Genomic DNA, 57374 nt, shown 5'->3' on the forward strand with positions numbered 1-57374 from the left:
CTTTGCACCAATCTCACGGCGATCCTGATCCGCAATCACTTGCGCCGGAAGTACGCCGGGAGCGGAGTGTAGTCGTGCAGCCGGCGTGGAGCCCCGACTTGGCGAGACGACCCGAGTTCGAGAAGGCGGCGCTCCGCGTGCGCGATCTCTCGCTGTGGTACGGCGAGACACAGGCGCTGCACGGCATCGAGCTCGACGTTCCGGAGCGCAAGATCACGGGGTTGATCGGACCCTCGGGCTGCGGGAAGTCGACCTTGCTGCGCTGCATCAACCGCATGCAGGACTTGATCGACGGCGTGCGCATCTCGGGCGAGATCCTGTTCCACGACAAGAACGTGTTCGGGCCCGACGTCGACGTATTCGCGCTGCGCCGCCGCATCGGCATGGTGTTCCAGAAGTCGAACCCGTTCCCGAAGTCCATCTACGACAACGTCGCCTACGGCCCCCGGATCCTCGGCACGCGGTCGCGGGCGGCCCTCGACCAGGCGGTCGAGCGCAGCCTCGGCTCGGCCGCCCTCTGGGACGAGGTCAAGGACCGCCTGCACGAGAGCGCCCTGCGGCTCTCCGGCGGGCAGCAGCAGAGGCTCTGCATCGCCCGGGCGCTCGCGGTCGAGCCGGAGGTGCTGTTGATGGACGAGCCGTGCTCGGCCCTGGATCCGATCGCCACCGCCAAGATCGAAGAGCTGATGGACGAGCTGAAGTCGCGCTACACCATCGTCGTTGTCACGCACAACATGCAGCAGGCGGCGCGCGCCTCCGACGTCACCGGCTTCCTCCTGATGGGCGAGCTGGTGGAGTTCGGCGAGACGCCGAAGATCTTCACGACCCCGGGCGACCGGCGCACCGAGGACTACATCACGGGACGGTTCGGTTGATGGAGCACACCAGCCGGCATTACGAGATGGAGCTCGTGGAGCTGAAGGAGAAGATCCTCTTCGTCGGCGGCATGGTCGAGGAGATGATCGGCTCGGCGATGCGCTCCCTCCTGGACCGGGATCCCGAGCTGGCGCGCCAGGTCATCGACTCGGACCCCAGGGTCGACGTCGCCGAGCTGGAGGTCGATCACCTCTGCCTGAACCTGCTGGCGCTGCGGCAGCCGGCCGCGTCGGACCTGAGGTTCATCGCCACCGCCCTCAAGATCGTGACCGACCTCGAGCGCATCGGCGACCTTGCGGTCAACATCGCCGAGCGCTCGATCGAGCTGAACGAAGAGCCGCCGCTCAAGCCGTACATCGACATCCCCCGCATGGCGTCGGCCGCGGCGGGGATGGTCCGCCAGTCGCTCGACGCCTTCGTGAAACGGGACCCCTTCCTGGCGCGCCAGGTGCTGCGGGCGGACGCCGCCGTGGACGAACTGAACGTCCAGCTGTTCCGCGAGCTCCTGACCTACATGATCGAGGAGCCGAAGAACGTCAGCCGGGCCCTGCGCATCACCTTCATCGCGAAGTACCTCGAGCGCGTCGCCGATCACGCCACCAACATCGCCCAGATGGTCATCTTCATGTGCGAGGGGCGCGACGTGCGTCATCCCGGCGCCCAGAAGCGCGCGGGCGGGGAGTCCTGAAAGCGCCCGAAGTCGCCGGAAACAGCACGAGACGGACGCGCAGGACCCACAGCACGCCTCTGCGGTGAAACCCGGCGACACCGCAAAACTCGTCCCAGATGCCGCTTCCCCTCCCCGTTGGTTCGGCGATACCCCTTAGTGACACCTTGGATGGCGCGATCTCCCTTGACCCACAACGTCGCTGACGGCATAATCTTTCCATACGTCCCTCGCAACCTCTTCCAGGAAGAGCGAGCTCCGGCGAGCCACGTCTCGACCTTACTCGGGAGGCTCGAGTGAAGCCAAGACTCGCGGTCCAGATTGTGGTCGTCGTAGCCAGTCTGTCGGCGACAGCTCCGGTGCTGGCGCGTGATCTGACCTTCGAAGAACGAGTCCTCGCACAGGAAGCCATCGAGCGCGTCTACTATTCTCACCAGATCGGTACGTCCAGGTCGTTCGAAGACGCCGTCCCTCGCACGCTCCTCGAGCGGAAAGTACGAACCTACCTCAAGGAGAGCGTGGCGCTCGAGAAGTTCTGGCACACGCCCGTCACCGCCGCGATGCTGCAGGGCGAATTAATCCGACTGACGCAGCGAACCCGAATGCCCGAGCGCCTGCGGGAGCTTTATTCGGCGCTGAACGCCGATCCGTTTCTCATCCGGGAGTGCTTCGCCCGCCAGATCCTGGTCGCGCGCCTAACCAGGAATCTCTTCGCCTACGACCAATCGCTTCATCTGGGGTCTCGGCTGGCGGCCGAGTCCCTGCGCGACGGTTTTGTGCGCGGGGACCTCGATCCATGGGCCGAGCAGCCGAGCCGTACCGTTGTCGACTTCGTACGAAGTGACCTCCCGACTGTCAGAGGCCCGTGCGGCGGTACGCAGGTGTCGAGGGGAAGGGAGCCCGATGAGATTCGCGTGGAGCTCTCACCCGATCAATTTGCAACCTGGATGGCGCGTGTCCCGACGAACGTCGGCGAAACTGGGCCGCTGGTTGAGGAACGCGAGAAATTCATCCTTCGCGTCGCTCTTACGAGACAACCGGACGAACTCCGCGTCGCGAGCTTCGCGGTTCCGAAGCAAGGATGGCAGGACTGGTGGACGCAGGTGGTGAGCAATCTCGACGAGCGATCGGTCGTCGCCGTCGCCGCGTCCGATCTGTCACTGCCATGGCCGGAATCAAGCACGTCCTGCACGGACGACACCTGGGACAACGGGTCGCTCGACGACACGCCGATCCCACGCGAGGGCCATTCGGCAGTCTGGACCGGCACCGAGATGATTATTTGGGGGGCTATTCGGGGAGCCACGGTTGACGAGGACAAGAGGGGTGCGAGATACGATCCGGCGACCGATACCTGGGCCCCCATCTCGGCGGTGAACGCGCCGTCGGCACGCAACGGGCACACGGCCGTGTGGACGGGAAGCGCGATGGTGATCTGGGGCGGAATCTTCGGAAGCACCTACATGAATACTGGTGGGCGATACGAGCCGAATTCGGACTCCTGGACGACGATGTCAACGACGAATGCACCGGAGCCGCGCCAGAGCCATACTGCGATCTGGACGGGAGGACGGATGATCGTTTGGGGTGGCTATGGCGGTGCCGGTCGCCTCGGTACCGGGGGCTCCTACGACCCCGCGACGGATACGTGGATTTCCATCTCGACGATTAACGCGCCACCGGCGCGGACGGGACATACAGCCGTTTGGACCGGAAGCAGGATGATCGTCTGGGGGGGCGACCCGGACAGCACCGGAGGTCAGTACGACCCTTCCGCCGACTCCTGGTCATCCGTCTCCTTGCTGAATGCTCCGTCCGTCCGCTCCGGGCATTCGGCCGTGTGGGCCGGAAGCCAGATGGTGGTCTGGGGCGGGTACGCCGGCAACGGCGTATATCTGAATGACGGAGGGCGGTACGATCCAGTCGCAGATATCTGGCGGCCGACCTCTTTGATCAACGCGCCGTCGAGCCGTGGCGGCGCGACGGCGATCTGGACAGGCAAGGAGATGATCGCGTGGGGCGGCACTAATCACGGAAGCCTGAACACTGGCGGCAGGTACGATCCGTCCTCCGACACCTGGAAAGCGGTGGCCACGCTCAACGCTCCGGAGAAGCGAGGGATCCATTCGGCCGTGTGGACCGGCGACCTCATGATCATCTGGGGGGGCTCCAACGATCAAATCGATCTCAACACCGGAGGCCGCTACGATCCGGCCACCGGCAGTTGGACACCGACCTCGACCGGTGGGGCCCCATCGCCACGCAGCGGTCACAGGGTCGTTTGGACAGGCAACCTGATGGTGATCTGGGGTGGGTTCGATGGCCAGTTTCTCACCACCGGGGGCAGATACGACCCGATGACCGATACCTGGTCGCCGACCTCCGTTCTGAACGCTCCGGTTGGACGCGACGTGCCGACGGTGGTCTGGACGGGTCATGTCATGGTGGTCTGGGGCGGGACGAACTCCGCCAAGACGGCCTTTTACTATACAGGGGGGCGCTACGACCCGGTGGCCGACACATGGGCGCCCACCTCCACCAGCGCGCCTCTCGGCCGCGCCGGCCATACGGCTATCTGGACGGGTAAGGTCATGGTGGTGTGGGGAGGATATGCCTACACTCCGCAACTCTTCTACCTCAACACCGGTGGCCGTTACGATCCGGTGGCCGATACATGGAGCCCTACCTCGACCCCAGGCGCCCCGACTGGGAGAACGGATCAAGCGGCGGTTTGGACCGGCGGCGTCATGGTGGTCTGGGGAGGGTACGCAGGCAACGGCATTTATCCAATTGATGGAGGGCGGTACGATCCGACTGCCGATACATGGATTCCGACCTCGACGACCGGCTCTCCACCGGGAAGGATCGGCCCGGTCGGCGCATGGACCGGAGATCGGGCGATATTCTGGGGAGGCGATGTGAATACCGGCGGGCAGTACGATCCTCTGTCCGACACCTGGGCACCGACGTCTGTCCTGAATGCTCCGGGTGCCGGCAGGAGCCTCCCGTTCGTCTGGACGGGGAGCGAGATGCTGGTTTTCGCGTCCGAGCAAACGCCTCCGGGAGCTCGTTATGACCCGCTCGCTGATACGTGGAGGTCCATCTCCGCCCTCGGATCGCCAACCGGCGCCGGTGCGCCCGCCGTCTGGACCGGAAGCCAGATGATCGTGTGGGGCGGGAGCGTCTCCGTCGGCGGTATATACGTCAACACCGGTGGACGTTACTGCGCATGCACGCCGGTGACCTACTTCCTGGACGCCGACGGCGATGGCTTCGGAGATCCCTTGGTCTCCGCTCAATCCTGCGCCCAGTCACCGGGTTATGTCTCGAACGCCGCAGACTGTGATGACACGGATGGAGCCACTTGGGCAATCCCCTCGGAGGTCCTGGGAGATCAGTTCGTGGATGATGTGACGCTCACGTGGTCTCCGCCGTCGGCCCCAGGGGCGGCAGTAGATGCGTACGACGTGCTGCGGTCCACAGACTCCGCAGACTTTGTGGGTGCAGCGGTCTGCGTTGGCACGAGATCTACGGCCACGAGTCTCGCAGACGGTGCGACGCCTCCGTTGGGTCAAGCCTTCTTCTACCTCGTGCGGGCCGACGATGCCTGTCCGAACGGGCTCGGTTCGCTGGGGACCTCTTCGAGCGGCGTGGCGCGAACCGGACGCAACTGTCCTTAGCTGCCGTCCTCTCGTCACGTCTTCCGCCGTTGATTAAGAGAGCGAATCCGTGGCAAGTCTCCATCGGAGTCTGAGCGGGTAGCGTCGAAGTCGATTTCCCTCCCGGCCCTGCGCATCCGAGTCGTTCAGGTCCGCCACCCTCCGGACATCCCGCAGATACCGTGACAGGACGGTCCGGCGATCCCGGCCGTCGGCTTCCATCGTGGACATGCGCGATCCTCCCAGGGCGACATCAGGGTGCGCCCGCCGGGGGAAGGCCGCGTGCCGGTCCGGTGTCCTTGCGGTAACGATCCGGTCCGCCTCAGCGCGATCGGGGCGCCAGGCGGCGGAGGATCTTCGGCGTGAGCAGGAAGACCAGGCGCCCGTGCCCCGGTCTGGCCGATCCCTCGAAATCGATCCGGCAGAGCCCGCCCTTCTTGAATTCCAGGGCGATGTCGCCGCGAGGTTCGAGCGTCATGGCTCCCGCCAGGCGGGCGAGGTCCGGCTCGTGACCGACGAGCAGGACGGCGGCCTCGGCGGGGACCGCCTCCAGCGCGGCGAACACGCCGCCGGTTCCGCCGCCGGGCGACAGGGGGCGAAGGGCGCGCAGGGCAGGACGGGGACGGAACACCGGGAGGACGATGCGGGCGGTCTGCCGGGCGCGCACCAGAGGCGAGGTCAGCACCAGATCGAAACGCAGGCCCAGGGAGCGCATGCCGCGCGCGGCGCGGGCCATCCGGTTGCGTCCCTCGCGCGTCAGGGGTCGATCGGCGTCGACGGGGTAACGCTCCGGATCGCGGGTCTCGGCGATGGCGTGGCGGAGGAGGTAGATCTGCATCGCTGCCGGGGGCCGGAGCGGATCTCAGTCCCGGGAGGGAGCGCGCGCCGCGCGGGCCGGCGCCTCGTCGGCGCCCCGGACGGTGGTCCCGGCGGCCACCGGCTCCTCGTCCTCGGCCTCGAACAGGAGCGGGCGCAGGGTCTCGAGGCTGCTGGACAGGGACTGCATCCGCCGATCGTCGAGGAGCGCCTGCACGCGCCGCCGGATGCGCGCCTGGATCTCCTCGGGGCCCTGCGTGGCGTCGACGGTCACGAAGCCGAACTCGCGCGACATCTTGTTGTACTCGCGGATCAGGCGCCACTGGTACTTGCGGAACGATTCGAACAGGTCGGTGCCGAGGTGCATGTCCATCCCGGCTTCCCAGTAGTCGATGCCGCGCGTGCGCAGGACACGCGGGATCAGCGTGTCGGCGTCGATCTTGAGATAGAGCGTCAGGTCGGGGACCAGCGCGAACCCGAACACGCTGCGGATCCACGCCGGATCGGCCCCGCGCACGACGCTGCGGGCGAAGGCGGTGAACACGTAACGGTCTGCGAGAACGACGAACCCCGAGCGCAGCGCCGGCAGGATGATCTTCTCCAGTCGATCGGCGAAATCGGTGGCGTAGAGCAGGCTGAAGGTGATCTGGTTGAGATTGTGGCCCGCCTTGGCGGCGCCGATCGTCTCGGACATCAGCTCGGAGCGGGTCCAGCCGGTCTCGATGACGCCGTACCCCTGCACCTCCAGCCACTCCTTGAGGAGACTCACCTGCGTCGAGCGCCCGACCCCGTCGGTCCCCTCGATCGTGATCAGCGTCCCCTTGAGATCACGGATGTCGGTGTAGGGGAGACCGTGGCCGTAGTATTTGGCGCCGTCCTTGCCGGGAGTCATGATGCCTCCGCCAGAGCGGGCTCGTTGTAGAGACGGGTCACGATGGATCTCACCTGCTGCTGCTGGCTGTCGATGTTGCGCGTCCCGTCGATGACGCGGAAGCCGAATTCGCCGGTCATGCGGTCGTACTCCTCGATGACGCGTCCCTGGAAGAGACGGAAGCTCTCGACCGGATCCTGGCTCAGACGGAGATCCATGCCGGCCTCGTAGAACTTGATCTTCTCCCGCGAGCCCAGGATGCGGTCAACCGCGACGTCGATCGGCACGCGGAAATAGAGCGCCACGTCCGGCTTGACCGCGAACGAGTAGAGGTCGCGCGCCCAGCGCGGATCGACGCCGCGCGCGATGTCACGCGCGAAGGCGGTGTAGATGTACCTGTCCGCCAGGACGGTCGTGCCGGCCTTGAGATACGGGATGATGCGATAGGTCAGCCGATCCGCGAAGTCGGTGGCGTGCAGCAGGCTGAACGTCGTGGGGGTCAGGAGATTCTTCTTCTTGCCGCGCTTCGTCGCCTGTCTCACCAGGTCGGACGAGTTCCACTCGGTGAACACGACCTGATGCCCGCGCGCCACGAGCCACTTGTGCAGGAGCTTGATCTGGGTGCTCTTGCCGGAGCCGTCGATCCCTTCGACAACGATGAGCTTGCCACGCCTGAGCAATTGTCCGCCCCGCGACTTTCCCTCTTCCAAAGTATGAGGAAGGCCAGAGTATAGCCCAGGGAGACTGCGGTGTCGATGTGACAACCTTGTGACAAATGGGCAACTTCCAGGTAACCCCAGGAGATCCTGTATGATGCGCGCGTGAGCGGGACGAGGAGTCCGCGCGGCGGACGAGCCACGAAATTCCCGGCGGCGACCACCGACTGGCCCCGGGAGATCGTCTCGGCGCGCGGTCGCGACGTCCTCAAGGCTCGCCGTCGCGTGCTGCGCAGAGGCGACGGCGAAGCGATTCATGATCTGCGCGTGGCGACGCGGCGTCTTCAGGCGACGCTGGAGATCGTCGGGGACCGGTTGCCGGATCGTCCCAGACGAAGGCTCGATCGCCGCGCGCGCACGCTGCGGCGGCGGCTCGGCGCGGCGCGCAACACCTGGGTCCTGTTGGGATTGCTCGGTGAGTTCCGATCCGTCCCGGGGCGCGAGGAACGAAAGTTCGTGGCGGACCTGGCCCGCCGCCTGGAGAGTACCGCCGGGTCACGCCCCTCGAAGAAGCGACGGCGCCTTCCCGGTATCCGCAAACGGATCCGGACGCTGCTGCGGGAGATCGCGAACAGGCCCCCAGACTCCGCCGCACCGGCGGGGGACGCCATGGGGGGCCACGTGCGGGCGGTGCTGCGGGCCCGCGCCGAAACCCGTGACGGTGATCCGGAAGCGATGCACCGGCTGCGCATCGCCATCAAGCGCTACCGCTATGCTCTCGAGGCTCTCACCGAGGCGGGCGCGTCGGGCCTGCGGCCTGCCATCCAGGCGGCGCGATCGCTGCAGAGCGACCTTGGAAGTCTTCACGATCTCGATGTCCTGATCGAGGTCGTGCGCCGGAACGATCACGTCCCGGGTGCCGGCGGCTTCCTGAGCCACCTCCTGCGCGGCCGCACACGCCAGGCCGAAAAGTCCCTGCGCCGCCTGGCCGGCTTCCGTCCCGTCTTCGCGGCCCCCTCCGGGGGCGGCGAGCGTCCGGGACGGGTCGCCGCGAGGCGCGGGTCACTCCCGCGTCAGGCGCAGACGGGATGGACGGCGGCATGAAGCGGACCCTCCTCGGCGTCGTGGACATCGGCTCGAACACCATCCGCTCTCTCATCGTCGAGGCCCACTCCGACGGCGCCTTTCGCACGCTCGATGACGAGCGCGAGGTGGCGCGCCTGGCGGCCGGGCTCAACCGCCAGGGGCGGCTGTCTCAGGCGGCCATGCGCCGCGCCGTGACCGCGCTCAAGAGGATGGCGGAGATCGCGCGCGCCCGCGGCGTCGAGCGCATGTCGGTCGTGGCGACGAGCGCCATCAGGAACGCCGCCAACCGGAAACCGTTCGTCGAGCGGGTTCGCGCCGAGACCGGCCTGCGTGTGCGGGTGATCTCCGAGCAGGAGGAGGCCGAGCTGGCCTTCGAGAGCGCCGCCCGCAGCTTCGACCTCGCCGATCGCCCGTGCGCCGTCGCGGACGTGGGCGGCGGCAGCACCGAGGTGATTCTGGCCCTGGGGAGCCATATCCAGCAGGTCCACTCGCTGCACCTGGGATCGGTGACGTTGACCGAGGAGTTCCTGCGCTCCGACCCGATGCGGCGGCGCGAGTTCAAGGCGCTCCGTCGGCAGGTGCGCCGGCGTATCGACGAGGCGCGCATCGAAGCGGACCCGCCGCCCCAGCTCCTGATCGCCTCGGGCGGAACGGCGACCTCCGTTGCGCAGATGACGATGGCCCGGCAGGGCCTGGCCGGGCGGCCGGTCCAGGGTTTCGAGATGACGCAGGCCGAGCTCCTGCATCTGCATGAGGCTCTGCTGCGTCGCAGCCTGAGCGAACGGCGGGAGATGCCGGGACTGTCGCCCGACAGGGCGGACATCATCATCGCCGGCGTCACCATCCTCTACGAGCTGATGGCCCGGCTGCGCGTGAACGCTCTGCGCGTCAGCGCGCACGGCATCCGCCACGCCCTCCTGAACCGCATGATCGCCCGGCGCTTCCACACGGTCTCTCCGCCCTCGCGGCCGCGGCGTCTGGCGGCGGCCGAGGCGTTCGCGCGCTCGCTGCACTTCGAGGAGCCGCACGCCGCCCAGGTGCAGCGGATCGCCCTGTCGATCTTCGACCAGGTCGCCGGACCGCTCGGGCTCGATCCGGACGGACGCGATCTCCTGGGGGCGGCCGCGCTCCTGCACGACATCGGATACGTGGTCGGATTCAAGGGCCACCACAAGCACACCTACAGGCTGATCGCCCACGCCCAGCTCGACGGCTTCACGCCGAGGGAGCGTGAGGTCATCGCCCTCGTGGCCCGTTTTCACCGCCGCTCGGGCCCGAAGAAGAGGCATCGCGCCTGGGCCGCCCTGGCGCGGGACGACCGCAGCCAGGTGCGTCGGCTCGCGGCTCTGCTGCGGGTCGCGGACGCCCTCGACCGCCGCCATTCGCAGCGCCTCAGAGAAATTCGCTGCCGGGTCACACGGGGCCGTGTCCGCCTCACCCTCATCTCGGCGCAGGACCTCGGAGTCGAGCTCCACGCGGCCGAGGCCAAGGCCAACCTGTTCCGCAAGGTATTCGGCCGGGACATCTCGCTCGACGTTGCGCGTACGGCCGGCACCATCCCCGCCACCCCCGGCCGCCTCCGGCTCGTCCGTCGCCTGACCGCCTGAAACCGGCTGCTAATCCTGCCGTTTATCCTGTTGTCCATGCAGGGGTCTCGACGTATACTCCCCCGCAATCGAGGAGGTTGAACATGACACGTGACGGGACCTCTCGTTCTATCCGTCGCGGCGTGGTAGCGCTTCTCGCGGTGTGGATGGCGGTCTTCGCCGTCGTCACCGCGGTGCACAACCACGGGATCCTGGGTTTCTCGGCACGGCACGCCACGCTGGAGCAGTCGGTGGCGGGGTCCTTGCGGGTCGCCTCGTGTCCCGCGTGTCTGGCGTCCCACGTCCCGGTTCCGGCCCCCGATGGGCCGGTCATCCTCTCGGCGCCGGTCGAAACCAGCGGAGTCGTACCCGTCTGCCGGTTGCTGCACGTCCGGCCCGCCTCCATCACCACCCGGTCTTCGCGCGCTCCACCCGCCTCCATCGACTTCGCGGCCTGATTCGATCTCATAACTGAACAATCCCCGACAATGTCGGGGCGGCAGGGCTCGATCCCTGACGGCGACGCGTGCATCCGCGCCCGGCGCGCCAGGGGGTCGATCTCCATCCACGCGTCGTTCAAGGCGTGATCGGGGATCGTCCCCGGCGTCCGGTCACACGGGATGCTCACGCGCCGGCACCTGATTGATCCCCTGACCGTGATTCATTCATGGAGGCTATTCGTGTCGCTCATCAGGAAGTGTGCGGGACATTGTGTGCTTTGGATCATGATGATCGGAATTGTTGTTTCGTTCTCCATCGCCGCCGACGTGGGAACAATCCACGGCAAGACCGTCGGGCCCGACGACCAGGGGAAGGAGGGCGCGGTCGTCGAGCTGCGCAATGCCGTGACCGGTTTCCTCGCGCAGGTGAAGACAGGCGCGGACGGGTCCTTCCAGTTCTTCAATGTGCCGTTCAATCCTTACATGCTGCGCGTCGACGCAACCAGCTTCCAGACGGTCTACAAGCAGCTGGAGGTCCGCTCGCCCATTCCCCTCGAAATCAAAGTCGAGCTCACGACCACCCTGACCGAATCGGTCAAGGTCACGGCGGAAAAGGAGGCTCAGCTCGAGACCGACACGTCCACGAGCCACGTCGACATCGACAAGTCGTTCATCGCCAAGGCCCCCGCTCCGATTGCCTCGCGCGCCATGGAGCAGATCGTCACCTCGACTCCCGGTTTCGCCAAGGACGAGAACGGACGTTTTCATTTCCAGGGGGCGCACAGCCAGAACGAGTACGTCGTCGACGGCCAGACCATCTCGGACCAGACGGGCCTGACCTTCTCGAACTCCATCGACCCGGGGATCGCCCAGGCGATCGAGGTGATCTACGGCAACGTCCCGGCGCAGTTCGGCGAGAAGGTCGGGGCCGTAATCAACCTCGCCACCAAGTCCGGCCTGGGCTCGGGTGGCTTCAAGGGGGACGTTCTCGCGGGCGGCTCGCGTTTCGGCACCTACGAGGGGGGCGTCTCGACCACGTACGGAACCGACACGTTCGGATTGTTCGCCTCGTTCAACGGATCGAAGTCCGACCGCTTCCTCGATCCGGTCAACCCGGCGAACCTGAACAACGACGGCGACACCGGGAGGGGATTCGTCCGGCTTGACTGGGCCCCGAGCGCCGAGAACAAGTTTCGCTGGACGATGCTTGCCGGCCAGACGAAACGGGGCGTGCCGAACACGTTCACGCAGGAGGCGGCCGGGCAGGATCAGCGGGTGACGACCAAGGACCAGAACGTCAACTTCGGCTGGCAGCATATCCATTCGGCGAAGAGCTTCCTCGACGTGGACGTCTTCGGTCGTTTTTCGTCCTTCCGTCTCGACCCGTCGCCGAACGACACCCCGGTCACGGCCCTCTCGGACCGGTCGCTCGACAACTACGGCGTCAACCCGTCGATGACGTGGATCGCCGGCGTCCACGAATTCAAGATTGGAGGGGTCTTCAAGCGGATTCCGGTCGACGAGACCTTCGAGTTCGGACTGACAGACCCGAACGACAACGATCCGGTGTCGCCCGACTTCAACCCCAATCTCGCGCCGTACGACTTGACGCGCGGCGGCACTCTGTTCCAGTTCCACGGCAAGCGCACCGGGACCTACTATGCGGGCTACGTCCAGGACGACATCCGTCTCAAGCATGTGACGGCGAACCTGGGTCTGCGCTACGACCACAACAACCTGCCGGTCGCCGACTCGCAGCTCGAGCCCCGCCTCGGCGTCGCCTGGACTCTGCCGGGTGAGCGAACTGTCTTGCGCGCGTCGTACAACCGCGTCCTCTACACGCCGGAGTATGAGAACATCCTGTTCAGCTCCTCCGCGGAGGCGGCGGCGCTCGTCCCGCCCGCCATCCAGGCTACGCAGCCACTTGGCGGCGGCGTCCTCGCCGTCCGCTCGGAGAGGCAGAACGCCTACGACGCCGGCTTCCAGCAGGCGATCGGGAAGCGCCTCAGGCTCGACGTCGACTTCTGGCAGCGCCAGGGGCACTTCGCCGGGGACCAGGACCAGTTCCTCAACACGGGGATCGTCTTCCCGCTTGCCTTCTCGCACGGCCGCTTCCACGGCTGGAACATCAGGCTCGATCTCGCGGAAACGGCGGGGGTCAGAGGGTTCGTGTCGGCGGGACACACACGGGCGATCTACGGGGCCCCGCCTGTGGGGGGTCTCTTCCTCGACCAGGGGGCGATCGGCGATCTCACGGCGGGCGAATTCCTGATCGATCACGACCAGAATCTGCAGATCCAGACCGGCTGGACCTACGACTTCCACAAGAGCGGCTTCTGGGTCGGGACGAACATCCGCTACGACTCTGGTCTGGTGACCGACGCCGATCCCGCCACGCTGGCCGCCGACCCCGACAACGCCTTCGCGGCGCCGTTCGTCAGCGTCCACAGCGGTGCGCGCTTCGATCCGAACCGTATCAAGGCCCGGACGATCTGCGACTTTTCGCTCGGCTTCGACCTGGACCATGACCGATCGCCGATCAGTATTCAGGTGGATCTGCTGAACGCCTTCGACAAGGAGGGGGTCTACAACATCGAGTCGGTCTTCGGCGGAACACACGTCATCCCGCCGCGGACGCTGGCGGCCCGCATGCGGTACCGCTTCTAGACCGAGGCGCGGGAGACAAAGGGTGATCGAGTCCCGGGCCTCGCCGGACGCCGCCGGACGACGCGAGCCGGAGATCGTACGGATCATCCTCGTGGCGCTAGCGGCGGGGGAGGTGGAGATCCGCCTGTGGGAGCCGTTCCCGGGCTTCAGCCCGGTCGCACAGCGGATTCCAGAAGCACGACCCCACCCTGGCCGCCATCCGTGCAGATGCTGACGATGCCGTAGCGACCCGGTCGGACGTTGGACAACTCTTTCACCGCCTGACTCAGGATTCGCGCTCCCGTCGCACCGAACGGGTGGCCGAGCGCGACACTGCCGCCGTTCGGATTCACCCGTTCGCGCGGGAACTTGCCCAGGTCGGCATCGACACCGGCCTTGTCGCGCACGAAGTCCACGCTCTCGAGCGCCTTGATGTGGAAGAGGACCTGGGCCGCGAACGCTTCGTGGATCTCCCACAAATCGATGTCGGCGTAGCCCAGCCCGTGGCGGGCCAGCAGACGCGGGATTGCGAAGGCCGGCGCCATGAGCAGTCCCTCGGTGCGGAAATCGATCGACGCGATCTCCCAGTCGATCAACCTGGCCGCGGGGCTGCCGGCAGGCAGCCTCTCCAGACCGGCCGGCGAGGCAACCCAGAGACCGGCGGCGCCGTCCGTCAAGGGGGAGGAGTTGCCCGCGGTGAGCGTGCCTCGGCCTGTGGTTCGGTCGAACGACGGAGTCAGGCGCGCCAGCTTTTCGAGCGAGGTGTCTGCACGGGGGATTGAATCACGGCGCAGGCCGCCGACAGGGATGACCAGATCGTCGAAGAAGCCGCGCTCCCACGCGGCCACGGCATGCCGGTGACTCTCGAGCGCGACCCGATCCTGTTCTTCACGCGGTATGTCCCACTCCTTCGCGGTGATCTCCGTGTGCTCGCCCATGCTCTTCCCGGTCGTGCGATTGGTCACGGACGGAATATAGAGCCGGATATCGCCCAGTCTCAGGTCCGCCAGATGCGAGGCCTTCTGCCCGAGAGACCGCGCGTGCTGAAATTGCCGGACCCAATCGGAGAGGGATTGGCCCAGGCCCAGCTGGACGCGGCTCATGCTCTCCGCGCCGCCGACGAGCGCGAGATGGCGGTCGATGCCGTCGATCATTCCCGCCGCCTGGATCGCTCCGATCATGCTGGTCGCGCACGCCATGATCGTGGAGAAAGCCGAGATCTCCGGACTGACGCCCGCATCCATGAGGACTTCGCGGGCGATATTGCTCCAGGCAAGATTCGGAATGACGGCTCCCCACACGGCAAATTCCGGCTCAGGTCCGCGCAGGCTGTCAATCATGGCCCGCACGACGGGCACGGAGAGGGCGATCGCGTCGAGCTTGGCGAGCGCACCGTCCACTTTTGCGAAGGGTGTTCTCACTCCGGCGGCCAGCCAGATCTCTGTTCGAAGGGAATTGACCCCTGTCGTCCCCCGTCGCGAGGATTCCACGTTCAGAGGTCGACCCGGCGCGGGTCTTTCATCACCTTCTTGTTGACGCGATCGCGGTGCGCTCGCGACACCGTCTCACCGCGTTTGAGCTTGACGCTCTGGGGGAAGAACGTGACTTTCCCCATCTTCACGTCGTCCCGGGCGCTTTCCCGGTACTCGATGGCGCCACGATAATCCTCCTGACCGGTGGATAGCCGGTCGCGCCGCGTCACCCGCGGCCTGGGAGCGCGGGCTCAAGACCCGCGCGAGCGAACCACACGCCGAACTCTCGTGCCCCGGCGGACAGTCAGAATCGCGGTGACTCAACTTTTTACTCCTGACCGGCGGGGAAGTCAAAGCGAGGCTAGCCACTTTCCCTCCCAACTTTGCGCATAGGACCAAGGTCTCATAGACATCCGGCTCGTCTTCCGCCGACACTCGCTCTCTGGACGAGAAAACGAGGCAGGCCTACTTCGTCAGCGCGAAGGGGGAGGCGGGGGTCGGCCGGCCGGGACCGGACGGCTGGACGTGGGAGATCGATCATCGTATCGCGCCGGACGTCGCGCAGGTGGTCGAGATCCTCCAGGCGAAATCCAAACCAAAGCTCGTCTCTCTTCCGGTGAGCATCCAATGACCCCACGCGCGTTCTTCGCTCCGGGCACAGCACTCCTGATCGCGGCGCTGTTCACGCCGGCACAGGCCCAGGACTCGCCGGCCGCCCCGCTGGGGGACGCCGCGCGGGCGGCGCGGCAGGATCTCGATCGCAGCGTCAAGGCGCTCGCCGATCTGCGCGAGTCCATCCGGTCCGAGACCGTGCCGCTCACGAAGGAGCTGGCGGAGGCGGAGGGGCGCCTGGCGGACGAAAAACGGACGTACGACGAGGTCTCCCGCCGCCAGGACGGGGCGCGCCTGGAATACGAAAATCTCGGGCAGGCGATCAAGCTGCGGCAGGAGGAGGCGGCGTACGTCGGCAATCTTCTTGACGAGTACGCGCGCGGGTTCGACACGGTCCTGCACGTGGGGGAGCGGCCGAGAGTCGCGGCGGACCTCGAGGCCGCCCGGCAGGCGCCGCAGGAGCGGGACCTGACTCCGCGCGAGCGTTGCGCCCGGCAGGTCGGGCTCTTGAATGCATCGGTCGCCCGGCTGAACGACCTCCTCGGAGGAACACTCTTCCCGGGGCAGGCGGTCGATCCGGGCGGGACGGTGAGACCGGGGACGTTCGCCCTCATCGGCCCGGTGTCATTGTTCGCCGCCGCCGACGGCGTGGCGGGGATCGCCCTGCCGCAGGCCGGATCGGATTCGGTGGCGGTGCGGCCCCTGGACGAAGCCGGGAACGCGGAGGTCGCGCAGGTGGCGGCGGCCGGCAAGGGGCTCTTCCCGTTCGACGCCTCGCGCGGCGGCGCGCTTCAGGAGCTGATCAACCGCGGCAGCCTCGTAGGCTACTTCAAGAAGGGGGGGCCGATCATGTGGCCGCTCCTGTGCGTCTCGATCCTGGCGATGTCGGTGATCCTGGAGCGCCTGTTCTTCCTGGCGCGCGAGAGACGGCGCCGGGACCCGGACACCGTGGCCGAGATCATGTCCCGCCTGGAGTCGGGAGACGCGGACGGGGCCCTGCGCGCGGGAGAGGGGTCGCGCGATTACGTCGCGCGCTCTCTCACCTATGCCCTGGCGCACCGGCAGAAGTCGTTCTCCGACGCCCTGATGCGCGCGACCAACCAGGAGACGGTCCGGTTCGAGCGCGCCATTCCGATCCTCGACACGATCGTCACGATGGCCCCGATGCTGGGGCTTCTGGGGACGGTCACCGGCATCATGAACTCGTTCGGCATGCTGGGGGGCGGAGAGCTGGGAGCGCCGGCCCAGATCACGGGCGGCATCGCCGAGGCCCTCATCGCCACCGCCTTCGGTCTCGGGATCGCCATCACCACGCTCATCCCGATGAACTATCTGCACACGCGCAGCGAGGAGGCCCGGAACGAGCTGGGGGACGCGGCCACCCACCTGGAGCTGCTCATGAAGCCGATCCTGGACGCCGAGATGAGGCTGCGCGGCGCCAGGATGTCGCGAGCCGCCGCCCCCGACCTGGCCGACGGCATTCCGCCCGGCTGGCGAACCAGCGCCGAGACGCTGGCCCGGGCCCGAGGTGACGCATGACGACCGTTCGCGCCCCGCGCCGCCGCAAGGCGCGCATCGAGATCATCCCGCTCATCGACGTGATGTTCTTTCTGCTGGCCACGTTCATCATGGTGTCGCTGTCGATGACGCGGAACACCGGCATGCAGGTCGCCCTGCCCTCGGCCAGCACCGCGGAGAAACAGCCGTCGCGCGACGATTCCGTGACCCTGACGGTGACCGAGGACGCCCAGGTCTTCTTCAACAAGGAGAAGATCACGCTGGCCCAGCTCCCGTTCAAGCTGCAGACCTTCAAGGCCTCGAGCAAGGACCCCAAGGTCGTCGTGAGCGGGGCCGCCGACGCCAATTTCAAGGTGGTGGTGGCGGTGCTCGACGAGGCCCGCAAGATCGGCATCCAGAAGGTCGGCATCTCCACGCAGAAGAAATGAGCCGCTTCCAGATCGCGGCCGTCGTCGGTGCGCTCCTGCTGCACGCGGGAATCCTCCTGTTCGGCGGGCTCGTCCTGCCCCGCAGGCCCGAAGGGGCGGAGGTGCGGAAGGACGTGGCGCTGATCGACGAGGCCGATCCGGACAAGACGGACAAGGCCGACAAGAAGGACGAGGAGAAGGTGAAGACCGACGAGCGCCAGGACGAGGACCGGCCTCCGGAGATCTCCGTTACGGCCGAGCCGATGCCGGACACCCGGAATCTGGCCAATCTCGATGCGGAGGCCGCCGGCCCCGCGCTCGATGCCCTGAGCCTGAACGACCTCGAAGGGGCCCTCAATCCCGGCGAGGGGGGGATGTCGTTCGGCCAGGGGTTCAGTCTTGCGTCCGGCGGCCGGATCGGGGCGGCGGGGGGGCCGGGAGGTCCGAGCCTCGAGGAGATCGCCGCAGTCGCCGACCTCGATCAGCGCCCGCAGGCCGTCGCCCAGAACGCCCCGATGTATCCCGCCGAACTCAGGAGGCGCCGGGTCGAGGGGACGGTGACCCTGGTCTTCCTGGTGGACACCGAGGGGCGCGTGGTCAACCCGACCGTCGAGAAATCGACCGATCCGGGCTTCGAGAGACCGGCCCTGGAGGCGGTCCGTCGCTGGCGCTTCGAGCCCGGCACGCGCCAGGGACACAAAGTGCAGTTCAAGATGCGCGTGCCGATCACCTTCCGTGCGGGTTGATTGACGATGCCGAACAGCGACACCACGTCCCGCCGCGTTCTGCGCGCCGTTCTGGCGCTCGCCGCTCTGGCCCTGTGGCCGGGGCCGGCGCGGGCCTCGGACGACCCGTCCCCCGATCTCTGGAAGGATCCCGCCTTCCAGAAGGCGTTCCTCGGATCGTATGGCGTGCAGTCGGAGCTCGAGCCGAAGCTGACGCAGATCGAGCTGCAGCAGATGCAGAAGCTCCTGCCGCTCATGGACACCGACCCCGATGCCGCCGCCCGAAAGCTGCAGGGGCTCGCCAAGCCGAACGCCAGCGCCGTGTTCGATTTCACCCTGGGGAACCTGGCCTTCCAGAAGGACCGGCCCGAGGACGCGGAGGCGCATTACCGCGTCGCTGTCTCGAAGTTCCCGAACTTCCGCCGGGCCCTGCGCAATCTCGGCCTCATCCAGGTCCGCCTCGGCCAGTACGAGGACGCCGCGCGCTCCCTGTCGCGCGTCATCGAGCTGGGGGGCGGGGAGGGGCTGACCTACGGGCTTCTCGGGTACGCCTACGCGGCGATGGGTCAGTCCCTGTCGGCCGAATCCGCCTACCGCAGCGCCGTCCTCCTGCAGCCGGACCTCCTCGACTGGAAGGTCGGCCTCGCCCAGACGCTGCTGAAGCAGCAGAAGCACGGAGAAGCGGCGGCGCTGTGCGGCGAGCTCCTGGAGCGCGATCCGGGACGGACCGACCTGTGGCTTCTCCAGGCGGGGGCCTACGTCGGTCTAGGGCAGCCGCTCAAGGCGGCCGAGAACTACGAGATCCTGCGCCGGATGGGGAAGGGGACCGTCGGCAGCCTTTCGACCCTCGGCGACATCTACGTGAACGAAGGACTCTGGGACCTCGCCGCCTCGGCGTACAGCGCCGCCCTGGATGCCGACCCGCAGCAGGATCCGGGCCGCCCGCTGCGCTGGATCGCGATCCTTTCGCAGAGAGGGGCGAACGCCCAGGCGCGCGCGCTCCTCGATCGCACCACGAGCATCTACGGCGATCGGCTGGACGCCGCGGCGCGCAAGGACCTCCTGCGTCAGAAGGCAAGACTGGCGTCCGCCGAGGGGATGGACGGGGAGGCGTTGGGTGTGCTGCAGGAGATCGTCGCTCTCGATCCGCTCGACGGGGAGGCCCTGCTGCTCCTGGGCCAGCACTACGTCCGCGCCGACGATCTCGAGCAGGCCCAGTTCTACTACGAGCGGGCCGAGAGCCTGGAGGCGTTCGAGGCCGAGGCGAAGGTGCGGCGGGCGCAGATCCTCGTCCGACAGTCGAAATATCGCGACGCCGTCCCCCTCTTGAAGAGGGCGCAGGAGATCAAGCCGCGCGACGACGTGGCCCGTTACCTCGAGCAGGTGGAGCGTCTCGCGAAGACCCGCGGCTGACGGCGCCGCCGCGCTCCTCGGCGCGCCGGAGCGGCCGGTCGAGATCAGGCATCGGCCCGCGTGGCAACGACGGGAGGAGGAGGCGCTTGAGACGGCGGGAGTGGCAGGTCGGCCTCGGACATGTGTGCCCGGGCGTGCTCCCACATGTGGCTGACCAAGTCGACCGCCAGCTTGCAGACGACGACCGACACCGAGAAGGCCGTCGAGCGGCCGGCGCCCGGCACGAGGCGCGTGAGCAGAAACCCCAGAGCGAACACCGCCGCCATCAGCGCCAGGCGCGCGTAGGGCTGCACCAGCAGGGCGACAAAGCTCACGCTCCGGAACTCCGCGTGGCCCAGGTAGTTCCACACGAACGACACGCCATGGCTCAGCGCGAAGATCAGCATGAGTCGTGGGATCTCCTTCCCGTCACCGTGGATTCCAAAACCCAGGGCCAGGACGAGAAAAAAGAATGCCGCCAAATAATAGGGGACCAGGACCATCACCAGCGCCAGGCGCGTGCCGGCCTCGCGCAGATCGGTAAGAGTGTTCAAGGGTTTCCGGAACAGCGCCCAGACGAACATCTTCAGGACGTTGACGACGCCGATGATCATCGTCTCGATCCAGTACACGCGGACCACGTCGGCCCATCCCCAGCGGCCGTGGAAAGCGGCGACCGCCACGACCAGGTTGGCCGCGACCAGAGCGACGACGGCGAACCGGCTCCCGGTCCTTCTGCGCCGTGTCGGATTCATCGCTTGCCCGCCTCGGCGCGGGGCGCGGGGTATTTCAAGCGCATGTCCTCGAGAGCCCGCACGATGCGCTCGGACACCAGCAGGTCCCGATACCACTTCTTGTTGGCCGGGATGATGTGCCACGCCGCCCACGAGGTATTGCAGCGCCTCATCGCCTCCTCGTAGGCGGCCACGTAGTCCTTCCAGAGCTTCCGGTTCTCCCAGTCGACCGGGTCGAACTTCCAGGCGCGGCGCGGATCCTCGAGACGCTTCTCGAGACGTTCCTTCTGCTCCTGCTTCGAGATGTGCAGGAAGAACTTCAGGATGGTCACGCCGCTGTCGGCCAGGAGCTTCTCGAAGGCGTTGATGTGCGCGTACCGGTCGCGCCACACGGCCGGCGGCACGAGCTTCCTGACGCGCGCCGCCAGCACGTCCTCGTAGTGGGACCGGTTGAAGACACCGATCATGCCGAGCGGCGGGACCTCTCTGTGCACGCGCCAGAGGAAATCGTGCGACAGCTCCTCGGAGGTCGGGGCCTTGAACCCGGTCACGCGGCAGCCCTGAGGGTTCAGCCCCGACAGGACGTGGCGGATCGTGCCGTCCTTGCCCCCTCCGTCCATCGCCTGGAGGACGACCAGGAGAGCGTGCTTCCCCTCGGCGAACAGGACCCGCTGCAGATCGACCATGCGGCGGACGTGTTTCGCGACCGACTCCTGCGCCTCCTCCTTGTCGCCGCACCGGGAGGTATCGCCCGGGTCGAAGTCCCGCAGCCGCACTCGCGCGCCCGCAGGGATGTGGATCGGTTGCGTCATCGATCGGCCTCGTGTCCGCGAGCCTGGCGGTCCGCTTCGAGAAGCTCCACCTCGTCCCCCACGGAGACGGCTCCCTCCCGGATCACCAGGGCGTTGAGGGCCAGCCGGCCGTCGAACTCGCGGTGGATACGCTTCAGCACCGAGACATCCTGTTCCAGCGTGTCGGGATCGAACGTGGTCATGACACAGCGGGCCCGCAGGCTGTGCAGTCCGATCAGGGCCGTGCCGGCGCGCAGGGTGCGTCCCTCCCAGCCGCGCTCGGCGAGCCCCGGCACCCCTTCGATCAGGAGGTTCGGCCGCAGGCGCCGCCGGTCGAATCCGAACGCCTCGATGGCGCCGTCGGTCGCGACCAGCAGGGGAAGGACGTCGAAGCGCTCCTCACCGTCGTAGCGCACCAGCCGGGCGTCCGCGCCCGCCGCCGCGACGACGTCGCGCGCCACGTCCGCGGAGCTCCACGGACGTCCGTCCACGAGCGGCTCGCCATCCGGCCCGAGGATGCTGCGGTGGCCGAGCAGGCGAGGACGGGTCCGCGCCGTGATCACCTGACCGCGCGCGTCCTGCACGTGCACGACGCGGTCCCCGGCGAGGCCGTCGCGGCGCACCTCGGCGCGCTGGAGCGGCTCGCCCGCCATCGACTTCACCGGGTAACGCCACAGCTCCGCGATGCGCAGGGAGTCCGCCTTTCGAGCCGAGGGATTCGGGCCGCTCGGCGGCCGGCTCAGAGCTTGATGACTGCCCGGTAGCGGACCTTGCCGGCCTCGAGACGCTCGCGCGCCTCGTTGATGCGATCGAGCGGATAGACCTCGAGCCGCGGCTTCACCTTCCCCGCGGCGGCGAGGTCGAGCGCCTCGACCAGGTCGCGCCTCAGGTTCTGCTTGCTGCCGACCAGCCGGACCTGCTGCGACAGGAAGTGAAGCGGATCCACCTGGATCGGTCCATCGACGAGCCCCATGTTGACCATTCGTCCTTCGGGCCGCAGGCCGCGCAGCGCCTGCGTCGCCTGCGCCGCCGAGTTGGTGGTGCCGAGGATCACGTCCGCCCCGCCGGCGTCGAGCAGGGCCTGGCCCGCGTTCTTGGACGCTACGATGACCTCGTCGGCGCCCAGCTTCCGGGCTTCCTCCTTCTTGTCGGCGCTGCCGGTGATCGCGATGACCTGAAGCCCGAGCGCCCGGGCGTATTGCACAGCCAGGTGGCCGAGCCCGCCGACGCCGAGGACCGCGACCGTGTCGCCGGGTCGCGGCGCAGCGTTGCGCAGACCGCTCATCACCGTGAAGCCGGCGCAGAAGATCGGCGCCGCCTCCTCGTCGCTCAGGCCGGACGGCACGAGCGTGCAGCCCGTCGCCCAGGCCAGCATCAGCTCGGAGTTGCCGCCGCCCATCTGGACCCACGACTGGTACTCGGCGCAGTAGGACACGCGATCCTCCTGGCAGAAGTGGCAGCGCCCGCACCCCCTCTGGGCCCACGACACTCCGACCCGGTCCCCCCTGCGCAGGCCGGCGACTCCCGCCCCGACCTCCTCGATCGTCCCGACCGGCTCGTGTCCCAGGACCATCGGGAGGGGAACGGCCATGACACCGTGCTGCACGTGCAGGTCGGTGCCGCACATGCCGCTGGCCTTGATCCTCACGAGCACCTGCCCGGGCTGCGGCTTCGGGTCGGGCAGCGTCTTGATCGTCCACGGTTTCCTGATTTCGGTCATCACCGCTGCGCGCATCGGTTCACCTCCTTAAAGCATCGAAACCTCACGGGACCATGATAGGACGGATCGTCCGGAGTCGGAGATTCGCACCGCAGTGGAGACAAGAAAAAGGCGGGGAGGTTGGGTCCCCGCCATTTGTTTCCGGGAGGAAGGGCGGCCGTGTGGAAGGCGTTGGTCGCAGGCCGCCGCGACGGATGCGCCGGACCCCGCGAGAGATCCGACTCGATGTCCGCCACTATCGGAGTTCTCCGTGTCGCTCTCGTGGACGTGAGGTGACGGGAGGGAGACGAAAGTACCGCACGACGCCTAACCGGGATGCGAGGGCTGGTCGAGGAGCGCCCGAGCGTCGCGCGGCGGAATCGTCCCGAAGGACAGCAGGCGCTCGTTGAACGCGCGCAGGCGGAACCGGTCCCCCTCCCGCCTCCGCGCCTCGCGCAGCAGGTCGGACATCTCCAGGTAGCCGACGAAATACGTGGAGAGCTGCGTGGACGACACCTTGGCCCGGCGCAGCTTGCCCCGCGCCTCCGCCTCCTCCTGGAACCCGGGTCCGCGCAGCAGGTCCATGGCGAAGCGATCCGCCGCCTCGTCGGACATCGCGGTCGTGTGAAGGCGAGCGTCGAGGATGGCGTTGAGGGGCACGCGCAGGGTCTGCTTGAGATGGACCAGGAGATTCTCCGGCTCGTCCGAGGCGTAACCGTTCTCGAACATCAGCCTCTCGGCCAGGACCGCCCAACCTTCGGCGAAGGTCCCGGAGGAGAAGAGCTTCTTGTAGATCGTGGCGATGGGTGAGCGCAGGGCGTGCCAGTACTGCACGTAGTGGCCGGGGAAGGCCTCGTGGATGGTGAGCCCCTGCAGGGCGTAGTCGTTGTACTCGCGCAGGAAGGATTCGGTTTCGCCGCGGGGCACGGAGGAGATCCAGAACGACTTTTTCAGGTCGGGCTCGAGCACCGGCGGCGGATTGAAGAACGCCACCGCGACGCCGTCCATGAAGCCGGGGGTCGGCTCGACCACGAAGTTGTCGTCGTCCGGGGGGAGGCCGATGAGGTCGCGCTCGCGGATGAACGCCTTGATCCGGTCGACGGCGCGCCGTGTGTCGCGGAACAGCGTGTCCGGGGTCGAGTGCCGCTTGGTCACCTCGTCGAGCACCTCGCGGACGATGGTGTTGACCAGCGCGTCCCCCTTCTCGGCGTGACGGTGGCCCGGGTGGAGGCGGTCGTGCAGGGGAGCGGCGACCTCGAGCATGTGCGTCCTGTCGGTCTCGAGCTGTGCCTGCGCCCGTCGCAGGATCTCCTCGGGCGTCAGGGACGACTGCAGCGTGTGCCGCAGCTTTTTCGTCCACAGGTCCGTGCCGAGCCTCCAGTCTCCGAGCGACCGCGGCAGGAGGTCGTTCTCGAGCCAGACCTTGAACTCCTTCAGCGCCGCGATGACCTTTCCGGTTTCCGTCTCGAGATGCCGGCGGATCTTCGGGGCCTTCGCGAACAGAGGGGGAGCGACCGTCTCGAAGAAGCCGACGCTTCCGCCGCTGGTGTGGATCGTCAGATCGGTCACGACGCGCGCCGGGTTCTTGAGGTTCGCCTGCGCCGCCCGCAGGAGGGACGGGATCGCCTCCATGCGTTTGAGAAGGGCTTCGAGGCGTTCCGGCCACAGCGGGGAGTCCGCCTCCTGCAGGGTCAGGAAGAGCGTGGTGTTGCCCAGCAGGTCGATGTAGTTCTGTGGATCGCGCTCATACGGGCGGATCTCCTCGAGGGCGAAGATCGACGCCTCGATGTCGGTGCGGACCAGGTGATAGTCGATGCGGGCGCTCGTGGACAGACGCTCCGGGGCGACGGCCCGGAGCTCCGCCAGGTAGTTCGTCGCCAGGCGCAGCTTCTCCCCGATCCCCGCGGTCGTCAGATCTTCCAGGAGCGAGTCGTACTTGTGGTAGCCGGCGAGGGTCGCCTGCGTCGGATAGGCGTGCAGCGAATCATCGAGGTAGCGATCGGCGATGCGGTAGAACTCGAGGTCGGGCCCCTGCGCTCCGGCCGGAATACCGCCCGGGAACCGTGACTGGACACGCTCGACCGTCATCGACGTGCCCCCCGATGCCCCTCGCGCGTGGCACGGGGCGGCCGCCATTCCGTATTGGGGCGTCGCATCGGCGAGGCACACTATCACATCCGCCCTGCCGGGCAAAAGCGGCGCTGCTGGCCTCATCGGACGAGATGCGCCGCTCCGCGATCGGCGATGACGACGACGCGGCCGCGCGCCTCCTGGAGAAGCCGCGCCGGGCACTCGTCCAGGCTGCCCTCGGGGGCGAGCGCGCGCCGCAGCGCCTCCGCCTTGGCGTCGCCGCTGACCAGGACCATGACGCTCGCGGCATTCCGGATGACGGGAGGAGTGAGCGTGATCCGGCGGGCCCGCATCGGCTCGACCCAGGGGGCCGTGACGAGACGCCTGGGTTCACGCAGCGCCTCGCTCCCCGGAAAGAGGGACGCCACGTGGCCGTCGGCCCCGAGACCCAGGAGGATCAGGTCGAAGCGCGGAGCCTGTCCCTCCTTCAGCCCGAAATACGACTTCAGCGTCGACTCGTACGCGCTCGCCGCGGCCGCGGCGTCCGGGCTCTCCGCCGGGATCCGGTGCACGTTCCCGGGCGGCACCGGCACCTTCGACAGCAGAGTTTCCAGCGCCATCCGGTAGTTGCTGTCGGGATGGTCCGGCGGGACGTGACGCTCGTCCCCCCAGAAGAACTGGAGCGCCGGCCAGGGAACCAGGTCGCGGTACGGGGCCTGCGTGACGCGCGTGTACGCCCCCCGCGGCGTGGCGCCGCCGGAGAGCGCGACGGTGAACGGTCGCTTCGGACCCGCGCCCCGCGCCAGGCGAGCGAATTCGCCGGCTCCGGCCCGCTCCAGCTCTTCGAGGTCGGAGACGACGCGCAGTTCAGGTTTCGGGGACGGTTTGCTCATGACCAGGCTGTTGCAGAACGGCCCGCCGACAGGGTGAATGGCGGAGAGGGTGGGATTCGAACCCACGTGGGGCTGATTAGGCCCCAACCCGCTTTCGAGGCGGGCCCGTTGCGACCACTTCGGTACCTCTCCGCCGGTAACTCTACCATCGGGCGCGAACCGAACGCCAGGCGCCCGGTGCGCAGGCAGATGGCACGCGGCGGAAAGGCCGGCGGTTTCAGGCGGCCGCGGCCCGATCGAGGTCGTCCGGCAGATAGCGCGAGCCCGCGAGGAGCAGGACGCCGGAGACGAGCATCGCGGCGACGGCGAGCAGGATGCCGTGCTGCAGGCTCGATCGATCCGACACCCAGCCGATGAGAAAGGGGGACGGGGCGTCCCCCAGGATGTGGATGATGACGATGTTCGCGGCCACCGCCATCGAGCGCAGGCGCACCGGGCTGACGCTGATGATGACGGCGTTGAGGGGGCCCGTGTTCAGGAACAGGAAGAAGATCGCGACCGCGAAACAGATCGAGAAGGTCCGGCGATCGGGGGAGGCGATGGCGATCCAGGCGAACGGAATGGCGATCAGGACCCCGAGGCCCGAGAACAGCATGTAGGCGCGCCGCGTCCGGCGCATCAGCAGATCCCCCGCAAACCCCCCCACCAGCGTCCCGAGCAGCCCGGCCGCGGCGACGATCCCGCCCGTGAGGCGGTTCGACTCCTCGAGGGAGATCCCCTTGATCGTCTCGAGGTAGCGCGGCATCCAGAACGCCATGCCACCGATGGCGAAGGTGAGCGCCGCGTAGCCGAGGTTCGTGAACAGATAGGAGCGCGCGCGGATCAGCCGCCGGTAGGTCGACACGACCCGTGCGATGCGCTCCCTGTAGGAGAAGGCCGCTGCCGCCTCGGCAGTGTCCGCGGAGGGTGCATGCGCGCCGGGCCCGTCCATCGCCCCGCGGACCGGCTCTCTCAGGAACAGGATCGGGACCGCCAGAAGGAGGCCGGGGATTCCCGCCAGGAGAAAGAAGAACCTCCAGCCCCGCTCCGCGCCAAGGAGAGGCACGAGGAGGTACGCGAGGGCCGCCCCCGCCGGGATGGTCAGGAAGAACGTCGCCATCACCCGGCCGCGTTTGCGTGCCGGGAAGAAGTCGGCAAGAAAAGGCGGCGACAGCGTCCCGAACGAGGCCTCGCCGATGCCGACCAGTCCGCGCGACAGCAGAAGGACGCCGTAGGAGCGCGCGAACGCGGAGCAGGCGGTCGCGAGACTCCAGAGCGCGGCGCCCAGCGCCAGGATCCGGCGGCGCGGGTAACGGTCGCCGAGATGACCGAACACCGGGGCCGTCGTCAGGTAGACCAGGAAGAAGAGGGTGCCGAAGAGGCCGTACTCGGCGTCGGTGATCGGGAAGTCCTTCCGGATCAGGGTCTGGACCGAGGCGATGATGTAGCGATCGAGGTAGTCCAGGAGGTTGAGGCAGGTGAGGAGGGCGAGGACGTACCTGGCGTAAGCGACGCGCTCGCCGTCGTGCGCTGCGAGGGGGGGGCCGCCCGACGTCATGGCCATCTCTCTCCCGGACCGTCGCGCGGAGGGAGGCTCCGCCGCAGCACGAATCTTAGCGGAGGATCCCGGCGGCGCGGCCTGAAATAGTGTCTGCGGTAAACTGCGGCGTGACGACCATGATCCGCGCCTGCGCGCCTGACGCGCCCGCATCGTTCGCGCCGCTGCCCCGCTCTTTCTACGCCCGGCCGGTCCACGAGGTCGCGCGCGATCTCCTCGGGACGATCGTCGTGCGGACGATCATGGATCGGCACGGCGCGCCGTCGCGGCTCGCGGGGCGCATCGTCGAGGTCGAGGCGTACGACGGCCCGCGCGACCTGGCGTGCCACGCCGCCAAGGGGCGGACGCCGCGCACGGAGGTGATGTTTGGCGAAGCGGGGCATGCGTACGTCTATCTCGTGTACGGCATGCACCGCTGCCTGAACGTCGTGACCGGGCCGGTCGGATATCCCGCGGCGGTGCTCATCCGGGCGCTCGAGCCGGTCGAAGGGGTCGACGCCATGGATCCCGGCCGCGCCGCCCCGCGCCTGCTGGCCGCCGGGCCGGGGCGTCTGACGCGCGCGCTGCGCATCGACCTGTCCCTGAATCGCGCGGACCTCTGCGGCTCCGGACCTCTCCACATCGAGCCGGGAGTCGAGATTCGGGACGCGGAGGTCGTGCGGGGACCGCGCATCGGCGTGGACTACGCGGGGAGGTGGGCCGGCAAGCCGTGGAGGCTGGGGGTGCGGGGGTCGGAGTCGCTGTCCGGTCCGTTCCCTAGCCGGAGCGCCGGCGGCGGAAGAACTCGCGCAGGAGCCCGGAGGCCGCCTCGGCGCGCACACCACCGCGCAGCTCGAAGCGGTGGTTGAGCCCGCGCCGCGCCCGCCTCAGCAGCGACGTCCCTCCCACTTTTGGGTCGCGGGCCCCGAACACCAGCCGCCCGACGCGCGCGTGCACCATCGCCCCGAGGCACATCAGGCAGGGCTCGAGCGTGACGTACAGCGTGGCGCCGGTGAGCCGGTAGTTGTGGGCGGCGCGGGCCGCGCGCCGGAGCGCGACGACCTCGGCGTGCGCCGTGGGGTCGTGCGCGCCGATGGTCCGGTTGGCGCCGCGGCCGACGATGCGGCCTCCGGAGACCACCACGGCCCCGACCGGCACCTCCCCCCTGCGTCCCGCGGCGCGCGCCAGGCGGATCGCCGCGTCCATCCACGTCTCGTCGCTCGATCGCACGCGCGGGAGTCTAGCAAAAAAGAACGGCGGCCCGACGGGCCGCCGTCCACTTCCCCCCGGAGTGGTTGCCGGGGGAGCCCAGGCGTCAGCCGGGCTAGTTCACCACGAGCGTGCCGTTCTTGCTCCAGCGCTTGAAGCTCACCGACTTGGAGCAGCGGAACTCGAAGGTCCCGGCCGTCGTCGGCGTCAGGACGACGACCGCCGGCTTCTCCGGGGAGACCTTGTCGCTGATCTCGAAGTCGGGGAACTTGATGGAGTAGGTGCTGTCCTTGCTCACGAACGTGATCTGCACCTTGTCTCCCCGCTGCACGCGCAGCGTGCTGGGAGCGATCTTGCCATCGTACGCCGTCACGTGGAACTTCTTCACCTGGCCAGGGGCGACGGCCTTGGCGGCGGCCGTCCCGCGGTTCTGATGCCCCTTCTGGTCGGGCTGCTCGGCGGTCGCGATGGCGGCGCCGAAGGCCAGGACGGTCAGGGTCAACAGCGTGCCTCTCAATATTCCGGATCGCATGCTTTCCTCCCACCACGAATTGAGGACAGGCGCCGTGTCCCGTCCGGTTGCGCGCGCTGCGCCGTACCCGATGAATTTCGTGCGCGGCCCCGGGTCCGTCAAGGGAGTTGCACAAATGAGATCCGGGCAAGAGCGCCTGCGGCAAAGGTTTGCGAGCGACACGAACCGACGCACCGTGTCGGATTTCAGGCGGAGGGTAGAAGGGGCCTTCAGCGGGCCAGGGTGAACTCGACCATCACCTGGATGTAGGCGGCAACCGGACCGCCGTTCATGAGAGCCGGCTGGTAGCGCCACTGCTTCACCGCGTCGATCGCGGCCAGGTCGAAGCCCCAGCGCTGGTCGGGGCTCTTGACGACTTCGATCTCGCCCACCGTGCCGTTCTTCTCGATGACGGCGAGGAGGATGACCGTCCCCTGCAGCCCCGCCCTGCGCGCCAGGTCGGGATACTTCGGCAGGGCGCGGCTGCCGGGAACGAGTGTCGGGGGGATCAGCCCCAGAGTACCCTGCACGTAGGGTCCGTCATGCCCGCCGCCGGGGCCAAACGGTCCCTCGTCGGGACAATCCAGACAGGAACCGCCCGGGCCACCGTTCGGCTTGTCTCCGTGGCCGTCGGGATCGCCCGGCACTCCAGCCGGTCCCGTCGAACCGTTCGTCGGTTCGTCGACTGCCGCCTTCTCCGGCTCGGGAGGGGGAAGCAGGCTTTCCGCCGGCCTGGGCGCGGCCTTCTTTGCGCTGGCCTTCGTCGCCGCACCGGGGCGCGCTTCGCTGCCGGCGCCGCCTGTCCCTTGACGAATGTTCCCGGCCGGAATCTTGTGGTGGCCGCCGGGAGGTTTGAAGACGACGCGCAGGTCGACGCTCGCCTTGGGCGGATCCATCACCTCCATGACCAGCAGCGGGGCGAGGAGGAGGGCCGTCAGGCCGAAGCCGTAGAACGCGACCGCCACGACCAGGCCTCGCCCCCTCGCGAAGAGGACGGCGCGGGAGCCGGGGCGGGACACGACGAGCGATGAGAACTCTGGCGCTGCGAGCATGAGTCACCTCGCACGGGAATGGAACGGGTCCCAGCTCCGGAAAACGCGGAGTTTGACTGGAAGGGAACTGTATCTGCCGTGTGCCAAGCGGGAAAAGCGGTGAGCCGGGAGCATGGGACCCCATTTCGAGTTCTTTTTGGGCCGATCCGCCCCCGGCCCCTCAGGCGGCCGGTGCAAGGAGGCCTCAGGGGGCGATTCAGTGATCGGGACCGGACCGGCCCTACTAACTAATGACGGAACTGTACTGTCTGATAACCCCGCCGTCCGCTCCAGGCGATCCGGCAGCGGTGCATCGGAGCAGCAGACGAAGGCGGAGTCCGGACCGCAGCGCGGTCCACATGGCGGACCGCGGCCGGGAAGGGGGGGGCGGCGGCCGACGGCCTCCCCCGACTTGATCTCCGATGATGGAGGCATAGATTTGATCCCGGTTCGGAGCGTCCGGAGGGAGATGATGAGCCGCAATCAAGCCGCAGTCCTGGGAGTCCTCGTCGGGCTGAGCGTTCTCCTGCCCGCCTGCTTCAGCAAACCGGCGAACCTGGCGGCGGACCCTGCCCGCCGCAAGGAAGTCATCGAAGCGCTCGCCGCCAATCCGGCCGCGCGCGCCGAGGTGATCGACCGCCTGGTCGGGCCGCCCGAATACCGGGCCGCCGTCATCGATCGGATCCTGAAGGACGAGTCGGCCGCCGGCGACCTGGTGGCGAAGATCATCCTGCAGGACCGTGGCAAGGCGATCGTGGCGAGCAAGATCGCCGCGGACCCCACCGCGAAGACGTTCATCCGGATGCTGATGCTGACCGGCGTGATGGGGGAGTCGCTGACCCAGCAGCAGGCCGACGCGCTCGGCATGGGCGAGCCGTTCGCCTACGGAAACCAGACCCGCACGATGCGCGACCTCAAGGCTGTCGGTGCTCTCCTCGACGGCTTCGCGAAGAAGCAGGCCCAGGAGCAGGGGCCGCGCTTCCCCGTGTGCTTCGACTTCGCCGCGCTCGATACCTGCCTGGCCAAGAAACTCCCGGCCGGGAGCCTGGATAATCTGAAGACGAAGGACGCCTGGGGACACGCGTTCCAGTACCACAGCGATCGCGAAGGGAAGGGGTACATCCTGGTCTCCTACGCCAGCGATGGAAAGTACGACGAGCTGGGCAAGGTGGGGCCGACGCAGGGCTACGACTGCGACATCGTTTTCTCGGACGAGGGCTTCATCCAGTGGCCCGGCTGGATCCGCAGGAACGAGGTGCGCTAGAGACCCGGCGCGCTCAGCCGCCCGGGGCAGGGGGAGTCGCGAGCGCCTGGACGTCTTCGATCCAGGGCTCGAGACGGCGGCCGTAGCTCAGGGTGACCCGGTAGCGCGGCGGACCCTGGAGGTAGGCGGCGTACCCTCCGTAGTCGATCCAGCCGATCGGATTCTCGTTCTTGAATTGCGCCTGCCTCACCTCGTCCAGCACGCTTCTCCTGTCGAGCGGAACGTGGATCTCCGAGGGGAGAATTTCCGAGACGGTCCCCTCCAGGCGCGCACCCTTCCATGTCTTCGTGCTCTCGTCCCACGACCTCCCGAGCTGCAGGCGGGCGACCGCGCCGGTGACGATGTAGCGGGATCGGTCCGCGTAACGGCCCCGCAGCGCGACGCGGTCCAGCCCCACGTCCACGACGAAGAGTCTCGAGTGACCCGTGCGCTCCGACTCCAGCTGCTTCTGGCGCTGCTCGAGCGTCTGCGACACGCTGGTGCCCGGCGCCGGGTTCAGGAGCTCCTGCTCCCGCCGGGAGATCCAGGATTTCCAGGCCTCTCCGTCGAATTCCAGAACGGCGTACAGACGCCTGGGGAGGGCCTTCTCGTAGAAGAGCTCGGCCGTCGGGTCGGCCGGGGGGACGGCGCAGTCGAACCCGATCTCCTCGAGCTTCCTCTGGTCGAACCATCCCGGTCCCGTGGCGGCCCAGCGATCGGCATCGCTGGCGTCGAGCCGCAGCCAGAGACCGGTGTTCTCCTTCTCCTCGTAGCCGAGCCGCAGCTCCCTTTCGGTGAGGACCAGCCGCGCCTCCGGCTCCCCCCGACGGTTGTACGCGACCCCCACGAGCACGACCGCGTTCGTCAGCAGAAGGAGGGCGCAGGCGATGAGAGGACCGAGGCGTCTCACGCCGCTCCCTTCAGGCTGACCGTCCGCAGTCTCTTGAGAAGCAGGAGCAGCCCGACCGCGATGCTCCCCAGGATGAAGAAGAACAGATACTTCGGCATCCAGTCCCACCACCAGTCGAAGAACTTCGTGTAGAGGTAGATGACGAAGAAGGTGCAGGCGAGGTTCGTCACCTCGCGGAGGCGCTGCCTGATCCCCAGCCAGATGGCGACGCCCGAGACCGCGAACCCGGCGATCTGATACAGCGACTCGACGCGGGCGTTGGGGACTCTCAGGTAGCTGATCTCTCCCCAGTTCGCGAGCACCAGGATCGGCAGGAAGACGCCCAGGAGTCCGAAGATCCGGTAGATCGGCAGGAAATCGCGATAGGCCCGGTGGGGCACGAGAGGGATCAGGATGAGGACCAGCGCCGCGGGGAAGAAGTTTTCGGGGCGCTCGCCGAAGGACAGCCAGTAGCAGCCGCTCCAGGTTCCCATCGTGGCCGACAGCCAGCCGGCCAGGCTCAGGATGCCCGCCGCCAGGAGGATCCGCAGGCCGTACGTGTAGGCCAGGATGAAGCCGAAGGCGGCCCACGGCAGGAAGGCGCTCGGCGACGGGGCGATGTTGAAGACCGTGCCCAGGACGACGAGATCGAGCACGAAGCAGCCGAACGCCACGAGCCCCACGATTCCGGCGATGTAGAGCGTCCTCTCCTTGCGCGCGGCGAATTCCGTTCCGATCAAGGCCAGGAGCGGGGCGGCCAGGACCAGGGCGACCTGCGCCGCTGTGCCGAACAGGCCCCAGAATCTATAGAAGAAGAGATAGACCGAGGCGCACAGGGCGAGCGCTCCCAGGAACGAGGCGATGCGCATCCCCCAGGACATCTGCTTCTGGGCTTCGGTCGTATCGATGTCGAACGCCTGCGACAGCCGGCGCAGCGTCTCGTCGTGGTGCCTTGCGAGGCTCAGTTTTTGCTCGTCCGGCAGCGCGAGGACTCCCTCCGCCTCGAGGGTCCGGAGCTCTTCCCGGAAGGCGCGGATGCGGTCGGCACGTTTCTGGGCGTCAGCCTGGCTCATGCGCTGACCGGCATCCTATCCCACCCGGCGGATCGGGTGTCAACCCGCTTTCTCGGTCTTTTCGCTGTTGACAGACCCGCCGCCACGGAGTACTAGAACTGGCAGACTCAACCCGAGCGGCCCTCGGGAAGTCAGATAGAGTGCGTGGCCTCCGCCAGGCCACCGAGGAGGGTTCATGAGACTATCCGGGCACGCCAGTCCGAGATCGACCTCAAGGATCAGAACCGCGCTGCTGCCGGCGGTCGTCGTTTGCGTTCTTCTCGCCGCGACGGGCACCGCCGCCGCCCAGACCGCGACCAATACGCTGCCGGTCCTCTACCGCCTCGACAAAGGGAGCAACTACGAGCAGGGATGCTTCGGCCCCTGTGCCTGCCCGGTGCTGATCAGCACGGAGGCGGTGGGGACGCTGGTCCTGACGCCGGCCGGGTTCGACGGCCTGTACAACACGTTCAAGGTGACCGATATCAACTGGATCGTGTCGATCAACGGCACCGATACCTTCGTCACCGGCTCCGGCACCTACAAGGTGGGCGGCGAGGTCGCGCTGCAGCAGGAGCTGACGCTCGACCTGAAGGTGGGGGACGACGCGGTGCAGCGCTTCGACAGCGGTCTGGTCGGGGTGAGGGCTCCCTATCCCGCCATCGACGTGACGATCTCGATCAACGGCATGACCTGCTTCGACACGGTCTTCCACGTCGCCACCTCGCCGGTGCCGATCGACCAGATCATTCCCTACCGGCTGCTCGCCGGAAGCACCTTCCAGAGAGGGTGCTTCAACGCCTGCGACTGCGCCGTCGGCCAGAAGCTCCCGATGACCGGGGCCTTCGCCCTCGTGCCGCTGTCGCCGACGCCGCTTTTCAACAGGTTCGCCGTGATCAACGCGCGCTGGCGCGTCCAGGACCCCACGGCGACCGGCTCGTCCGCCGGCTTCCCGGTGCGCGGTGCGGGCATGTATCTCTATGGCGGCGAGTTCGCGGTGCAGCAGAGGATGAACATGATCCTGAAGGTGGACAAGGAGGCTCCGGCCCACTTCGACAGCGGTCTGGTCCTGGGCGGCGGCACCCCGCGCATCGACATCAGGATGTCCGTGGTCGGCGCGGTCTGCCTCGACACGGTCCTGGAGATCCACGCGGAACCCCGCCTGCTGTTCCGCCAATCGCCCCGCACCGACGGAGACGCTCCTTAGATCAGGAGAACGCTGCACGAGGCGGGGTGGTGCGCCCAGCAAGACTCGAACTTGCGACCTTCGGATTCGTAGTCCGACGCTCTATCCAGCTGAGCTATGGGCGCACATCCCGAACAGTTGCTTCCTGCAGGAGCGGAAGTCTAACACAGGACGGCGGAGGTCGCTTCAAGCGCGGGCACGGTAGGCGCGCCAATAGGCCTGGCCCGACTCCGGCAGGGTGTAGATCGGGTCGTAGTACTCGTGGCGCTTTGCGAGCGCGCCGTCGTCGTCCGACTCGAGGGCGGTGCGGTAGTTCTTCGTCCAGAAGGTGATCCCCTTCTCGCGGTCGTAGTCCTTGATCTGGTGCACCCAGCGCTTGCCGACGAACGGCACGTCGCAGACGATGCGCGGCGTGGCGAAGCCGGGGAGATACCCCATGATGTCGTGCTGCAGCTGCTGGGCCTCGTGCACCGCCAGCCGCCAGTGCTCGCTGTTCGGGATCATGTCGCACATGTAGAAGTAGTACGGCATGATCCGCGCGTGGTCGAGCAGGGTGAAGCACAGATCCAGCAGCGCCTTGGCGCTGGCGTTCACGCCGCGCATCAGCACCCCCTGGTTGCGCACGTCGCGGAACCCCATGTCGAGCAGGTGCACGACCGCCTTGGCCACGAGGGGCGTGAGCGACTCGGCGTGGTTCACGTGCGTGTGCACCGCGAGGTCGACGCCGCGCTCCCGCGCCTTTTTCGCCAGCCGCTCGAGACCGCGCAGGACGTCGTCCTGCAGGAAATGCTGCGGCAGGGCCATCAGCCCCTTGGTCGCCAGGCGGATGTCGCGGATGGTGTCGATGTCCATGAGGCGCGACACGAAGTTCTCGAGCACGGAGATCGGCAGGTTGGCGATGTCGCCGCCCGACACCACGACGTCGCGCACCTGCGGCGTCTTGCGCAGGTGATCGAGAATCTGCGTGTAGCGGTCCTTCTGCTGGATGCTGAACTTGTGCTTCTCCACTTGAGGCACGTCGTTGCCGACGAGATCCATGCGCGTGCAGTGGCCGCAGTACTGCGGGCAGGTGGACAGGAGCTCCGCCAGGACCTTCGTCGGGTAGCGGTGCGTCAGCCCCTCGACCACCCACATGTCGGCCTCGTGCAGGCTGTCGCGCTGCGACTTCGGATGGCTGGGCCAGTCCGGGTCCCGGTCCTCGAACGCGGGGAGCATGTAGCGGCGCACGGGATCGTTCCACAGGTCCTCGACCTGCATCGTGTTGAGCATCTGCGGCGGCACCAGGAGCGACATCGTGGCGCGCTCCTTCTGGTCCCGCTCGATCCCCGCCGCCAGGGATTCGGGCAGCAGCGGCCCGAGGGCCTCGCCGAGCTCCTTCAGGTTCTTGACCGTGTTCTTGCGCTGCCACAGGGCGCTCTCCCACTCGGCCTGCGTGGTGTCCCGGTACCCGGGGATGCGCCGCCAGTCCGGCTCGACGAACGGTCGCCTGAGGGGGTACTCGAAAGGCTGGTGGGACGGCGTGGCGGGCCTCAAGGCCGTCGTCGTGCGTGGGGTGTGATCGCTCATTCCGCTGGCCTCGCGCCCGGTTTCGGATTGTGCAACGCTGTTTCCGTGGCGCCGTCCATTGTCTCAGGAACCGGCCCCCTTCGCAAGCGCGGGGCGGGACCCCTTCGGCGTCATTATAAGTAGTGCCCAAAGCGGCCCTCGGGCAAGCGCGGCGGCGGGTCGAGGGGGGCCTGTATAATGCGCCCCCATGGCCGTGCTCCTCTTCTCCCACCTGCGCAAGGCCTACGCGGCGACCGTCGCGGTCTACGATGTCACGTTCGAGGTCCGCCCGGGAGAGGTGTTCGGGCTCCTGGGCCCGAACGGGGCGGGGAAGACGACCCTCATCCGCATGCTCATCGACATCATCGCGCCGGACGCGGGGGAGATCCTCCTGGACGGCCGCCCGCTGTCGCGCGCCGACCGCGGGCGCATCGGCTACCTGCCGGAGGAGCGGGGTCTGTACCGCAAGGAGAAGGTCCTCGACATCCTGGTCTACTTCGGGATGCTGAAGGGTCTCGACAGGGGCGCCGCCCGCGCCCGATCGCTCGAATGGCTCTCCAGGGTCGGCCTGCCCGAGGCGGCCGGACGCCGGGCGGACTCTCTCTCGAAGGGGATGCAGCAGAAGGTTCAGATCGCCGGGGCGCTTCTGCACGATCCCGCCATCCTGGTGATGGACGAGCCGTTCACGGGGCTTGACCCGCTGAACGCCGTGCTCGTCAAGGACCTGCTGCGGGAGAGACGGGACCGGGGGAGCCTGGTCATCCTGTCGACGCACCAGATGCCGATGGTGGAGGAGCTGTGCGACCGCGTGGCGATGATCGATCGCGGGCGGCTGGTGCTGTACGGCGACCTGGATGAGATCCGACGCAGCCACGGTGAGTCGATCGTGCTCGTCGATACCGACGCCGACCTCGGGGCGCTGCCGATCGTGGCGCGCGTCGAGCGCCAGGGGGGGCTGCATCGAGTCGTCCTGCGGGACGGATCGCGACCGCGCGATCTGATGGCGCTCCTGCAGGAGCGGCGGATCGCCGTCGATCATTTCGAGGCCCTGCGCACGCCGGTGGAGGAGATCTTCGTGCGCACCGTCCGCTCGCAGGGGGGAGTTCCCGCGCCGCCGCCGGTTCTCGCGGCGTCCCACCCGGTCGAGCCGGCGTGAGCAAGGTCGGCGTCGTCGCGGGCCGGGAGTTCCTCTCGACGGTGAAGCGCCGCTCGTACCTCATCGTCACCTTCGGCATGCCGTTCTTCCTGAGCGCCTACGTCGCGATCGTCGGCCTGCTGCCGGCCTATTTCATGAGCCGGTCCGGGACATCGGTCAAGCCGATCGGCATCGTGGACCTCGCGCGCGTCGTCCGCCCGGAGGTGATCGACGTGGTCGCGAAGGAGCACGACGTCGCGGCACGCGTGGCCGGCGAGCTGGTGCGGCGCGTGGCGCCCGGCGCTTCCAGCGACAGCGCCGTCACGTCTCTGCTCGAGGAGTTCGTGCGGCCGCTGGCGTTCGTCAAGGTCGCCTCGAAGGACGAGGCGCTGCGGCAGCTGCGGGACGGTGTCGTGCAGCGCGTCTTCGTGCTGCCCGTCGACTACATCGGGAGCGGCGCCGTCGAGACGTACCAGACGGAAGCCGCGCCCATGACGAGAGGCTCGGAGCGGGCCGAGCGGGCCCTGGCCAGGATCCTTCGCCAGTCCCTGGCGGCCGGACGCGTGCCCGAGGACGTCGGCACGCGTCTGGAGCAGCCGATCGACTCGTCGGCGTCATCCTCGTTCCTGGTGCGCGCGGACGGCGGCGTGGAGCCGGACAGGGCGAGCGAGCGGATCGCGCGTCTGGTCATCCCCGGTGTTTTCGCGATCCTCCTGCTCATGTCCCTTCTCACGACCGCCGGCTACCTCCTGCAGGGTGTGGTGGAGGAGAAGGAGAACCGCGTCATCGAGGTGATCCTGTCGTCGGTGACGCCGCAGGACCTGCTGTTCGGAAAACTTCTCGGGCTCGGGGCCGCGGGGCTGCTCCAGCTGGGAGTGTGGGTGACGGTGGCCGGCCTCGCCTCGAGCCTCCTCGCGGCGGCGGCGCTCGCCTATTTGAACTGGAGCCTGTTCCTGTTCTGCCTGCTGTTCTTCATCGGCGGGTACATGATGGTGGGCAGCCTGATGACGGGCACCGGTGCGCTGGGCACGAATGCCCGCGAGAGCCAGCAGTTCTCCGTGATCTGGACGCTGTGCCTGGTGATCCCGCCGGCCGTCACGTGGATGCTGATCGTGGACGATCCGAACAGCTGGATGGCGCGCGTTCTCGGCTGGTTCCCGCTGACGGGTCCGATCACGATGATGATCCGCCTCGGCACCGGGAAGGTTCCGGCCTGGGACGCCGCGGTGGCGCTCGCGTGCCTGGCCGCGGGAGTCTACCTCAGCATCCGCGGCTCGGCCGCGCTCTTCCGGCTCGGCCTCCTGATGTACGGCAAGCGTCCGTCACTGCGCGAGATCGTCCGCCAGCTCAGACACGCCTGAGCTCCGCTTCAGGCGCAGGGTGCCGCGCCCCGCCTCGATCCGCAGCTCGGGCCCTGTCGGCCCCGAGATATCCACCAGCCGGCGGAGCGCTCTATCCGCAGCCCCTCCCCGGAGCACTTTCGGCTGGTAGCGCACGCGCGGATCGCGGTTCTTCACGTACAGGGGAAAGGCGCTCACGACGGTCTCGTCATCCTCGAATCGAACGGCGATCAGCAGACCCTCGGCATGGCTGTTGCGGGACCCGAAGGTGAAATTCCCGACGCTGTAGAAGATCGGGCAGCCGTGGTAGATCTCGAACGGCTGCACGATGTGAGGGTGATGACCGATCACCACGTCGGCGCCGCAGTCCACGGCGAATCGTGCCTTGGCTCTGTTCTCGGGGGAGGGCTCGCGATAATAGGGAACACCCCAGTGGAACGTGACCACGACCCTGTCCACTCTTTCCCGGAGTGCGCCGATATCGGCCTTCAAGGCCTCCGGCGTGTCCATCGCGGCGCCCGGCAGATCGGCCGTCGCCGCGCACCTCTCGTTCCAGTAATATCCGAGGAGACCGACCCGCCAGGGACCCGCCCGCCGGATCAGCGGCCGGTGAGCCGCCGACCGGTCGACCCCGGCGCCGATCGCGTCCGCCCCCGCTGACGCCAGCGCATGGAGTGTCTCGATGACTCCGTCGCGTCCGCAATCCAGCGCATGGTTGTTGGCGAGCGTCAGCACGCTGATCCTCGCTCGAGTCAGCGCGGCGGCCAGTCCCGGATTGACCTTGTAGGAGTAGTTCCGGGGCTCCTTGGCGGCATTTCGCGCCAGAGGCCCCTCGAGGTTCCCGAGGACGATGAAGGCGCTCTTGAGGAGCGGGAGAACGGCCTCGAAGGGGTAGTCGTTGTCTCCGCCTCGCAGTGCCTTCCTGGCGTGATCGCCGAGCATGATGTCCCCGACGGCGACGACGGAGAACGGCGGCTCTCCCAGGGCGGTGAGATGCGCGTCGAGGTCCGTCGGGGTGTAAAGGTCTTCCGAGACCGGGATCTCCTCGGGCGGGAGGTGTCGCAGCAGGATCTGCATGTTCCGTTCGCCGGCATCGGGCGGGGCTGCGTCCCATGATCGATCGGCGGGGGGGCGACTCACGGCGTCATCCTCTCTCTGTCGCCTGTGCCGAACGCGTACCCGAAGGTCGCCGTATAGAGATTCTCGTCGTAGTCGGTGGCGTCGCTCGGGTCGGACGTCAGCCCGGCCGCGGCGAAATGTGATCGATTGACATCGCGCTCCGCCGCCACGGCCAGGAACCAGCCTCCATTCAGGTCGGCGCGGAAGGTGAGCGTCGTGTAGCTGCGCCTGTCCGTGCGGTCGAAGTGGAAGGCGTCATTCACGTCCGTCGTGACATACGTGCGCTTCTCCCCTTCGTACTCCGCGCTGAGGGACTTCCTGCGTCCCTTTGCGCCCCAGCGCCAGCGCCCCGCTATCGTGAGGACGTTCCGACGGCTGGAGACGTCGTCGTGGATGAACGGATCACCCTGGCTGCCGCGGGCGTGCAGATCTTCCCTGCGGAAGGTCGCGACCAGGCGGAGCCGGCCGCCCGCGAGCGGCGTCCAGATCGGCCCCGCGGAGTAGTACGGCATCCGGCTGTCGCGCTCGTTGAAGAAATGGTCGTAGTTGCGCTCCTCGTTCCCCCCCGCCACCTCGATCCAGAGCCGGTCGGGCAGGATCGCCTGGTCCAGTTCGACCTGCCGGATCACCTTCTTGTACCTGGTCTCGAGGCGACGCACGGGGCTGGTCAGAGGGACGACACCCTCCTCGACGGCGATGTCGCTGACCATGTTGCGGCTGTAAAAGCTGGGGAGAAGACTGGAGCTGAGGCGAACCGTGGTCGTGTGCCTGCCGCCGTGAAGCGGTTGCAGGACCGCGAAACGGTAGGACTCGTAGTCCTTGATCGGGTTGTCCCGGTATCGATAGAACGATCCGTCGAGGCTGAAACCCGTCGGCAGATCGCGCAGCCACTTCGCGCGCAGGCCGACGGACAAGCGAGGGGTCGATACGAAATCGTCGGCGGTGTCGATCGAGAAGCGGTTGGACGCGAGGTTGCGGGCCTCCTGCGTCGGGGACGGGTGCTGCAGGCGGTCGAGGTCGCGTTGCGAAAGCTGAATGATGTTATCGTCGTACCTCTCGTCGAGCGCGAGACGCAGGTTCCAACTCGTCTCCGCCGCCCACGCTGGCGGTGGCGGCACCACGGTCGGGACCGACAGGACGAACGCCGCCAGTCCGATGGTGCGCACCCACGATCGGCCTGGCGCGGAGTCCACCGCCTACTCCACCCTGTAGAAATACGTCATGCCGTCGCCGTCGGCACCCACGTCGGTAAAGGTGGTGGCCCCGGTGATCGCGAGGAGCTGGGTCTGTCCGAATTGACGCGGCGACGTGCTGCGGTAGATCGTGTAAGAAGCCTGTCCGGTCGAGGGCCAGGACAGTACGATGCTGAAAGGACCGCGTGTCACCGTGAGATCGATCGGGACGGCCGCCGGAGTGAAGGTGAACGCCGACGGCAAAACCGCCGTGCCTGAGCCGACATTGCCGACCGCGAGGTCGACTACGACTCCCTGTGGGCCCAGCGGAAAGGCGGGGGCCAGGGCGTTGATCTGACCGGTGCTCACGACGTCGACGCCGGACAGGGTGAGGCCGCCCAGGGTCACCGTTGCGGCCGGCTGGAAATTGGAACCCAGGATGGTGACGGGGGTTCCGCCCGACGACGGTCCCGAATTCGGGGCGATCGAGCTCACGCCGGGCAGCAGCGCCTGACCGAGGATGACATCCGGAAGCCCCACGTCCGACTGCACGGCGACACCATTCACCCTCGCCATCGCCAGGCCGCTCATCGTGACAGGAGGCGTGAAGACAATGTCGTAGGTCCCGGGCGGAACGAAGACGCTGTAGAACCCGGTTGCGTCGGTGTTGTCCAGCGACACGATCTGCCGGGTCGTGGTCCCGGACACGTAGAAATTCAAGTCAACCGCCGGGACGATCTGCGCCGAGGAGTTGCGGACGAAGCCGGAGACCGCGAAGGCACCGGGGAGCACGGCGTTGAACCCGCTCCTGCTCGCCGTGATCACGACGTTGGGCACACGCACCGTAGCCAGAGGTGTGCCCGGGGGTGGAATGAAGTTGACGTTATACGTCCTCGGCGGCACGACCACGCTGTAGTTGCCGCTGGCGTCGGTGTTGTCGTGTGGTGTCTCGGACTTGAGGCCGGTGTAGACGTCGAAAAAGCTGAGGTCCGCCGTGTCCACCGGTAAACCGAGCGAGTCCGTCACCTGGCCGGAAACCACGAACCCCTGCTCGAGCAGCACGTCACCCAGGTTCCGATCTCCGCTGACGCCGACGCCGAACAGCCGCTTGGCCGCCAGATTGGTCGTCGCGGGCTCGAAGCGGACGTCGTAGTTTCCCGGCACGACCACGACCGCGAAATTTCCAGCGCTGTCGGTGTGGTGATGGCCGACGAACAGCTTGTTGGTGGCGCTGCCCGCCAGGAAGAAGGTCAGATCGACGTTGGCGATCGGCGCGCGGGCGACCGTGATGCTCCTTCCCGTCACGAGGAAGCCGTCCGGGAACTGGACGGTCGGCAGGGGCGGGGGATTGTTGTTGATTCCGACGCCCGCAACCCGCACGGCGACCAGGCGCTGCGTCACCGGCGGGCAGCCCGTCGTTAACGGCGGGAAGTAATCGATGGTGTAGGTGTCGCTAGCAGGGATGACGGCACTGTAGGCGCCCGTGGCGTCCGTATGGTCGTCCCAGGTCAGAACCTGCACGAGCTTGTTGGTCACGGGGTCGCTGTGAAAGTAATTCGTGTTGGCCTCGGACACGGGTGTGCCCCGCGTGTCCGTCACCATGCCCTTCACCAGAACGCCCCCCGCGAGATTGACGCGGGGAAGCGTCATGTCGGCGGCCACGGTGACGGGGGCGGATTCCTGGGCGACGAGCAGAGTACATTTCTCGGGCTTGGTGTCGATGAGATACGTGCCCGGCGGCACGGCGACCGAGTAGGTGCCCGTGCCGTCGGTGCGATCGTGCGACAGATCGAGAACGATGCCGCTGACCGCGTCGACGACATCGATGTTGACGTTGATGACCGGGTGTCCGGGTCCCGCTGTGTCATAGACCGTGCTGCTCAGGAGCACGCCCGTGGAGAGGGCCACCGCCGGGAGCGTCGTGTTCCCCGTGATCGGGACCGAGAGACGGGCGAGGACCAGATAGCGGGTCCCCGACGGAGGGCCGTACCGGACGTCGTACAGGCCGCAGGGAATCGTCGGGACGACCACGCTGTAGTTGCCAGACAGATCCGTCTTGTCGCGCACGGTGAAGAAACGGTCGCTCGCGCCCGGGGGATAGAAATGGACGTACACGTTCGCCAGCCCGGTGCCGGCTGCATCCGTCACGCGCCCCGAGATGATGATGCCGAATGGCAGGACGACGGTCGCGAGCGTCCTGCTCGAGGTGAGATCGAAGCTGAGAATCCGTTGTGCCGCGAACAGGCTGCCCGAAGTGGGAGTGATCTCCAGGTCGTAGATCCCCGCGTTGACGCCCGCCTGGAACGAGCCGGTGGACGACGTGACGTTGTTGATCGCACCGGCCACGACACCGGTGCAGGAGTCGACGAAATTGATCGTGACGTTGAAGATGCCACCGCCGTTCTGGTCGGTCACCTTGCCGGTCAGCGTGACCAGCGCCGCCGACGCCGGGTAAGAGAGGGACAGCCAGAGCCCCATCGGAACGATGACTCGACCGAACCTTCCCAGCTTCATGTCGCGATCCTTTCAAGCAGCAGCTGCTCCCTGCAAATGCGTGTGTACGGCCCGTTCTTGAGATACAGGGTGTCGTGCGTCCCCTCTTCGACGATGAGACCACTGTCCATCACCACAATCCGGTCGGCGCGCTGCACGGTGGAGATGCGATGCGCGATGACGAAGACCGTGCGTCCTTGCATCAAACGAAGCAGGGCCTCGCGGATGAGGCGGTCGGACTCCGCGTCGACCGCCGACGTCGCCTCGTCGAGGATGAGAATCGGCGGGTTGTTGATGATGGCCCGCGCCAGCGCAATCCTCTGGACCTGCCCCCCGCTCAGGCGCTGGCCGCGCTCGCCGACCTGCGTGCGAAAGCCCTCGGGCAGGGCGCTGATGAAGTCGAAGGCGTTGGCGACCTTCGCCGCCTGCCACACTTCCTCCTCGGTCGCGGCCGGGCGGCCGTAGCGGATGTTGTCCTCGATCGTCCCCGAAAACAGGAACGGCTCCTGGGTGACGATGCCGATCTGGCGGCGCAGCGAGGCCAGGGTTGCCTCGCGCAGGTCCTGGCCGTCGATCAGGACGCGCCCCCCGGCCGGATCGATGAAGCGCGGCAGGAGACTCAGAAGCGTCGTCTTGCCGGACCCGTTCGGCCCGACGAGCGCGACTACCTGCCCGCCCTCGATCCGGACGCTGATGCCGCGCAGCACAGGCACGCCCGGCACGTAGGAAAACCGCACGTCCTCGAAGAGCACGTCGCCGCGCGTCACCGTGAGCTCCCTCGCACCGTCCCGCTCCTTGAGCGGCGTGGTCTCGTCCAGGAAGTCGAGGATGCGGTCGAGGGACACGCGCGCCGCCTGGTAGGTCTCGTTGGTGCGGGCCAGCCGGCGAAGCGGTGGGAAGAGCATGGCGGCCAGGGCGTAGAAGGCCATGAGCCCGCCCTTCGTCATGCGCTCGTTCAGGACGTCGTTGCCGCCAATCCACAGGATCAGGGCGCCGCCGATTGCCACCGCGACGTTGGCCAGCGCCGAAAGCTTGCCGCCGATCCGCGCCTTCTCGATCAGCCAGTCGCGCAGGCGCGCCGTCTGCGACTCGACCAGGGCCTCTTCCGCCGCTTCCTGGTGATAGGCCTTGACGACCACGCGGCCGGCGATCTTCTCCTGGAGAGTGCCCGACAGCGCCACGCGCTCGTGCCGCGCCTTCCGGCCGGTGCGCCGCAGGGCTGGGCTGAACCTGACGAATGTGAGGGCGTAGAACGGCAGGACCGACATCACCACGAGCGCCAGCCGCCAGTTCAGGGCGAGGATGACGCAGGCGACTGTAGCGATCGTAATCCCGTCCATGAGGGCGCGCAGGAAGCCGTCGGTGATCATGTCGAGGACGGCGTTGATGTCCCCCATGAAGCGCAGCATGATCCGGCCGGTCGACGCGTTCTTGAAGAACGGCATCGACAAGGACTGGAGGTGCCGGTAAAGGTCGAGCCGGAGCTCATAAATCATTCTCTGGCCCATTTTTTCGCTCGCCGTGCGCTGGAAGTAGGTGAGGGTCCCCTTGACAAGAGCCAGGGCGACCAGGCTCGCGAAGATGACCAGCAGGAACTGCTGAGGCGGAAGGTCGAGCCCGAAAATGTGCAGGGACTCGTGGCGCCTGAGGACGGCGTCGATGACCTTCTTCAGGAAGAAGGGAAGGGGTACGTCGATGACGGACAGGGCGACGCTCAACAGAAGCGTCGCGCCGAAGAGGACGCGGTGCGGCCGGGCGTACGGCAGAAGACGCCGTATCTCATCCCAGGCTCCCCACTCCTTCTGCGGCGAAGGGAGGGCGGAGGGAGTCTCGTTCACGACGCTCCCCGTCAGGCCACCGACGCCGGCGTCAGGACATCGTTCAGGGCCCCCGACAGGATCATCTCGCCGTTGAGGCACGGCACCCCGGTCGCCTGCCGCACTTCCTCCATCCCAAGGCGGCTGTTCGCGACCATGCCGCTGACGGCCCCAACCGTGTACCCCCAATCGCGCAGCCAGCGCACACCGCTCTCGCATGACGGGCTCTCGGGCGCAGCGTACAGGGCCACGTCGATCGTTTCCTGGAACGATCGCTCTTCCAGGAGGAGCCGGGTCTCGCGCTGGAAGATGCCGTCGGCGAGCTCGTAAACGATGAACTCCGGCCGGTCCTCGAGGAGCATGGCGCGCAGGTCGGCGGCCAGCGCCAGGAGGTCGCGCGTCGGCAGGTTCGCAGTGGACGGATGGCCGACGCAGGTGAAGTCGAGCACGCGCAGAGCACCGGCATCCTCCATGATGCCGGGGTCCTTGCGGCAGGCCGTCCCCGTGATCTTGGCGGCCACCACGCGGCGCCCCTGGCCGCTCAGGCTGCGGATGACCTGGGCGGCGGTGGTCGTCTTGCCGGCGTTCATCGAAGCACCGACCACCAGGACGGTCCGCGGCCTGGGGGCGGAGATCTGCGTCTTCGGCCTGCGGGCGAAGTCTTTCAGGTAGAGCGCCTTGCCCGTTCCGTTCGCGAGCGATCCGATCCACTCGAGAGTCGTCGGCTCGGGCATCTTTTCATTCTTGCTCGCAATGAATCCACACACCCCGCCCATGCTCAGGAGGTGTGCGGCCGGGCCGTCGGCGATCGGGAGTCCCTCGTACTGGTCGGTAGCGTAGCGGTAGGCCAGGCACCCCCCGATCACGTCGCCGGGGAAAAGGGTGAGCCTCCGGCCATCCGTGCCCTCGACCTCCTTGTTCTTCCCGAGGCACAGGACTCGTGCCAGGACGAGCCGGCCGGGATCAGGATCCGAGCCCAGGAGGCCGATCCCCCTGACGGCGGAGCGGTCCACGCGGTGGGTCGTGTAAGTCCATTTGATCCGAATGTTGCCAAAATATTCCATCGAAACCTCGCTTCCGCTCGCTCCGGCACGGATCGCCGGGCGGACGGCATGGATGAATGCGTCTGCCTTCGGGAAGAAAGAACTCGCGTCGCGGCCTTATGCGATGGTCAGGCCACGAGTCCGGGGAGCGGCAGGCAGGGAACGACCGTGCCTTCGCGGGGGCGAGGGATGGAGTGGCAGGGACCGGAACCATAATGCGTCAGGACGTCAGACGCGTCGGTCGAGCGCGGGGAATCGGTCTGGATGTGCACCCGCAACATCGCCAGGAACTCCCCGGCCGGCCGAATCTTGGGGGGCTCCTGCAGCGACCAGAACAACGTCTTGATCTTGGCGGCACGCCTCCCCTTCTTCATGCTGGAGTCTTCGTCCTGCGGGTCGGCGGCGGCCTGGCAGGGCTGCAGGTTCGACTCGTCGAGCGCTTCGGCGAGCTGCGCGGCGGCGTCGACGTCGTCCTGCTCGTCCGCGGTCGCCCGCGCCGCGACGACCTCACCGAGGGCGTGCTCGAGCCGCGCGCGTGCTTCCTCGCGACGCTTCTTGCGCTCGGCCCGGCGCAGGATCCTGGCGCGGTCGTCCGGGTCAGGATGGTGCCGTCTCAGGTGGTGCTCACAGGTGGCGTGGCGTCTGTGAGTGCGTTCGGGATCGAGTATGCGCGGCGAGGGCATCAGGAAGATGCCGAGCAGGATGCAACTCGCGCTCGCACGAATGAGGCTCACGAGTCTTGCTCCTCGATGGGGGTGAAGGTACCCCCACCCATCTCGGCGGTCAACAACCATTTGACATGAACTCCACGCAGGCTTCGCGGGGCTCGATACCGCTGCGAACCCCCCGCGCCAGGTCGGCGAGACGCGCAGGTTATTTTCCGCCGGCTCCGGAAGCAAGGTCCCGCGCGACGCCAATCTTCTGGGTCGCGGCATCGATCCTTTCGACGACGATGCGCAGGGCCAGCTGCAGGGCCTCGGCGTCCCGGTCTCGAGTGGCCTGGACGACGGCCGGGAACGGCCACGCGGAATAACCGGTCGTCAGTCCGGGGGCGTACAACGTGTGCTGGAACCACGGGCGCCCGGGAAGGCCGTTCTTGTCCAGGAAGGCGCGCTCGATCTGCACGATCGCGTCGTTGAGTCGGGCCAGGGCCGCGGAATCGGGAGGGGCGAAGGTCTCATGCTGGAGCCGATCGAGAAGCGCGTCGAGCTCGTTGGCGGCCGTCGTGAGGCGGTCGACGGCCTTGGCCAGCGGCGAGAAATCGGGCTGGAGCGCCGGCTTCTTGCGCGCTTCGACGGCGGCCTGCGATCCCGGCTCGACGGTGCCGGGTCCGCTGCGCGCCGCCTCCCAGATGCGCCGCTCGCGGACCGTCTCGCGGCGCAGGAGCTCCAGGTCGCGCGACAGGGCCCGCCCGTAGGCGCCGTAGCGCAGGGGCGCGACCTCGGCCGATCCCAGCCGCATGGCGAGAAGGCCGTACAGACGCGACGCGACCGTGTGGTAGAGGAACTCGGGATCACCGAAGTGCTCCATCCAGAACAGGTCGTCGTAGATCGAATGGTAGACGCCGTACGGTCCTTCGAAGGAGAAGTCGGCGCTGGCGATCCCGACGTGGTCGGCGAAGGCGGTGTAGTCCGAGCCGGATCCCAGGGGCTCGAGCTGCAGGTCGAAGACCGCCGCGTCCGGCCCGCAGGCCGGCTCGCTCTTCGCCCACTCGCGCTGCCGGCGCGAGCGCCAGGCTTCGACGACCGAGCCGCCGCGGCGCGGGTCGTCGAGATCGCCGGCCGCCTCGACGATCAGGTCGCGCAACGACGGGATCCCGGAGACCTCCAGGTCGCCCCCCGTCACCGAGGAGTCGAGATTGATGTAGGCGACGGCGTTCTGCTGCAGCGCCTGCACGCGGTCCTCGACCCACTCGGTCGAACCGAGCAGGCCGTACTCCTCGCCGTCCCAGGACGCCAGGAGGATCGTCCGCCGCGGCTTCCATCCGCCCTTCAGGGCGGCGGCCAGGCCGCGGGCCGTCTCGAGAAACGATGCGGTCCCCGAGTTGGGGTCGACGGCGCCGTACGTCCAGGCGTCGCGGTGGTTGCCGAGGACGACGAGCCTGTCGGGCTCGGCGGTTCCCGGGACAGTGGCGACCACGTCGTACAGGGGCCTTATGGCGTAGTCCATCTCGACCGACATCTCGACCTCGGCGGGACCGGGTCCGAGGTGGTAGGCGAACGGCAGGCCGCCCTGCCAGTCGTCCGGCACACGGTCGCCGGCCAGCGCCTTCAGGATCTTCGACGCCTCGCCGTACGACAGCGGCAGCGACGGGATCTTCGGGATGCCGTTCATCTGCTCGCGCCCGACCCGCTTCGCCCCCTTGGTCGAGGCGTAGCCGGGCGTCGATGGATCGCCGGGACCGGACGACAGGAACTGCACCGAGCCTCGCTGGATGGCGGACGGCGGGCGCATCGGACCGTCCGGATAGACGTCCCCCTTCATGTAGCCGTCGTCGGCCGGGTCGCTGTAAATGATGACCCCCTTCGCGCCGCGCAGCTGCGCCTCCTTCACCTTGAGACCACGGAACACCTTCCCGTAACGGACCAGGGCGATCCGCCCCTCGACCGACAGGCCGAGCGACTCGAGCCGCTCGAAGTCCTCGTGCGTCCCGTAGTTGACGTACACCACCTGACCGGCGGCCTTGCCCGCTGCGCCGTATCCGTGGAATGCCGGGTAGGCGTCCTCGCTGTAGGAGTCCTTGTCGCGCGGGTTCCCCTCTTCACGGAGCGACAGGGAGGCCGGCTCCGGTTTCAGGAGCTTGAGGCTGACGGCCGTCGGGAGGTTGAGCCAGATTTCGTACGGCACGAGCTCGGTCTTGAGTCCGAACTCGACGAGACGGTCACGCACGTACTCGGCGACTTTCTTCCCCTGCGGCGTTCCCGCCACGTGCGGTTCTTCGGTGAGGGCGTGCAGCCAGGCGCGCTCGCGCTCGGGCGTCGGCGTGGCCAGCATCTCCCTCTCGGCACGGCGCTCCGCCGCGACGCTTCCGGCGAGAAAGCCGAGCCGCGGCCGGGGCGCGTCGGTCTCGGCGGGCGCGCCGCCGGCGGCCGCGGGGGCTGGTGCCGCGGCCAGGAAGAGCGCGGCCAGCAACAGCGCGCCGCGCGCGGTGAGTCCACGGATCTGCGCAGGTGGCATCGTCCCGTTTCTCCGAATGAGTTGTGGTGGAGCTTCGAACGCCCGGGAGCGTAACACGAAACGGCGGCCGGAGGATGGAATAGGGGAACGAGGGACCGTCCCGGTGCGTCCAGGACCATCGCCCGCATCTTCCCGGCCTCCGTCGCCGTCACAGCCGGATCGGGCCGTTCACTCGAGGGTCTTCTCGTACACGTGCTGCGATTTGCCGATGACGTAGCCCCTGCCCTCGTAGAATGGCCGGGCTTCGAGGCGCTTGACGTTGGAGCGCACGCGCATCGTCGCGTAGCCGCGACTCTTCGCCCAGGTCTCGGCCGCCGCCACGAGCGCCCGGCCGGCTCCCTGGCGACGCGCGCATCGGTCGACCACCAGGCCGGCGAGCTCGGCGTACGGGTCCGACTCCAGGAAGATCCTCGCGATGACGTGCGTCCACCCGACGATCCGGCCGTCCTCGTCTTCCGCGACGAAAACGGCCGACCCCGGATCGCCCGATACCGAATCGAAGCGCCTGCGAATCTGCGCCTCGGTCGAAGGGTAGCCCAGCTGTCCGGCGAGATCGGCGACCACCCGGGTGTCCCGTTCCGTCATGGGCCGCACGCGCACGCTCATCGAGGCGCCTGCGATGTCAGGGGGAGCATGCCGGCGATCCTATCGCAAGTACCCTCGGCCGTGGTCGGCCCGACCCCCAAGACGGGAAAACGCGCACGCCGGTCATCACACCGGCGTGCGCGTCCTGCCCGAGGGCCAGACGATCGTCGGGGGCGTGGCGGAGGAACGCGCCGAGATCGTCCTGGTCACCGGGCCATGCGCTTAGAACCGGACGCCGACGCCCACGACCGCCTCGGTGTCGTTGGCCAGAACGACCTTCATCTGGCCGTAAGGACGGACGTCACCCTTTCGCCCGCCGACACCCAGCACCAGGTTCACGCCGGTATCGGTCGTGTCGGACTGGCCGGGGGTGTTCCGGTCCCTGAAGATCAGGGTCGGCCCGGCGCCTGCCCAGACGGTATACGGCTGCCCGCTGGGGAAGTCGTAGTGGAAGTCGAAGCTGAGCGCCGTCAAGTCGGAGGAGCCGGAGTCGGCGAACGCATGTTCGAGGTTCGGATTGCCGAACCAGCGCTGACCGGTCCCGACTGTGAACAGAGCCTCGGCGCCGAGAAACGGCTTGTCGTTCTCGGCGTAAGCGCCGCCCCTCACGCCGAAATCGGTCTTCGCCTGTCCCGGGGTGATCGACAGGGCCCCGGAGAGAACGCACGCGCTCGCGAACAACAGAACTCGCACGGCAGAGTACTTGCGGATCGTCATCATCTGGACCTCCTTTCCGTCAAATCAACCGCGGACCTGGAGCTGGTTCACGACGTGCTTGACGCCCTCGGTGTCGTGGGCGACGCGGGCGGCGAGCTGCCGCTCGGCTTGTGAGTCGACTTCACCCGCCAGGGTCACAGTCCCCCGGTCGGTGTGGACGGTGATGTGCGACGCCTTCACGCCGCGCTCGAAGGCGAGCGACAGCTTGATGGAGGCGCTGGTGGAGGCGTCACGGACGGCCTCGCTGAAGCTCTTGTCGGCTTCCGTCGGCCCGTCTCCGCCGCCCTGCGCGATCGTCAGCTGGTTGTCGACGCTCTTGACGCCGTCGGCGTTCTTGGCGATCTCGCCGGCGAGATCGCGGTGAACGTCGCTCGGCACGGTTCCGTGCAGGGTGACGACGCCGTCGCGGGTATCGACGTTGATGCGGAACGGATTGAGGTGGCCGTTGAACAGGTACGTGGTCTTGATGCGCATCGTGATCGAAGCGTCGTGCAGCGAATCACCGGCGGTGCGCTCCACTTCGGCCTTCGAGTGCGCCTGTGAGCATCCGAGAGAAAGGATCGCAAGAAGCGCCGGCATCGTGAGCGTTCGAACGAGAAGTCGATGCATCATGGTCTCCTTTCCAGCGACACGTAACGAGCAAAGCCGGTGCCACCGGCGTGCATCGCGCTGATTCGGCGTCGCAAGTCACCGGGGCTCAGTGACCTGGAGACATGCGCGGCGCCGTTGTTTGCGTCCCGCGAGAGGGGCAAAGTGTCCTCCCCAGGGGACCTTCGGGAGACCGGGACCCGGGCGGGCGGGTGTTTACCGACCCCAGCGCCACACGAGGCCCGCGTTAGCCGCGATGCCGTCGAACTTGGCGTTCCTGTCGAAGGACGCCAGGCTGACGTGGGTCTCCATCTTCCTCCAGAGCGCCTCCACAAAGAACCGGGAGGCCGCGGAGCCGAGCTCGATGCCCGCCTGGCCGTAGATTCCGTTCTTGTCGTCAATCGAGCCCTGATCGGAATCCAGGAAGTATCGGGTGACTCCCGCCCCGACGTAGGGCGTGAACGGGAAGGAAGGAAGAAAGTTGACGCGCAGGCCGGCGTCCACAGGCTTCGCCTTGACGTCGACCGCCTGGCCGTTCACGTCGGTGGTGAAACTCGAATAGTAGGTCCCGTGGAAGTCGAGCTCGAGGAACTTCACGAAGGAGAACCCGATCCGTCCCCCTCCGCCCGCGCTGTTGTCGGCCTGGTCTGAATTCCAGTAGGAGCCGTAAACACCGAGACTGCCCGCCAGAGCCGGAGCGCACAGAAACGCCGTCGCGGCGATCGCCGTCATTATCATCTTCCATTTCATGGGCACCTCCCTCAACGAGACAGTGCCCCACCCAGACCGGCTGAAAATGCGGTCCCACGCTATCGCAGGATCGGGACGACGGCAAATGCGCGGCGGGCGGGAGGTTGCGTCAGCGGGCCCGATATCTATATTGACTCCGGTATCCGGGGAGACTCGCGTGTCGGCCTACTTTTACATTATCGTGATCTTCATCCTGGTGGACGCGCTCAAAGTCTACCTGGAAATCTGGAACCGCCCGGTCCGGCGCGATTTCACCACGGATCTCTCCAAGGTCACGGCGCTCATCCCGACGCACAACGGCCAGGCGGTCATCCGCGAGACGGTGGAGGACCTGATCCGCGCCGGGTTCGCGCGTGATCGGATCCTGGTCGTGGACGACGGCTCGACCGACGACACGCCGAAGATCCTCGAGCAGCTGAAGGTCCGCACCTATCGCATCCCCAACATGGGGAAGGTCTCGGCGATCAACTTCGGCATCCACCGGGTGCAGACGCCGCTCGTGCTGCTGCTCGACGACGACACGCGCATCGGGGACGCGCGGATTCCGACCTCGCTGCTCGACCACTACGACGCCGCGGCGTTCAACGTCGTGCCCGATCGGCGCAGCCGGTACGGACCGAAGGGCTCGGGACTGATCTCGTGCCTGCAGCGCTACGAGTACTGCAAGTCCATGGAGATCGGCCGCCGCTTCCAGGACGGGACGGCGAGCATCTCCTGCGTCTCGGGGGCGATCGGCCTGTTCAAGAAGGAGCGTCTGCAGGCGTTCCACCACAAGCACACCGGCGTCTTCCAGGGAGAGGACCTGCAGCGGACGATCATCGAGCTCCTGAACGAAGGGGACGTCGTGTTCGTGGACGAGCTGGTGTGGACCGTGGTGCCCGACCGGATCGGAGCCCTCGCGCGCCAGCGGATCCTGAACTGGTACCCGGCCCACTACCACGTCTTCGCCTCCTACCTGAGGCTCCTGACCGGGCGGAACTCGCGGTGGCGGCTGCGCTACGAGATGGCCTACAACGTGTTCGTGGTCCTCACGGACCCGTTCCGCTTCTGGTCGCTCGTCATGATCCTCTACAGGCGGCGCTGGGACGAAATCGCCTTGATCTACGGCCTGTATCTTCTGCTCGAGCTCTACCCGTTCCTCACCATCCAGCGCAAGGTGAACAGCGGGTACAAGTACCTGGTCCTCGTCCTCTATCCGATTTTCGGCCTGGGCAACGCCGCGCTGCGCGCCCTGGCGTGGTTCGTCTGGGCCTACAAGCGATTCGTGACCGGCGAGATGCGCCGGAAAACGGAGAAGGATCGGAAATGGAGCGCCACATCCAACTGACGAGACGGGTCCGCGTCCTGCCGTGGCGGACCACCCTCCTCGCCGCGCTCGCGTGCGGCGCAGCGATTGGCTCGGCCCGCGCGGCCACACCTCCGACGAGGGAGGACTCCCGCGCCAAGCCCGCCCCGCCGGCGGCCGCCGCCCCGCTGGGGAAGATGATCGTGCAGTGGGACCACATCATCGATTCGAACGACAACACCTTCGAGGACTTCTGGGGATACCTGTCCTACAGGCAGATGCACGTTCAGGCCTGGTACGGCGATTTCACGAAGGGGGGGGAGATCGGCGGGTTCCTGCGCGATCACCGGCGCTCGACCTGGTCCGGCTTCTACCGCTACCGCAAGGACTTCGATCAGGTCGTGGAAATCGACACCGAGCAGATTCTCAAGAAGGGTTTCGTGCTGGCCGCCCTGCTGCGAGGCATCCACGTGATCCCCGACAACGCCCCCGACGCTCAGAACCAGCTGCAGTACGGCAGCGGGTTCGACTACTACTGGGGGGACTACGACTTCCTGTCGTTCCGCACCATCAGCGACCCGCGACAGGGGGGGCGCTGGTCGTTCATCGCCTCGACGCGGCTGCATCGTGGCGAGACGATCTACGTGCAGCCCGGCCTGGTCAAGCACACCGACGGCTCGACCGGCTGGTTCGTGCAGGGGAAGGTCAAGCTGTTCCGCTGGAGCGCCGGCAAGTACAACCAGTTCGACTGGACCGAGGTCGACAGGACGATCTACAGCGCCGGCCTCGAGTGGACCTACTGAGTCCTCATCGACCAGCCTGGTACTTGAAGGACACCTTCACCTTGGCCCTGTAGGCCTTGATCTTCCCGTTGTCGATTTGCAGGTCGAGCGTCGTCACCTCCGCGATCCGCAGATCGCGCAGGCTCTTGGAGGCCATGCTGACAGCGGCCATCGCCGCCTTCTCCCACGATTCCGTGCTGGTCCCCACGAGCTCGATGATCTTGTAGACGCTCTCGGCCATCGGATCCTCCTTGTCATGAAGTCGAACGGGTCCGTTCCGCCAGGTAATCCTGCCACATCATCCTCGCCGCCACCGATCGGTAGGGGCGCCAGGCGTCGGCGAGGCGCGCGACGCGCTCCGGCGACGCGCGGCCGCGCAGCCGCTTCACGCTGCGCACCGCGTGCACCAGCGCGATGTCCCCCGCCGGCCAGATGTCCGGGCGACGCAGCGCCATCAAAAGATAGATATCGGCCGTCCAGGGCCCCACGCCCTTGAGTCGCGTCAGCGTAAGGGCGACGTCCGCGTCGTCCATGCGCGCGACGGTCTTCAGATTGAGACTCCCGCCGCTCACCGCCTCGGCGACATGAAGGCAGTACGCCGCCTTCTGCCGGGTCACGCCGAGCAAGCGCAGGCGGGCGGTCCCCATCTCGACGAATCGCTCGGGCGTGAACGGCACCACGCCCCGCGCGAGCCGCCGGAAGATCGCCCGGGCCGAGGCCAGCGAGACCTGCTGCTCCAGGATGATCCGCACGAGCGTCGCGAAGCCCGGACGCCGCCCCCACAGCGGAGGCGGACCATGGGTCTTCAAGATACGCCGGAGATCCCGATCCCGTCCGGCCAGATGGCGCGCCGCCTCCGGAAGGTCGCGCCTGGTCAGCGTCGCGGGTCGCGGGGCGCGCAGGACGTTCATGCCGAACGACGTGACACCGAGTCCGCGTCCGGCGTACAGGAACTGCGCCTGGTAGCCGTCGAGCTCCTCGAGCCGCTTGAAGGTGACGTCGGCCATGGTTCCTCCTCGTGACCGCATTCTACCCGGATCGACTGCCGGGTCGACCCTCGCGTCCCGCAAGGGTGAGCGCGACTCCTCCGAGGATCAGGATCGCCGCCGCAGCCAACCGCGGCGACACGCTCTCTCCCAGGACCATCACGCCCCCTGCCGCGGCCAGCGCCGGCACCGACAGCTGCACCGTGGCGGCGCGGGACGCGCTCAATCCCTTCAAAGCGGCGTACCAGAGGACGTAGCCGAGACCGGAGGCGACGACCCCCGAGGCCAGGGCCAGGAGGATGCCACCCGGGCTCGCATGCAGATGACGGGCGGAGAGCAGGCTGACCGTCAGGGCGAAGGGGATCGAGCGGATGAAGTTGCCGGTCGTCTCGGGCAGCGGACCGGCGGGGCCGCGGCCCCGCAGAGAATAGATCCCCCAGGAGATCCCGCCGACAGTCATGAGCATGGCGCCGCCCGGGGAAGGGGCCCGCAGCCCCGGAAGCACCAGGATCACCAGGCCCGCCACCGCAAGCGCGAGGCCGACCCAGTGGCGGGGGCGCGGACGTTCCCCCGACCCGATCGCGGCCAGGAGCATGGTCGCCTGGACCGACCCGAACAGGATGAGCGCCCCCGTCCCGGCCCCCAGGCTCGTGTAGGCGAACGAGAACGGGATGGCGTAGAGGAAGAGCAGGGCGGCCGATCCCCAGTTTCCACCGACCCGGAGCGGCCGGCCGCGCATCCCCAGGGACAGCAGGACCAAGGCGACCGCCCCCGACGCCAGGCGAATGGTCGAGAAGCTCGCCGCGTCGATCTCCGCGCGGCCGAGGGCCAGCCGGCAGAGCACCGAGTTCGCCGCGAAGGCGACGAGCGCCGACGCCGTGCAGAGGACCGTGGTGCCGGAGGGACCCCCGCCCCGCGCCGACGTCACCGGCCTCGCGTCACTTGAGAAGAGAGGCGAGCGCCGTCTCGGCCTCGGTGTGCAGCGTCGGGGGGGCGCCGTAATACGTCGCGACGGCGTGCCCCTCGCCGTCGAACAGCAGGAGCGTCGGCACGGCGCTCACGTCGCCGAACGCGCGCACGACCTCGGGTGTGCCGATCGCGAACACGAACGGCAGCTTGAGCTCGGACACGAGCTTGCGCACGTCCGGCTCCTCGGACTGCACGGAGATCGCCACGACCGCGAGGCGGTCCCCATGGAGCTTCTTGAGATCTCCGAGCCACGCGAGAGTGCCGCGGCAGGGAGGACACCAGGTGGCCCAGAGCTCGACCGCCACCGGCCGTCCCGCCAGTGTGGACCGGTCCACGGATCTGCCGTCGAGGTCGGTGATTGTCACGGCCGGCCATTCGGCGATCGCGGCCGCGGGCGCGGGGGCCGCCGCGGCGTGGGCAGCGTCCTTGTCCCCTTCCAGGACCAGCCGGATCATGCGCGACAGATCGGCCCGGAAGCGTTCGTGGGCCGCAGCGCTCTTGAGCGGCGCGTACCGACCCCCCACCTCGGCCGCCCCCTTGCCGTAGAAGCCGAAATCGTCGGGTGTGGCCGCCAGGACGTCGTCGACGAAGATCGCCGGGTAGCGCGTGACCCCGAAGCGCTTCGCCAGCTTCGAGTCTCCGTAGTTCTCCGACACGAACCGCACCTTCCCCCCGAATTCCTGAACCACGCTCTGCGCCAGCAGACCTGCCGGGTCGGAGATGTTTCAGGTGTACGGCCAGCGGACGAGCGTGACCGTGGCGCGCGGTGCTGCCTTCGGCGCCTCCGGGATCGCCGGCTCGAGCGCCGCGAAGTAGCGCGGCAGCACGTCCGCGACGATCGCCGCGGCGATCGCGGGATCGCCCGCCGGCGCCGGGTCCGACAGGTTGGCCTGGGCCGACTCGAGGAAGATCCTGCCCAGGCTGTGATCGGTGCCGCCCTCGGACAGACGGGCGTCGAGCTCGCGGAGTCGCGCGGCGATCGTCCCGGTGTCGAGGGCCGGCTGCGCCTGGCGCAGCGGTGCGAATCGCAGGGCGGCCTCCAGGTAGCGCAGCAGGGCGCCGTGTCGCAGTCCCGCGGCGTCCAGCTCTCGTGCCTCGTTCAGGGTGGAGTTGGCGACGATGAACTCGCGGTGCCTGTCGATCGACACCGGCGGCCTGTAGACGGCGAGGAGATCGCGCTGCAGGGCGTCGATCTCCCCCTGCAGCGCGCGCAGCCTCGGCGCCGCGCCGGCCGTCGGCGCGGCGAGGGAGCGGCAGAAGGCCGCGAACTCCTTCTGCGCCTGCGCCGACGCCAGGTAGAAGAAACCGAAGTCCGGCATGGTGTTGCGCCCGTACTCGAGACTCGACTCGTAGAAGGCGCGCACCTGGGGAAGGGCCGCCTCGGCCACGGCCCGCACGGCCGCGGGGCGCAGGCCGTCCAGAGCACCGGCCGAGGGACCGCGCAGGTCGGCCTTCAGCGCCTTCCCGAGGCGCGCCCACTCCGCCTCGAAGCCGGCGTCGTCCTTGCGCTCCCGGGGCGACCGTCGTTCCAGGGACTCCGAAGCGGCCAGATTCACGCGCACGGCGGCCAGACGCTGCAGCGCCAGCCAGCGACGGCCGTCGTGGAGCGCCTTGTCGG

At 67.8% G+C, this 57374-nt stretch carries 51 protein-coding genes, 2 tRNA genes and 1 pseudogene (1 of these 54 running past the window's edge); 18 read left to right on the forward strand and 36 right to left on the reverse strand.

Going from position 1 to position 57374, the window contains the following annotated elements; genetic code table 11:
• Window positions 1–98: 98 nt before the first annotated feature.
• From pstB to VEW47_10345, 3 genes are all read left to right on the forward strand, one after another.
• Window positions 99–875, forward strand: a complete 777-nt coding sequence (gene pstB, locus VEW47_10335) for a phosphate ABC transporter ATP-binding protein PstB (protein HYS05578.1) — start codon at window positions 99–101, stop codon at window positions 873–875.
• Entirely contained in the window at window positions 875–1564 is a 690-nt protein-coding gene (gene phoU / locus VEW47_10340) for a phosphate signaling complex protein PhoU (protein ID HYS05579.1), read from the forward strand. Before pstB ends, phoU begins: the two co-directional genes overlap by 1 nt.
• Before the next feature lie 275 nt (window positions 1565–1839).
• On the forward strand, window positions 1840–5223 hold the full coding sequence (locus VEW47_10345; GenBank protein ID HYS05580.1) for a hypothetical protein: 3384 nt from the start codon (window positions 1840–1842) through the stop codon (window positions 5221–5223).
• Window positions 5224–5524: 301 nt separating this feature from the next.
• On the opposite strand, the gene sixA is transcribed toward VEW47_10345, so the two are convergent.
• Genes sixA through tmk form a run of 3 tightly spaced genes read right to left on the reverse strand, consistent with a single transcriptional unit; the run spans window position 5525 to window position 7569 of the window.
• Entirely contained in the window at window positions 5525–6040 is a 516-nt protein-coding gene (sixA, locus tag VEW47_10350) for a phosphohistidine phosphatase SixA (protein HYS05581.1), read from the reverse strand.
• 24 nt (window positions 6041–6064) lie between these two features.
• Complete coding sequence (locus VEW47_10355; protein HYS05582.1) at window positions 6065–6910, reverse strand: thymidylate kinase; 846 nt, start codon at window positions 6908–6910, stop codon at window positions 6065–6067.
• The gene (gene tmk, locus VEW47_10360; GenBank protein HYS05583.1) at window positions 6907–7569 is read right to left on the reverse strand and encodes a dTMP kinase; all 663 of its coding nucleotides are present in this window, start codon (window positions 7567–7569) and stop codon (window positions 6907–6909) included. The genes VEW47_10355 and tmk overlap by 4 nt, the downstream gene beginning before the upstream one ends.
• Before the next feature lie 141 nt (window positions 7570–7710).
• Here tmk and VEW47_10365 point away from each other — a divergent pair, with 141 nt between their 5' ends.
• The 4 genes from VEW47_10365 (at window position 7711) to VEW47_10380 (ending at window position 13324) form a co-directional block, all read left to right on the forward strand.
• Window positions 7711–8649 carry a CHAD domain-containing protein gene (locus VEW47_10365; GenBank protein ID HYS05584.1) on the forward strand — a complete coding sequence of 313 codons (939 nt, stop codon included), beginning with the start codon at window positions 7711–7713 and terminating at the stop codon, window positions 8647–8649.
• Window positions 8646–10238 (forward strand): Ppx/GppA phosphatase family protein, encoded by a 1593-nt coding sequence (locus VEW47_10370; GenBank protein HYS05585.1) that lies wholly within the window; start codon window positions 8646–8648, stop codon window positions 10236–10238. The genes VEW47_10365 and VEW47_10370 overlap by 4 nt, the downstream gene beginning before the upstream one ends.
• Window positions 10239–10321: 83 nt before the next feature.
• Complete coding sequence (locus VEW47_10375; GenBank protein ID HYS05586.1) at window positions 10322–10675, forward strand: hypothetical protein; 354 nt, start codon at window positions 10322–10324, stop codon at window positions 10673–10675.
• A 267-nt stretch (window positions 10676–10942) separates the two neighbouring features.
• Window positions 10943–13324: a TonB-dependent receptor gene (locus VEW47_10380; GenBank protein ID HYS05587.1), complete on the forward strand. Its 2382-nt coding sequence runs from the start codon at window positions 10943–10945 to the stop codon at window positions 13322–13324.
• Between the two features lie 146 nt (window positions 13325–13470).
• Here VEW47_10380 and VEW47_10385 read toward each other — a convergent pair whose 3' ends face one another.
• Complete coding sequence (locus VEW47_10385; GenBank protein HYS05588.1) at window positions 13471–14724, reverse strand: acetyl-CoA C-acyltransferase; 1254 nt, start codon at window positions 14722–14724, stop codon at window positions 13471–13473.
• An 86-nt stretch (window positions 14725–14810) separates the two neighbouring features.
• A pseudogene (locus VEW47_10390) lies at window positions 14811–15005 on the reverse strand (DUF1428 family protein).
• Window positions 15006–15402: 397 nt separating this feature from the next.
• Between VEW47_10390 and VEW47_10395 the strand changes: the two are divergent.
• Genes VEW47_10395 through VEW47_10410 form a run of 4 tightly spaced genes read left to right on the forward strand, consistent with a single transcriptional unit; the run spans window position 15403 to window position 19450 of the window.
• On the forward strand, window positions 15403–16926 hold the full coding sequence (locus VEW47_10395; protein HYS05589.1) for a MotA/TolQ/ExbB proton channel family protein: 1524 nt from the start codon (window positions 15403–15405) through the stop codon (window positions 16924–16926).
• Window positions 16923–17333 (forward strand): biopolymer transporter ExbD, encoded by a 411-nt coding sequence (locus VEW47_10400; GenBank protein ID HYS05590.1) that lies wholly within the window; start codon window positions 16923–16925, stop codon window positions 17331–17333. Before VEW47_10395 ends, VEW47_10400 begins: the two co-directional genes overlap by 4 nt.
• Window positions 17330–18058 (forward strand): energy transducer TonB, encoded by a 729-nt coding sequence (locus VEW47_10405; protein ID HYS05591.1) that lies wholly within the window; start codon window positions 17330–17332, stop codon window positions 18056–18058. The genes VEW47_10400 and VEW47_10405 overlap by 4 nt, the downstream gene beginning before the upstream one ends.
• A 6-nt stretch (window positions 18059–18064) precedes the next feature.
• A complete protein-coding gene (locus VEW47_10410; GenBank protein HYS05592.1) occupies window positions 18065–19450 on the forward strand; it encodes a tetratricopeptide repeat protein in 1386 nt (461 codons plus the stop codon).
• A gap of 44 nt (window positions 19451–19494) precedes the next feature.
• Here VEW47_10410 and VEW47_10415 read toward each other — a convergent pair whose 3' ends face one another.
• The 8 genes from VEW47_10415 to VEW47_10450 form a co-directional block, all read right to left on the reverse strand.
• Window positions 19495–20184, reverse strand: a complete 690-nt coding sequence (locus VEW47_10415; GenBank protein ID HYS05593.1) for a DUF6498-containing protein — start codon at window positions 20182–20184, stop codon at window positions 19495–19497.
• Window positions 20181–20975, reverse strand: a complete 795-nt coding sequence (locus VEW47_10420; GenBank protein HYS05594.1) for a polyphosphate kinase 2 family protein — start codon at window positions 20973–20975, stop codon at window positions 20181–20183. Before VEW47_10420 ends, VEW47_10415 begins: the two co-directional genes overlap by 4 nt.
• The gene (locus VEW47_10425; protein ID HYS05595.1) at window positions 20972–21697 is read right to left on the reverse strand and encodes an MOSC N-terminal beta barrel domain-containing protein; all 726 of its coding nucleotides are present in this window, start codon (window positions 21695–21697) and stop codon (window positions 20972–20974) included. Before VEW47_10425 ends, VEW47_10420 begins: the two co-directional genes overlap by 4 nt.
• A complete protein-coding gene (locus VEW47_10430) occupies window positions 21694–22689 on the reverse strand; it encodes an alcohol dehydrogenase catalytic domain-containing protein (protein HYS05596.1) in 996 nt (331 codons plus the stop codon). Before VEW47_10430 ends, VEW47_10425 begins: the two co-directional genes overlap by 4 nt.
• Before the next feature lie 291 nt (window positions 22690–22980).
• On the reverse strand, window positions 22981–24741 hold the full coding sequence (locus VEW47_10435; protein HYS05597.1) for a DUF885 domain-containing protein: 1761 nt from the start codon (window positions 24739–24741) through the stop codon (window positions 22981–22983).
• 122 nt (window positions 24742–24863) lie between these two features.
• Window positions 24864–25682: a 6-phosphogluconolactonase gene (gene pgl, locus VEW47_10440; protein ID HYS05598.1), complete on the reverse strand. Its 819-nt coding sequence runs from the start codon at window positions 25680–25682 to the stop codon at window positions 24864–24866.
• Window positions 25655–25748, reverse strand: a tRNA-Ser gene (locus tag VEW47_10445). The genes pgl and VEW47_10445 overlap by 28 nt, the downstream gene beginning before the upstream one ends.
• Window positions 25749–25833: 85 nt before the next feature.
• On the reverse strand, window positions 25834–27159 hold the full coding sequence (locus VEW47_10450; protein HYS05599.1) for an MFS transporter: 1326 nt from the start codon (window positions 27157–27159) through the stop codon (window positions 25834–25836).
• 113 nt (window positions 27160–27272) lie between these two features.
• Here VEW47_10450 and VEW47_10455 point away from each other — a divergent pair, with 113 nt between their 5' ends.
• Window positions 27273–28001, forward strand: a complete 729-nt coding sequence (locus VEW47_10455) for a DNA-3-methyladenine glycosylase (protein ID HYS05600.1) — start codon at window positions 27273–27275, stop codon at window positions 27999–28001.
• Here VEW47_10455 and tadA read toward each other — a convergent pair.
• From tadA to VEW47_10470, 3 genes are all read right to left on the reverse strand, one after another.
• Entirely contained in the window at window positions 27910–28338 is a 429-nt protein-coding gene (gene tadA / locus VEW47_10460; protein HYS05601.1) for a tRNA adenosine(34) deaminase TadA, read from the reverse strand. The two genes, VEW47_10455 and tadA, sit on opposite strands and share 92 nt — an antisense overlap.
• Window positions 28339–28456: 118 nt before the next feature.
• Window positions 28457–28873 carry a cupredoxin domain-containing protein gene (locus VEW47_10465; protein HYS05602.1) on the reverse strand — a complete coding sequence of 139 codons (417 nt, stop codon included), beginning with the start codon at window positions 28871–28873 and terminating at the stop codon, window positions 28457–28459.
• Window positions 28874–29082: 209 nt separating this feature from the next.
• On the reverse strand, window positions 29083–29904 hold the full coding sequence (locus VEW47_10470; GenBank protein ID HYS05603.1) for an energy transducer TonB: 822 nt from the start codon (window positions 29902–29904) through the stop codon (window positions 29083–29085).
• Between the two features lie 451 nt (window positions 29905–30355).
• Between VEW47_10470 and VEW47_10475 the strand changes: the two genes are divergently transcribed.
• A complete protein-coding gene (locus VEW47_10475; GenBank protein ID HYS05604.1) occupies window positions 30356–31147 on the forward strand; it encodes a hypothetical protein in 792 nt (263 codons plus the stop codon).
• A 13-nt stretch (window positions 31148–31160) separates the two neighbouring features.
• On the opposite strand, the gene VEW47_10480 is transcribed toward VEW47_10475, so the two are convergent.
• Window positions 31161–32036 carry a DUF4824 family protein gene (locus tag VEW47_10480; GenBank protein ID HYS05605.1) on the reverse strand — a complete coding sequence of 292 codons (876 nt, stop codon included), beginning with the start codon at window positions 32034–32036 and terminating at the stop codon, window positions 31161–31163.
• Window positions 32033–33088 (reverse strand): DUF2157 domain-containing protein, encoded by a 1056-nt coding sequence (locus tag VEW47_10485; protein HYS05606.1) that lies wholly within the window; start codon window positions 33086–33088, stop codon window positions 32033–32035. Before VEW47_10485 ends, VEW47_10480 begins: the two co-directional genes overlap by 4 nt.
• A 175-nt stretch (window positions 33089–33263) precedes the next feature.
• Here VEW47_10485 and VEW47_10490 point away from each other — a divergent pair, with 175 nt between their 5' ends.
• Window positions 33264–34274 (forward strand): hypothetical protein, encoded by a 1011-nt coding sequence (locus tag VEW47_10490; GenBank protein HYS05607.1) that lies wholly within the window; start codon window positions 33264–33266, stop codon window positions 34272–34274.
• Between the two features lie 27 nt (window positions 34275–34301).
• Here VEW47_10490 and VEW47_10495 read toward each other — a convergent pair.
• Both VEW47_10495 and VEW47_10500 read right to left on the reverse strand, forming a co-directional pair.
• Window positions 34302–34378: transfer RNA gene (locus tag VEW47_10495), tRNA-Arg, on the reverse strand.
• 61 nt (window positions 34379–34439) lie between these two features.
• On the reverse strand, window positions 34440–35819 hold the full coding sequence (locus tag VEW47_10500) for a lysine 2,3-aminomutase (protein ID HYS05608.1): 1380 nt from the start codon (window positions 35817–35819) through the stop codon (window positions 34440–34442).
• A 187-nt stretch (window positions 35820–36006) separates the two neighbouring features.
• On the opposite strand from VEW47_10500, the gene VEW47_10505 reads away from it, so the two are divergent.
• Window positions 36007–36954: an ATP-binding cassette domain-containing protein gene (locus VEW47_10505; GenBank protein HYS05609.1), complete on the forward strand. Its 948-nt coding sequence runs from the start codon at window positions 36007–36009 to the stop codon at window positions 36952–36954.
• Complete coding sequence (locus tag VEW47_10510; protein HYS05610.1) at window positions 36951–38294, forward strand: ABC transporter permease; 1344 nt, start codon at window positions 36951–36953, stop codon at window positions 38292–38294. Before VEW47_10505 ends, VEW47_10510 begins: the two co-directional genes overlap by 4 nt.
• On the opposite strand, the gene VEW47_10515 is transcribed toward VEW47_10510, so the two are convergent.
• The 11 genes from VEW47_10515 to VEW47_10565 all read right to left on the reverse strand — a co-directional run bounded on the left by VEW47_10515 (window position 38256) and on the right by VEW47_10565 (window position 51734).
• Window positions 38256–39413: a CapA family protein gene (locus VEW47_10515; GenBank protein ID HYS05611.1), complete on the reverse strand. Its 1158-nt coding sequence runs from the start codon at window positions 39411–39413 to the stop codon at window positions 38256–38258. The genes VEW47_10510 and VEW47_10515 overlap by 39 nt on opposite strands.
• Entirely contained in the window at window positions 39410–40585 is a 1176-nt protein-coding gene (locus tag VEW47_10520) for a hypothetical protein (protein HYS05612.1), read from the reverse strand. The genes VEW47_10515 and VEW47_10520 overlap by 4 nt, the downstream gene beginning before the upstream one ends.
• 3 nt (window positions 40586–40588) lie before the next feature.
• Complete coding sequence (locus VEW47_10525; GenBank protein HYS05613.1) at window positions 40589–43078, reverse strand: IPT/TIG domain-containing protein; 2490 nt, start codon at window positions 43076–43078, stop codon at window positions 40589–40591.
• A complete protein-coding gene (locus tag VEW47_10530) occupies window positions 43075–44895 on the reverse strand; it encodes an ABC transporter ATP-binding protein (protein HYS05614.1) in 1821 nt (606 codons plus the stop codon). The genes VEW47_10525 and VEW47_10530 overlap by 4 nt, the downstream gene beginning before the upstream one ends.
• Before the next feature lie 11 nt (window positions 44896–44906).
• On the reverse strand, window positions 44907–45938 hold the full coding sequence (locus tag VEW47_10535) for a DUF1611 domain-containing protein (protein ID HYS05615.1): 1032 nt from the start codon (window positions 45936–45938) through the stop codon (window positions 44907–44909).
• A 107-nt stretch (window positions 45939–46045) separates the two neighbouring features.
• The gene (locus VEW47_10540; protein HYS05616.1) at window positions 46046–46651 is read right to left on the reverse strand and encodes a hypothetical protein; all 606 of its coding nucleotides are present in this window, start codon (window positions 46649–46651) and stop codon (window positions 46046–46048) included.
• Window positions 46652–46790: 139 nt separating this feature from the next.
• Window positions 46791–49094, reverse strand: a complete 2304-nt coding sequence (locus VEW47_10545) for a M28 family metallopeptidase (protein HYS05617.1) — start codon at window positions 49092–49094, stop codon at window positions 46791–46793.
• A gap of 168 nt (window positions 49095–49262) precedes the next feature.
• Complete coding sequence (locus tag VEW47_10550) at window positions 49263–49679, reverse strand: GNAT family N-acetyltransferase (GenBank protein HYS05618.1); 417 nt, start codon at window positions 49677–49679, stop codon at window positions 49263–49265.
• Between the two features lie 222 nt (window positions 49680–49901).
• Window positions 49902–50399, reverse strand: a complete 498-nt coding sequence (locus VEW47_10555; GenBank protein ID HYS05619.1) for a hypothetical protein — start codon at window positions 50397–50399, stop codon at window positions 49902–49904.
• A gap of 21 nt (window positions 50400–50420) precedes the next feature.
• A complete protein-coding gene (locus tag VEW47_10560; GenBank protein ID HYS05620.1) occupies window positions 50421–51005 on the reverse strand; it encodes a BON domain-containing protein in 585 nt (194 codons plus the stop codon).
• A gap of 195 nt (window positions 51006–51200) precedes the next feature.
• Entirely contained in the window at window positions 51201–51734 is a 534-nt protein-coding gene (locus VEW47_10565; protein HYS05621.1) for an outer membrane beta-barrel protein, read from the reverse strand.
• A 157-nt stretch (window positions 51735–51891) separates the two neighbouring features.
• Here VEW47_10565 and VEW47_10570 point away from each other — a divergent pair, with 157 nt between their 5' ends.
• Window positions 51892–53061, forward strand: coding sequence for a glycosyltransferase family 2 protein (locus tag VEW47_10570; protein HYS05622.1), 1170 nt, complete (start codon window positions 51892–51894; stop codon window positions 53059–53061).
• The gene (locus VEW47_10575) at window positions 53040–53822 is read left to right on the forward strand and encodes a hypothetical protein (GenBank protein HYS05623.1); all 783 of its coding nucleotides are present in this window, start codon (window positions 53040–53042) and stop codon (window positions 53820–53822) included. Before VEW47_10570 ends, VEW47_10575 begins: the two co-directional genes overlap by 22 nt.
• A gap of 4 nt (window positions 53823–53826) precedes the next feature.
• Here the strand turns inward: VEW47_10575 and VEW47_10580 are convergent, their stop codons facing one another.
• The 5 genes in view from VEW47_10580 to VEW47_10600 are tightly spaced (at most 36 nt apart) and all read right to left on the reverse strand, a layout consistent with a single transcriptional unit that may run on beyond the window.
• The gene (locus tag VEW47_10580) at window positions 53827–54042 is read right to left on the reverse strand and encodes a dodecin family protein (protein ID HYS05624.1); all 216 of its coding nucleotides are present in this window, start codon (window positions 54040–54042) and stop codon (window positions 53827–53829) included.
• Window positions 54043–54055: 13 nt separating this feature from the next.
• Window positions 54056–54808: a DNA-3-methyladenine glycosylase 2 family protein gene (locus tag VEW47_10585; GenBank protein HYS05625.1), complete on the reverse strand. Its 753-nt coding sequence runs from the start codon at window positions 54806–54808 to the stop codon at window positions 54056–54058.
• A gap of 22 nt (window positions 54809–54830) precedes the next feature.
• Window positions 54831–55715 (reverse strand): DMT family transporter, encoded by an 885-nt coding sequence (locus VEW47_10590; protein HYS05626.1) that lies wholly within the window; start codon window positions 55713–55715, stop codon window positions 54831–54833.
• 10 nt (window positions 55716–55725) lie between these two features.
• Complete coding sequence (locus VEW47_10595; protein HYS05627.1) at window positions 55726–56445, reverse strand: TlpA disulfide reductase family protein; 720 nt, start codon at window positions 56443–56445, stop codon at window positions 55726–55728.
• Between the two features lie 36 nt (window positions 56446–56481).
• Window positions 56482–57374, reverse strand: the 3' portion of a protein-coding gene (locus VEW47_10600; protein ID HYS05628.1) for a hypothetical protein. 199 nt of this gene lie beyond the right edge of the window; the window shows 893 of its 1092 coding nt (coding positions 200–1092); its start codon lies off the right edge, out of view; its stop codon occupies window positions 56482–56484.

This window comes from Candidatus Dormiibacterota bacterium (genome assembly GCA_035635555.1).
Lineage (GTDB): Bacteria > Acidobacteriota > Polarisedimenticolia > Gp22-AA2 > Gp22-AA2 > Gp22-AA3.

Excerpts from the sequence above, each read along its gene's own strand:
- phoU (HYS05579.1), top strand. The coding sequence starts at position 875 with ATGGAGCACACCAGCCGGCATTACGAGATGGAGCTCGTGGAGCTGAAG.
- sixA (HYS05581.1), bottom strand. The coding sequence starts at position 6,040 with ATGCAGATCTACCTCCTCCGCCACGCCATCGCCGAGACCCGCGATCCG.
- VEW47_10355 (HYS05582.1), bottom strand. The coding sequence starts at position 6,910 with ATGACTCCCGGCAAGGACGGCGCCAAATACTACGGCCACGGTCTCCCC.
- VEW47_10370 (HYS05585.1), top strand. The coding sequence starts at position 8,646 with ATGAAGCGGACCCTCCTCGGCGTCGTGGACATCGGCTCGAACACCATC.
- VEW47_10375 (HYS05586.1), top strand. The coding sequence starts at position 10,322 with ATGACACGTGACGGGACCTCTCGTTCTATCCGTCGCGGCGTGGTAGCG.
- VEW47_10380 (HYS05587.1), top strand. The coding sequence starts at position 10,943 with ATGATGATCGGAATTGTTGTTTCGTTCTCCATCGCCGCCGACGTGGGA.
- VEW47_10395 (HYS05589.1), top strand. The coding sequence starts at position 15,403 with ATGACCCCACGCGCGTTCTTCGCTCCGGGCACAGCACTCCTGATCGCG.
- VEW47_10400 (HYS05590.1), top strand. The coding sequence starts at position 16,923 with ATGACGACCGTTCGCGCCCCGCGCCGCCGCAAGGCGCGCATCGAGATC.
- VEW47_10405 (HYS05591.1), top strand. The coding sequence starts at position 17,330 with ATGAGCCGCTTCCAGATCGCGGCCGTCGTCGGTGCGCTCCTGCTGCAC.
- VEW47_10410 (HYS05592.1), top strand. The coding sequence starts at position 18,065 with ATGCCGAACAGCGACACCACGTCCCGCCGCGTTCTGCGCGCCGTTCTG.
- VEW47_10415 (HYS05593.1), bottom strand. The coding sequence starts at position 20,184 with ATGAATCCGACACGGCGCAGAAGGACCGGGAGCCGGTTCGCCGTCGTC.
- VEW47_10420 (HYS05594.1), bottom strand. The coding sequence starts at position 20,975 with ATGACGCAACCGATCCACATCCCTGCGGGCGCGCGAGTGCGGCTGCGG.
- VEW47_10430 (HYS05596.1), bottom strand. The coding sequence starts at position 22,689 with ATGCGCGCAGCGGTGATGACCGAAATCAGGAAACCGTGGACGATCAAG.
- VEW47_10435 (HYS05597.1), bottom strand. The coding sequence starts at position 24,741 with ATGACGGTCGAGCGTGTCCAGTCACGGTTCCCGGGCGGTATTCCGGCC.
- VEW47_10450 (HYS05599.1), bottom strand. The coding sequence starts at position 27,159 with ATGGCCATGACGTCGGGCGGCCCCCCCCTCGCAGCGCACGACGGCGAG.
- VEW47_10455 (HYS05600.1), top strand. The coding sequence starts at position 27,273 with ATGATCCGCGCCTGCGCGCCTGACGCGCCCGCATCGTTCGCGCCGCTG.
- tadA (HYS05601.1), bottom strand. The coding sequence starts at position 28,338 with ATGGACGCGGCGATCCGCCTGGCGCGCGCCGCGGGACGCAGGGGGGAG.
- VEW47_10465 (HYS05602.1), bottom strand. The coding sequence starts at position 28,873 with ATGCGATCCGGAATATTGAGAGGCACGCTGTTGACCCTGACCGTCCTG.
- VEW47_10470 (HYS05603.1), bottom strand. The coding sequence starts at position 29,904 with ATGCTCGCAGCGCCAGAGTTCTCATCGCTCGTCGTGTCCCGCCCCGGC.
- VEW47_10475 (HYS05604.1), top strand. The coding sequence starts at position 30,356 with ATGAGCCGCAATCAAGCCGCAGTCCTGGGAGTCCTCGTCGGGCTGAGC.
- VEW47_10485 (HYS05606.1), bottom strand. The coding sequence starts at position 33,088 with ATGAGCCAGGCTGACGCCCAGAAACGTGCCGACCGCATCCGCGCCTTC.
- VEW47_10490 (HYS05607.1), top strand. The coding sequence starts at position 33,264 with ATGAGACTATCCGGGCACGCCAGTCCGAGATCGACCTCAAGGATCAGA.
- VEW47_10500 (HYS05608.1), bottom strand. The coding sequence starts at position 35,819 with ATGAGCGATCACACCCCACGCACGACGACGGCCTTGAGGCCCGCCACG.
- VEW47_10505 (HYS05609.1), top strand. The coding sequence starts at position 36,007 with ATGGCCGTGCTCCTCTTCTCCCACCTGCGCAAGGCCTACGCGGCGACC.
- VEW47_10525 (HYS05613.1), bottom strand. The coding sequence starts at position 43,078 with ATGAAGCTGGGAAGGTTCGGTCGAGTCATCGTTCCGATGGGGCTCTGG.
- VEW47_10535 (HYS05615.1), bottom strand. The coding sequence starts at position 45,938 with ATGGAATATTTTGGCAACATTCGGATCAAATGGACTTACACGACCCAC.
- VEW47_10545 (HYS05617.1), bottom strand. The coding sequence starts at position 49,094 with ATGCCACCTGCGCAGATCCGTGGACTCACCGCGCGCGGCGCGCTGTTG.
- VEW47_10550 (HYS05618.1), bottom strand. The coding sequence starts at position 49,679 with ATGACGGAACGGGACACCCGGGTGGTCGCCGATCTCGCCGGACAGCTG.
- VEW47_10555 (HYS05619.1), bottom strand. The coding sequence starts at position 50,399 with ATGATGACGATCCGCAAGTACTCTGCCGTGCGAGTTCTGTTGTTCGCG.
- VEW47_10560 (HYS05620.1), bottom strand. The coding sequence starts at position 51,005 with ATGCATCGACTTCTCGTTCGAACGCTCACGATGCCGGCGCTTCTTGCG.
- VEW47_10565 (HYS05621.1), bottom strand. The coding sequence starts at position 51,734 with ATGAAATGGAAGATGATAATGACGGCGATCGCCGCGACGGCGTTTCTG.
- VEW47_10575 (HYS05623.1), top strand. The coding sequence starts at position 53,040 with ATGGAGCGCCACATCCAACTGACGAGACGGGTCCGCGTCCTGCCGTGG.
- VEW47_10580 (HYS05624.1), bottom strand. The coding sequence starts at position 54,042 with ATGGCCGAGAGCGTCTACAAGATCATCGAGCTCGTGGGGACCAGCACG.
- VEW47_10585 (HYS05625.1), bottom strand. The coding sequence starts at position 54,808 with ATGGCCGACGTCACCTTCAAGCGGCTCGAGGAGCTCGACGGCTACCAG.